Genomic DNA, 56,196 nt, shown 5'->3' on the forward strand with positions numbered 1-56,196 from the left:
GGTGCCGGAAGGTTAATTGATGGGGTTAGCGCAAGCGAAGCTCTTGATCGAAGCCCCGGTAAACGGCGGCCGTAACTATAACGGTCCTAAGGTAGCGAAATTCCTTGTCGGGTAAGTTCCGACCTGCACGAATGGTGTAACCATGGCCATGCTGTCTCCACCCGAGACTCAGTGAAATCGAATTCGCCGTGAAGATGCGGTGTACCCGCGGCTAGACGGAAAGACCCCGTGAACCTTTACTACAGCTTGGCACTGAACATTGAACCTACATGTGTAGGATAGGTGGGAGGCTTTGAAGGCGTGACGCCAGTTGCGCTGGAGCCGTCCTTGAAATACCACCCTTGTATGTTTGATGTTCTAACGCAGGGCCCTGAATCGGGCTCGCGGACAGTGCCTGGTGGGTAGTTTGACTGGGGCGGTCTCCTCCCAAAGAGTAACGGAGGAGCACGAAGGTTGGCTAATCCTGGTCGGACATCAGGAGGTTAGTGCAATGGCATAAGCCAGCTTAACTGCGAGACGGACAGGTCGAGCAGGTACGAAAGTAGGTCATAGTGATCCGGTGGTTCTGAATGGAAGGGCCATCGCTCAACGGATAAAAGGTACTCCGGGGATAACAGGCTGATACCGCCCAAGAGTTCATATCGACGGCGGTGTTTGGCACCTCGATGTCGGCTCATCACATCCTGGGGCTGAAGTCGGTCCCAAGGGTATGGCTGTTCGCCATTTAAAGTGGTACGCGAGCTGGGTTCAGAACGTCGTGAGACAGTTCGGTCCCTATCTGCCGTGGGCGTTGGATGATTGAAGGGAGTTGCTCCTAGTACGAGAGGACCGGAGTGAACGAACCTCTGGTGTTCGGGTTGTCACGCCAGTGGCACTGCCCGGTAGCTAAGTTCGGAATCGATAACCGCTGAAAGCATCTAAGCGGGAAGCGAGCCCTGAGATGAGTCATCCCTGACCCCTTGAGGGTCCTAAAGGGCCGTTGGAGACCACAACGTTGATAGGTGGGGTGTGTAAGCGCGGCGACGTGTTGAGCTAACCCATACTAATTACCCGTGAGGCTTAACCATACAACACCCAAGAAGTGTTCTAAGGCTTGTAGCAAATAGAACGAACTACTCAAATTCAGTGATAGCGACCAGCCAATAAGGCCAAGTCGTTATTCACGTCAGCTTTCCGAGATTGAAGTTTTTTGCCTGGCGGCCATAGCGCCGTGGAACCACCTGATCCCATGCCGAACTCAGAAGTGAAACGCGGTAGCGCCGATGGTAGTGTGGCATTCGCCATGCGAGAGTAGGACACTGCCAGGCTTCAATTAAGCAATCACAGCGATGTGGTTGGTCGCGATACGACGTAAGGTTGTGTTGGACAGAAGATTTAGATAGCGCACACAGTGCGGTCTTTACCGGTTAGTGTGCTGATATGGCTCAGTTGGTAGAGCGCATCCTTGGTAAGGATGAGGTCCCCAGTTCGACTCTGGGTATCAGCACCATTATTAAGTAATACAGCTTTTGCCTGACGGCAATAGCGCCGTGGAACCACCTGATCCCATGCCGAACTCAGAAGTGAAACGCGGTAGCGCCGATGGTAGTGTGGCATTCGCCATGCGAGAGTAGGACACTGTCAGGCACCTATTTAGAAGAGGCCTCCCATTCGGGAGGCCTTTTTGCTTTGGGATTTTTTCGATCCAGGTTGGCTTCTTTTAGTAAAAATGCTGGGCTGTCAGCGGCTTGCCCGTTACTCTTGGTCAGGTATTGTCGGGAGTCATCGCCAGAGGAGTATGCATGGCCACGTTGAAGGAAATTGCACAGGAGGCGGGGGTGTCCCAGGCCACTGTGTCGCGGGTGCTCAATGAAGATCCGACGCTGAGCGTCAAGGAAGAAACCAGACAGAAGATCTTCGAGATTGCCGAGCGGCTGGAGTACAAGACCAGCAGCGCCCGCAAAGGGGTGCACAAGAGCAAGCTGCACTTTCTGGCGGTCTATGCCTACCCGCAGAGCACCGAGGTCAACGACCCCTACTATCTCGCCATTCGCTACGGCATCGAGACCCAGTGCGCCCGCTTCAACATAGAGCTGACCCATTTCTACAACGGCGCCGAGGGGCGTGAGCTCTCCGCCGTCGACGGCATCCTGGTTATCGGCCATCTGCCCGAGGAGCGGCTGGCTGCGCTACATTCTCTCTCTGCCCAGCTGGTGTTCGTGGATTGCCGCTCCCAGGGGGAATTTGACTCCGTGGACGTGGATTTGGCGCTCATAAGCCAGCAGGTGGTGGACTTCTTCATCGCCCAGGGGCATGGCCGCATCGGCTATATAGGGGGTCAGGATGAGGCGCCGGATCTGCGGGAGCTGGCCTTCCTCGACTATGGCCAGCGACTGGGAGTGGTACAGGAGCACGACCTCTATCGCGGTGACTTCTCCAGCGCCTCCGGCTACCGACTGGCGAAAGAGATGCTGGCGGGGGACTGGCCCAAGGCGCTGTTCGTCGCCTCAGACTCCATCGCCATTGGCGTGCTGAGAGCCATCCACGAGAAGGGATTGGCCATTCCCCAGCAGATCGAGCTCATCAGCGTCAACGACATCCCGACCGCCAAGTTCACCTTCCCGCCGCTCTCCACGGTGCGGATCCACTCCGAATTGATGGGCTCCCAGGGAGTCAATCTGCTGGTCGAACGGCTGCGGGATGAGCGGGAAGTGCCGCTGCGGGTGCTGGTTCCCAGCCGCCTGACCCTGCGTGGTACTACGCGATAATTTTAGTAAAAAAAGATGTTCTGTAGTCGCGCCACTCCAGGTGGCGCGCCCCTCTATTTACCTTCCCGTGCTTCACCCTGTCCCCGTTATTCCATATAACATTGTTATATATAGGTAATTGCTTCACTCATTCCCGCTTCGTCAACATTCATGCCATCCAGGCAGCTCTCTCTCCCTTTATCTTCTGCTTCTGATCTCGCTCACAAATCCAGCCATCTTGTGTGATGGGGTTAAAACTTTACCGATCATTCGCTGATATTTAGTAAATGTTTATCTAAAGTTTACCCAGTCAAAGTTGTCTTGTTCCGGGAGGACATGTGAATAACTGGGAAAACGTCCAATTCGTTGGTGAAAACAGGCTGGCTCCGCGCGCCTACTTCTTCTCTTATGCCGATCACGGGCTGGCAGCCACCATGCAGCGCGAGCTGAGCCGCCGTTTTCTGAGCCTTAGCGGTCAGTGGCAGTTCCACTACTACGAGCATCCGTTGCTGGTGCCGGAAGACTTCTATCACAGCCCCATGAACGAGTGGGGCCAGATCACCGTGCCTAACATGTGGCAGATGGAAGGGCATGGCAACCTGCAGTACACAGACGAGGGCTTCCCCTTCCCCATAGACGTGCCCTTCGTGCCGAGCAACAACCCCACCGGCGCCTATCAGCGCAGCTTCGTGCTGAGCCCGGCCTGGGATGGCGAGCAGGTGATCATCAAGTTCGATGGTGTGGAGACCTACTTCGAGGTCTATGTGAATGGCCACTATGTCGGCTTCAGCAAGGGGAGCCGCCTCACCGCCGAGTTCGACATCAGCGCCTATGCCAACACCGGTGAAAACCTGCTGTCGGTGCGGGTGATGCAGTGGGCTGACTCCACTTACATTGAAGATCAGGACATGTGGTGGATGGCGGGGATCTTCCGCGACGTCTATCTGGTGGGCAAACCGGCCGCCCATGTGCAGGACTTCTTCATCCGCACCGCGCTGGCCGACGACAGCGCCACCCTGAGCTGCGATATCCAGCTGGAAAATCTGGGGGCGCCTGCTCGTGATCACCGTCTGGTCTGGTCCCTGCTGGATCAGGGCAGCGAGATCGCCAGCGGTTCGCTCGACAATCTCGCCATCGATGGCAAGTGTGATTGCCGCTTCACGCTGGATCTGGCCAAGCCCCATCTCTGGAGCGCCGAAGATCCTTACCTCTATCAGCTGCAACTCTCCCTCTACAACGGTCAGGGCGAGCTGCTGGAAGTGATCCCGCAGCGGGTCGGGGTGCGTGACATCAAGGTCAAGGATGGCCTCTTCTATGTCAACGGCCACTACCTCAAGCTGCACGGGGTGAACCGCCACGACAACGACCATCTCAAGAGCCGCGCGGTCGGCATGGATCGGGTCGAGCGCGACATAGTGCTGATGAAGCAGCACAACCTCAACTCGGTGCGCACCGCCCACTACCCGAACGACCCGCGCTTCTACGAGCTGTGCGACCAGTACGGTCTGTTCGTGATGGCGGAGACGGACGTGGAGACCCACGGTTTCGCCAACGTCGGCGATCTCAGCCGTATCACCGACGATCCCTTCTGGGAGCCGGTGTTCGTGGACAGGATCGAGCGCCATGTGCACGCCCAGAAGAACCACCCCTCCATCATCATCTGGTCGCTCGGCAACGAGTCCGGCTACGGCTGCAACATCAGATCCATGTACCAGCGCTGCAAGGCGATCGACCCGACCCGGCTGGTGCACTACGAAGAGGATCGCGATGCCGAGGTGGTGGATGTGGTGAGCACCATGTATTCGCGCGTCTCCCAGATGAACTGCTTCGGCGAGTTCCCGATGGACAAGCCGCGCATTATCTGCGAATACGCCCACGCCATGGGCAACGGCCCGGGTGGCCTGAGCGAATATCAGCAGGTGTTCGACCGTCATCCCCACATTCAGGGTCACTACATCTGGGAGTGGTGCGATCACGGCATCCTGGATCAGGACGAGCAGGGCCGCGCCGTCTACAAGTACGGCGGCGACTACGGCGACTACCCCAACAACTACAACTTCTGCATGGATGGCCTCATCTATCCGGATCAGACCCCGGGGCCTGGCCTGCGCGAATACAAGCAGGTGATCTGCCCGGTCAAGGTGCGGGCGCTGGATCTGGCGAGCGGTCGGCTTGAGCTGGAAAACCGCTACTGGTTCTCCAATCTCGACGACATCCGCCTGCTGGTCGAGGTGAAGGCAGAGGGCGAACTGCTGGCCAGCCAGCAGCTCCGGCTGGAAGGGGTGGCTCCCGGTGCTACCACAGAGCTGCAACTCGAATTGCCGCAACTGGATGGGCGGGAAACCTTCGTCCAGCTGCGGGTCATCAAGGCCACCGCCACCCGTTACAGCGCGGCAGAGCACGAGCTGGGCCAGTACCAGTTCCAGCTGAAAGAGTCGACTCGCCAGTTGCAGCTCTTTGCCAATCCCAACGCCACTGCGTTGCAGATTGCCGATGAGCGGCTCGCGCTGACCTTGAGCGGCAGCGGCTTCGCCCTGCGCTTCTCGCGCCTCGACGGCAAGCTGGTGAGCTGGCAGCAGGACGGCATCGAGCTGATTGAGCGAGCGCCGCGCCTCACCTTCTTCAAGCCGATGATCGACAACCACAAGCAGGAGTACGAGAGCCTTTGGCACCCGAACCACCTGCAGATCATGCAGGAGCACTTCCGCACTCTGAGCTGGCGTCAGCTGGGCGAGGCGGTCGAGGTGACGGTGGAGAGCCTGATCGCGCCACCGGTGTTCGACTTCGGCATGCGCTGTCGCTACGTCTACACCCTGAGCCCGAACGGCCAGCTGCATGTGGCCCTCTCCGGTCAGCCCTACGGCGGCTATGACGACATCATCCCCAAGATCGGCTTCGAGCTGGGCATTCGTCAGGACCTCGATCGGGTGCACTACCTTGGCATGGGCCCGGGTGAGAACTACCAGGACAGCCGCCAGAGCAACTGGATCGACTGCTTCCAGAGCACTGTGAGCGAGATGTGGGAGCACTACCCCTTCCCGCAGGACAACGGCAACCGCCAGCAGGTGCGCTGGGCAACCCTGACCAACCGTCACGGCGCCGGTCTCTACGTGCGGCCGGATGCCCCCATCAACCTGAGCGTCTGGCCCTACAGCTGGGAGCATATCCACGCCGCCCAGCACATCAACGAGCTGGAACCGAGTGGCTATCTCACCCTCAATCTGGATCACAAGGTGCTGGGGCTGGGCTCCAACTCCTGGGGCTCAGAGGTGCTGGACTCCTGGCGGGTGCGCTTCGAGCCCTTCAGCTTCGGCCTGACCCTGCTGCCCATCGCCCGCGGCAACCTCAATCCGGCTGCCCTGGCCGGGATCGATCTCAGCATCAACGGCGGGAGGAACCTCGCATGATCACCTTAGGCAACCTGACCCTGTTCAAAAACATCTACCGGGAGGGCAAGAAGTGGGGCCGCTGCGTGGAGGCCATCAACAACCTGCCAAACCTCAAGCCCGGCATCTGCCACTCCATAGGTGACTCCCTCACCTACCGCTTGCAGGAGGGGGCCAGCCCGGCCACCTCGTTGTTCGAGGGGCAGCGCCGCTACTTCGACGTCCACTACTACCTGGAAGGGGAAGAGACGGTGGAGTGGGCTGCCAAGCCGGATCTGCGGGTCGAGCAGGCCTATGACGACACCACCGACCGCGAGTGGTTGGCCGGCGAGGTGCGTGAGCGCCAGAAAGTCGGCAAGGGTCAGGTGGTGATCTTCGAGAACGACGAGGCTTACCGCTTCGTCGGCGATGCGCCGGTGCGCAAGCTGATCATCAAGGTCACGGTCGAAGGCGGCTACTTCAAAAACAAATAACAAGCCGCTGTTTTTGCACTGATAAAAGCCGGAAGTGCGGGGCCACCCTACAACTCATGCCCCGCCTTTTGGCAGACAATAACTACAGGTCTGGAGATGCACCATGTCCGATTCCAAGCGGAATACGATAGGCAAGTTCGGTCTGCTGTCGCTCACCTTCGCGGCGGTATTCAGCTTCAACAACGTCATCAACAACAACATCGAGATCGGTCTGGCGTCGGCCCCCATGTTCTTTCTGGCCACCATTTTTTACTTCATTCCGTTCTGTCTGATCATCGCGGAATTCGTGTCACTGAACAAGAACTCCGAAGCGGGCGTCTATGCCTGGGTGAAGAGCTCCCTCGGCGGTCGCTGGGCCTTTATCTCCGCCTACACCTACTGGTTCGTGAACCTCTTCTTCTTCACCTCGCTGTTGCCGCGGGTGATTGCCTACGCCTCCTATGCCTTTTTGGGCTACGAATACATTTTCACCCCGCTGGCGACCACTTTCTTAAGCATGGTGCTGTTCGCCTTTGCGACTTACGTCTCCACCAATGGCGCCAAGATGCTGGGCCCCATCACCTCGGTGACCTCGTCCCTGATGCTGCTGCTAACCCTCTCCTACATCTTGTTGGCGGGCGCGGCCCTGCTCGGCGGCGTACAACCGGCCGACCCCATCACGGTAGAGGCCATGATCCCGGACTTCAGCTGGGCTTTCCTCGGCATCACCACCTGGATCTTCATGGCAGCCGGTGGCGCCGAGTCGGTGGCTGTCTACGTCAATGACGTGAAAGGGGGCTCCAAATCTTTCGTCAAGGTGATCATCATCGCCGGGCTCTTTATCGGGGTGCTCTACTCCATAGCGTCGCTTTTGATCAACGTCTTCGTGCCCGGCGACACCCTGAAATACACCGGCGGCTCGGTGCAGGTATTCGAGGGGCTGGCGGCTTACTTCGGCTTGCCGGAGATCCTGATGAACCGCTTCGTCGGGCTGGTCTCCTTCACCGCCATGTTCGGCTCCCTGCTGATGTGGACCGCGACCCCGGTGAAGATCTTCTTCTCCGAGATCCCGGCCGGCATCTTCGGCAAGAAGACGGTCGAGCTGAACGAGAACGGCGTGCCCGCCCGGGCTGCCTGGATCCAGTACCTCATAGTGCTGCCCCTGATGCTGATCCCGACTTTGGGCTCCAACACGGCGCAGGATCTGATGAACACCGTCATCAACATGACGGCCGCCGCCTCCATGCTGCCGCCGCTGTTCATCATGCTGGCCTACCTCAATCTGCGCCTGAAGCTGGATCACCTGCCGCGGGATTTCAAGATGGGCTCGCGCACCACAGGCATCGCCGTGGTCTCTGTGCTGATCGCCATCTTCTCGGTGGGCTTCCTCGCCTCCACCTTCCCGACCGGCGCCGACATCATGACCATCGTCTTCTACAACGTCGGCGGCATAGTGATTTTCCTCGGCTTCGCCTGGTGGAAATACAACAGATACGAGGCCTCCCTGAGTGCCGAAGCGCGCGCGAAAGAGGCCCTGCCGGCGGCGCAGGTCTCCATCCAGGCCTCCTGATCCCCAACGCATGGGGCCCGAGTGGCCAAGAGAGTGAAAGCGGGTGGCGGCAGCCACCCGCGACAGGTTGAACCACAGAACAGAAGGAGCATGGAATGAGCGAGACGATCGAGTTTGCCGAATTCAAACGGGTCGAGATGAAGGTGGGCAAGGTGCTGGAGGTGGTGCGCCACCTCGGGGCCGACAAACTCTATATCGTCCAGATCGACGTGGGCGGCGAGCGGCCGCTGCAGACCGTCACCAGCCTGGTGCCCCATTACGGCGAAGAGGAGCTGCTGGGCAGCGAGGTGGTGGTGCTGACCAACCTCAAGCCCACCAGGATGCGCGGCGAGCGTTCCGAGTGCATGTTGCTCTGCGCCGAGACCCCGGACGAGAGCCAGAGCGTGCTGTTGCAGCCTCGCGTGCCGATGGCGCCGGGCACCCCCATCGTCTGAACCAACGATTGAGCGCCGGTGCCACAGGGCGGCACCGGTTTGCCAACGAGACCGCCCTGGCGGTCCGATCATAACAAGAGAGTAAATGGCGGGGCCGACAGACCCTTGCCGAACACATTCAGAGTCACAGCGTTACCCGCAGGGAGCGCGAGTCCATTGGAGGACATATGTCTGATTCAGTACGCGGCACCATAGGCAAGTTTGCCCTGTTGTCGATGACCTTTGCCGCCGTGTTCAACGTGCGCAATATCGTCAACAACAACATAGAGCTGGGGCTCAGCTCGGCCCCCATCTTCCTGCTGGCCACCCTGGTCTACTTCATCCCCTTCGTCTTCATCATCGCCGAGTTCGTCTCGGCCAATAAAGACTCCGAGTCGGGGATGTACGACTGGCTCAAGAAACCCCTCGGCACCCGTATGGCCTACCTCGGCTCCTTCCTCTACTGGTTCGTGAACCTGTTCTGGTTCGTCTCCCTGCTGCCGAACGTCATCGCCTACGCCTCCTACGCCATGCTGGGGTATGAGTACAGCTTCTCGCCGACCGTCACCTCGATCATCTCCATAGCGCTGTTTGCGGCGGCGACCCATATCTCCACCAAGGGGGCGAGCTGGCTCGGCAAGATTGCCGAACTGGTGGCCTACGGCGTCTTCGCCCTGTTCGCCATCTATGTGCTGGGCGCCCTGATGGCCCTCGGCGGCGACCATGTGGCGGCCCAGCCCATCACCCTGGAAGCCATGACCCCGACAGTCAACTGGGCGACCCTCGGCATCATGTGCTGGATCTTCCAGGCGGCGGGCGGAGCCGAGACGGCGGCGGCCTACCTCAATGACGTGAAAGGCGGCCAGAAGTCCTTCATCAAGGTGATCATCATCGCCGGTGTGGTCATAGGTGCCATGTATGCGCTGGGCTCCCTGCTGGTGAACGTCTTCGTGCCGCGCGAGAGCCTCACCTACGCCGGCGGCATGGTGGAGATCTTCACCGGCATGGCCCAGTACTTCGGGCTCTCCGAGACGCTGGTCGGCCGCGCGGTCGGGGTGGTGCTCTTCATCGCCATGTTCGGCTCCATGATGATGTGGACCTCGGCGCCGGTGAAGATCCACTTCTCCGAGATCCCCCAGGGGGTCTATGGCGACAAGACCACCCAGCTCAACGAGCACGGGGTGCCGGTGCGCGCCGCCTGGTGGCAGTTTGTGTTCGTGTTCGTGATGCTGGTGGTCAACGGCTTCGGCTCCGAGTCGGTGCAGCAGATGATGAACACCGCCATCAACCTTACCGCCGGCACCGCCATGCTGCCGCCCATCTTCATCATGGTGGCCTACTTCGTGTTCCGCTGGAAACACGACGACACCCCCCGCGAGTTCCGCATGGGATCGCGCACCTTCGGCATGAGCGTGGTCTCTGTGCTGATCGCCATCTTCGTGGTGAGCATGAGTGCCTCCGCCTTCCCGGCCGGGGTGGATCTGGTGCGCGCCTTCTTCATCAACGTCTTCATGACCGCCGTCTTCTCGGCGCTGGCCTACTGGTGGATCTCCCGCTTCGAGAAGCGCCAGGCCCGCAAGCTGGCCGCCGGGGGCAAGGCCGGCGGCGACACCCTGGCCCGGCAGATCTGAGTGCCGATTGTGGTGCAGCGCGGGTGGCCTCTGGCCACCCGTTTTTTTGTCTCCTCGCCTGCCTTGGCCGCCCTGGGTGTTCAGTTTTAAAGCGCTAAAAATCAACTCGTTTAATTTCACTGAATGCTTGGGGCCGTCGCTCAACTTTGCGCCTCCCTGTGTTCGGGGTAAGCTGGGGTTTCGTATCGAGGGTCGCCGTCAGAGGATGGCCCTCCTGTGCCCTGTCGTCCCCCATCCGGTGCGGGACGCGCTTTCCCTGGAGACTCCCCGTGCGTCTGGATCCCTTTACCTCTGTGCTGATTCTGGTGGTGGCCCTGGCCTCCTTCTTCCCCTGCGAGGGCCAGGTGGCCGTCTGGTTCGCGCTGCTGACCAAGCTGGCGGTGGCGCTGCTCTTCTTCATGCATGGCGCCAAGCTGTCGCGCCAGAACCTGCTGGCGGGGCTCGGCCACTGGCGGCTCCACCTGGTGGTGATGGCCAGCACCTTCCTGCTTTTCCCGCTGCTGGGGCTCTTGCTCACCCCGCTGGTGCCCCAGTGGCTGAGCCCGGCCATCTACCTCGGCTTCCTCTATCTGTGCGCCCTGCCCGCGACCGTGCAGTCGGCCATCGCCTTCACCTCCATGGCCGGCGGCAATGTGTCGGCGGCGGTGTGCAGCGCCTCGGCCTCCAGCATACTCGGCATCTTCCTCTCGCCTGTGCTGGTGGGGCTGATGATCAATGTTCAGGGGGAGGGGGTTGACACCTGGCACTCCATCCAGGCCATCATGGTGCAGCTGATGCTGCCCTTCGTGGTGGGCCACCTGTCGCGGCCGCTCATCGGCCGCTGGGTCGACAGCCACCGGCCGCTGATCGGCAAGCTGGATCAGAGCTCCATACTGCTGGTGGTCTATGTGGCCTTCAGCGAGGCCGTGGTGCAGGGGATCTGGCATCAGGTGGGTTGGTATGACTTGGCCAGCATAGTGCTGCTGAGCTGCGTGTTGCTGGCGCTGGTGCTGGCTTGGAACGTCTGGATCAGCCGCCGCCTCGGCTTCGAGCGGGCGGACGAGATCACCATAGTCTTCTGCGGCTCAAAGAAGAGTCTGGCCAATGGGGTGCCCATGGCCAACGTCATGTTCCCCGCCGCCAGCGTCGGGGTCATGGTGCTGCCGCTGATGATCTTCCACCAGATCCAGCTGATGGTGTGCGCCGTGCTGGCCCGCCGCTACCGCGAGCAACAAGACTGACTTTTCCCGATCACCACAACCCCGACTGAAACAGGCCCACAACGGGCCTGTTTTGCTTTTTCCTACATGGTTTTGCTGTCCGTACCATTTGTGCAAATCCTGCATAAGTGATGTTCCGGCCCGCCGGTTTTTCAATAAATCCCGCTCCCTATAATGCACCTCATCCGCTACGGCGAACTTATCAACTACTGAGGCGTCACTGATGACTACACCATTACCTTTTGCAAATGCCGTGCTGGGCGAACCGACCTGCATGACAGAGGGGCCGACAGCAGGGGAGTCTGGGGTCTATTTTCTTGCACCATGGGGCATGCAGCTGGAGCTGGTCTCCTATCCGCAGGGCAAGGCCTATAGCCGTCAATCCCCCGTCGCCTTGTTTGATCCACGATGAACGCACTCTCTGTTTTGCTGATCGTGATGGCCGGCATGGGCCTCTCCTTCGAAGCGGGCCTGCTGGGACCGCTCGGTGAACAGGTGGGCCATCTGTGGGCCACCCTGAGCATCTTCGGCGTGGGGGCTGCACTGCTCTGGCTGATCCGCTTCTTCACGGTGCGTGGGCCATCCACAGGGTGGCATGGGGTGCCGAAATGGCAGCTGATCGGTGGCCTGCTCGGCCCCGTCTATGTGGTGGCGCTCACCCTATCTACTCCCATGCTGGGGGTGGCGATGACGATGATCTGCGTCCTGCTGGGGCAGGTGACCAAGAGCTTTGCCATCGACTACTTCGGCTGGTTTGGCATGCCGAAACGGGCCACCCGCCCCCTGCGGCTGGTGGCGCTCGGCTGCATCGCGCTGGCGCTGCTGTTTACCTATCTGGGAGCAAACGGATGGTGCTGATTATCGTGTTGGCGATCGTCTCCGGCATGGCGCTCAGCGCCCAGGCGGCGATCAATGGCCAGTTGGGAGCGCGGGTTGGTGTGGTGCAGAGCGCACTGCTCACCTTCACCATGGGCACTGTGGTGACCGCCCTGCTGATCTTCTTCTTTGAGCCGCCCTATCAGGCGACCCTGCTCAGTGTGCCGAAGTGGCAGCTGGCCGGTGCCCTGTTCGGCATTGTCTACATGGTGGTGATGGTCGCGGCCATTCCACGGGTAGGGATGGCCATCGCCACTGTGGCCACCATTCTGGGGCAGATGGTGATGAGTCTGGTGATCGATACCATGGGCTGGCTGGGCAATGCCCCCATCCCCCTCAACTACTGGCGCCTTGCCGCCATGATGGCGGTCGCTGCGGCGCTGCTCTGCATCTATCTGGCGAACCGACAACAGGAACAAGTGAATGAGTGAACAGGCAACAACCCTGATGGTCTTTTTCAATCTCAAACCGGGGACGAACGAGGCGGATTATCTGGCGTGGGCACGGGAAGTCGATCTGCCCACCGTGAACCGGCTCAGCAGCGTCACTTCGTTCGAGGTGTTCAAGGGGCTGAAGATGCTGGGGCAGCAGAGTGCATCGCCGTGGGACTACTTCGAAGTGATCCGCATCGCGTCGGAGACGCAGTTTCTGCAGGAGAGCCAGAGTGCACAGATGCAGCAGGTGATCCGTCAATTCGAAACCTTTGCTACGGATGCCCAATTTATCTGCACCCGGGACATAACCACGCTGTAGCTGGCTCGCCAGTGGCGAGGGGATACCACTCTTGCCACTGGCTGCGCTGCGACAACATAAGAGGCTTTATGAAAAAACCGCTTGGCGAATACCTGCACGTGCTGGCCATCATCTTTCCGCTGACGCTGCTGCTCATCGACAGCGTGATCGTGGCCTGCGCCGCCTTTGTCTTGCTGCCGGCGCTGCACAAGCGGACCGGGAGGCTGTTTGGCTGAGCCTATCTGGCATCCCAGTAGCAGGGAGAGCCGTATTTCCCCGCCAGAAAATCGATCACCACCCTCACCTTGGCGGCGAGCTGGTCGGTCTCCAGATAGAGTGCGCTGATCACCTGCTGCTCCACGCTGGTGGAGACGGTGAACCGGGTCATGATCGGCTTGAGCCGTCCGGTTTTCAGCTCCTCGCCGATGAGCCAGGTGGGGAACACCACAATCCCGGCGCCTGCCACCGCCCCGGCAACCAGGGTATCGGCATTGTTGCTGTAGAGGGTGCCGCTCACCTCATAGGGTTGCAGCTGCTCCTGGCCGATGAACCAGCGCTGCAGGCCATTGCTCCCCTTGAAGACCAGACAGTTGTGCTGTGCCAGATCATCCGGGCTGGCGGGTTCGCCGTGGCGAGTGAGGTAGTCGGGGCTGGCCGCCATCACGTAGTGCTGCTGGCCAAACTGCTTCATCCGCAGTGAGGAGTCCTGCGAGATCCCGATGCGGATCAGCAGGTCGATCGACTCGGCCGCCGGATCGACATAGTGATCCGTCTGCTGCAACTCGACCTTGAGCAGGGGGTAGCGCTCCAGCAACTCGGTCAGATAGGGGGCGATGTGCAGCCGGCCAAAGGCGACCGGGGCGCTGATCCGGATGGTGCCTCTCGGGGTGTCCGCCCGCTGCTCGATCTGGCCGACCACCCGCTCATACTGCTGGAGGATCTCGGCGCACTGTTTGGCAAAGGCGACCCCCTCCTCGGTGAGGGAGATGGAGCGGGTATGGCGGTGCAGCAGTTTGGAGCCCACCTTTTCCTCCAGCTGTGCCATCTTGCGCGAGACGGACGAAGGGGTCATATCCTGCCGACGCGCCACATCTGAAAAGCTGCCAAACCGGGTGGTCATCAGAAACAGCTTTATCTCCAACAACGAAACGTCGTAGTTCACGGGATACCTCCTCCATCGCAATCCTCAAGGGTAATCGGCCGACCTTGACCAGGGCAAGCCGATATCATGCGGGGGCCGCGGCCACTTCTCCGAATGAGTGCGCCATAAAAAAAAGAGGAGCCCTCTCGCCTGCGCGACAAAGGTTCCCGTGGTTCATCTCCCTCTCATTGGCCTATGGTGCTTCCCCTGATGATCTTCCACCAGATCCAGCTGATGGTGTGCGCGGTGCTGGCTCGCCGCTACCGCGAGCAGGAGTCCCTGCCCCAGGTCCAGGAGGGATAAGCCTTTGGGCAAAAAGAGAGGGAGGCCATGGGCCTCCCTCTTTCGTTTGCCGCCCCCTCAGCGTTTGCGCCAGACGGTGAGCTGGGCCACCGTGTGCTGGTGCTTGCGGGCGGTTTCGCGGATGACGAAGGGCACGTCTCGCGGCGGGCACAGCTCCTCGAACTCGGCCGCCAGCAGCCGTTGCAGTGCCTGATGGGTGGAGAGGGCCTCGCCGTTCTCCCGGATGCCGCCGAGCCAGTTCGCCTTGGGGGTGTAGTCGGTCAGCCAGGTGTAGGGGCTGGTGAGCACCAGCAGGCCGCCGCTGCGCAGTCTGGGAGCAATGTCCCGCAGGAAGCGGGCCGGCTCCCGCAGCCGGTCGATCAGGTTGGAGGCGAGCACCAGATCGTAGTGCTCGTACTTGGGCTTGAGGTTGCAGGCATCCCCCTGGCTGAAGTGGACCCGTTCGGCCTGCTCGCGGCCGAGATCATGGCTGGAGAGGCGCGCCTCGCAATACTCCACCAGATCCCCCTCCAGGGGCAGGGCGTAGCGGAAGCTGTCCTGGCTGGCGAGGGCCAGCGCCACGTCGATGAAGCGGGCCGAGTAGTCCACCCCGTCCACGTGCTGGAAGTGGCGGGCCAGCTCGAAGCTGGCGCGGCCGGTGGCGCAGCCGATGTCCAGCGCCCGCTCATGGCGGCTGCACAGCTCGCTGGCGAGGCTGGCCAGGGTCTGGGCGTAGTTGGCCACCCCGAAGTGGGTCGGGCCGTACTGGAAGTCGAGGTATTGCGCCACCAGGGCGTCGGTTTCATAAGGGTTCACTGTGATGGCTTCCTGATAGCGTGAGACCAGATAGCGGAAGCCCGCATGCTGGAAGAAGTGGCGACGGAAGGCGTAGCGGGACGACTTGAGCGCCTCGTTGCCTGTGCTTATCCAGCTGCCGCCCTTGATGAGGCTGTGCTTGCCATCGAAGGTGGGGGTGGAGAAGTCATCGTAGAGCGGGTGCACCTTGAACCCCTCGAAGCCGTCGATGGCGGTGCTGGTCCACTGCCAGACGTTGCCCACCAGATCGAAGAAGTCGCCCTGGGGGCAGGCATCCACCGGACAGGAGGAGGCGAAGCGGGCCAGGTTGATATTGCCGGGGGCTTCCAGCCAGTCCGGCTGATCCCCGGGCACCTGCTCGCGCAGCAGCATCCACTCCCCCTCGCTCGGCAGCTGTATGGGCAGGCCGGTCTGGGCCGCCTTCCAGCGGCAGAAGGCGGCCGCCTCCAGCTGGTTCACCTCGGCGGGCCAATCCCAGGGCAGGGGGACCTGCTCTGTCATCAGCCGCAGTTGCAGTTGCTCGGGCTCGTTGGGGTCGCCGACCCAGAAGCTGGGCATACGCGCCTTGGCATACTGGCACCAGCCCCAGCCCTCGTCGTCCCACCAGGCCCGGGTCTCATAGCCGCCCGCCTGCACGAAGGGGAAGTACTCGGCGTTGCTCACCAGCATGCGGCTGGCCTGGAAGGGGGCCAGCTCTATGTGGCGCTCGCCATATTCGTTGTCCCAGCCGTAGGTGGCGTCCTGCTTGCCGAGGCGCACCCGACCCCCCGCCACCGGCTGCAGGCTGTTGGCGGGCACCTGGTCGCGTCTGTGGCGGGCCTGGGTACAGGCGGGCCAATAGGGCTGCGGCTGCACCCAGGCCAGGGGCAGCTGGCGGATCAGCACGCTGGAGGTCTCCAGGTGGATGCGCTCGTGCTCTATCCCCATCAGGATGACCCAGGCCGGGCTCTGCCAGTCGATGGGCAGTGCGATCGGCATACGCTCGATGAAATCACACACCAGGGCACGCACGCGGCCACGGTAGGCGCGCAGTTCGGCCACCGCAGGCCAGTCGTAGTGGGTCTCGTCCAGATCGTCCCAGCTCATCTCGTCCACGCCGATGGCCACCATGGCCTCGATGCGGGGATCGAGGCGCCGGTCGATGAGGTTGGCCGCCAGCAGCTTGTTGACGAAGAAGGCGGCGGTGTGCCCGTAGTAGAAGATGAGGGGGTGGCGCAGGGGGATCGCCTTGTTGAACCAGGCCCGCTCATCGGCCAGGCAGTCAAACAGGCTGTCGTAGAGATCGAAGGTCTGACAGAAGTAGTCGAGCAGCTCGCGGCGCTTGTGCTCGGGATCGTCGCCGCCGAGCAGCGGAGTGCGGGTCGGGGCTGGCAGGCCCTCTGGGCTGGCGAATGGATGGCTGACTTGGGTCACGCTCTGACTCCTTGTTGGCAGTGACAAATGCTTAGGTGGAGAGCTCTATACGCACAAGGTATCACTATTGGCTCAACAGACCGGGGCGGCAACCAAAAACTGTCGGTACTTGTTGTCATGGCGGCTACTCGCCAGGTAGGTGAATTCCCATTTGGGTATGGCCAATTTCACCACTATATAGTCAGAATGGCGCGTTACAGTCTGATGGCTCTGGTAATTAAAATAATAAAAAAACATAAAAATCATGCAGTTGAGATTATGGCATGAGGATTGCCATCTTGATTCCCGGATGAGTACAGACAGGCCGGACAGGGCCATCAACAAGGAGAGAGAAATGAAGTGGATGCTGGGAGTGATGCTGGCCCTGGGGCTCGGTGGTTGCAGCAAGTTGGATAATACCAAGGTGAGCGGTGACGGCGCCGTCATCGAGCAGCGCCACCCCCTGGGTCAGCAGGTGACCCGGGTGCTGGCCGGGGTGCCCGCCAACATCCATCTGGTGGCGGGGGCGGCGAGCGGTATCCACATCCGGGGGCAGGGGAACCTGCTGCCCTACCTGGAGCTGACCGAGAAGGGCGACAAGCTGGAGATAGAGGTGAAGGAGGGTTACCGGCTCGAGCCCCCCGAGCCCATCGATATCACCATCACCCTGCCCAAGGTGGAAGAGCTGGCGCTGGCGGGTCTGGCTCGCGGCGATCTGAGCGGTTTTTCGGGAGATGAGCTGGTACTGTCGGTGGCCGGCCTGGGGGATATAGTCGCCAGCCAGCTGGCACTGGATCGACTGGAGGGCAATATTGCCGGTGCGGGCAGCCTGGATCTGGGGGAGGGCTCGGCCAGGGAAGTGGAGCTCAATATCGCCGGTGCCGGTGGCGTGTCGGGCGCGCAGTTCAAAGGAGAGGAGGTCGAGGTCAATATCGCCGGCAGTGGCGACGTAGCAGTGAATGCCAGCGAGTTGCTGAAGGTCGGCATCGCCGGCTCCGGCTCGGTCAGCTATCTGGGCAACCCCAGGCTGGAGAGCGAGATCGCAGGGTCCGGCGCCATCTCCCGTGCAGGAAGCTGAGTATCCGGCGCGATTACAGCTAAATAACAGGCCCATGCAGGGCCTGTTTTGTTATCCATGGTCGCGCAGCTTTATCTCACTCGAGAGGCAGCGCGAGGCGCAGATCCGCATTGAGCCGCATCAACAGCCACTGCATGCCGGCGAGGTGCTGGTGGTCGTGGCTGACGAGCAGGCGCACCAGACCGTCCAGGGTCACCTCCCCATAGCCGCCATAGCGGGCGCGCCGCGCCCAGGCACTGGAGGGCAGCGCCTTGAGCCAGTCCACTGTCTGCAGGCGGGCGGTGCGAAAGCGGTCCAGCTGCACAGCGGTATCCTGCAACGGGTACTGGTTGTCTCGCGCCAGCTGATAGCCATCGAGGGAGGCCAGTTCGGGCAGGCTCTCCTCGAGGGTGCGGCGAAAGCGCAGCTGATAGCCCTGGGTCTCTATGTCCAGCAGGTGGCAGAGGTGCCCCCGGGCGCTGAAGCGCTCGGCTGGGGTCCCTGCCCAGTTGGCGGGTTCCCAGTCCAGCTGGTCGGCGGGCACCTGTGCCAGCAGTCGTTCGAACTGGTCCGGCATGGCCAGCAGCGTGGTGAATAGCGTCATCCTTGTCTCCCTGTTCCCTTGTTTATGGCCGCCCGCAGATGAGGGGCGGGCGGCCATGGGGTGCCTGTCTGGCCCCTGGTCAGCCCTGGGCCGGTTCGCCGAGGTGGCTGGCGTGAAAGCGCAGGTGTTCCTCGATGAAGCTCGCCACGAAGTAGTAGCTGTGGTCATAGCCGGCATGGCGATGGAGCGCCAGGGGCCACTCCTTGGCGGTCGCAATCTCGGCCAGGGCGTCTATGCCGAGTTGCTCCGCCAGGAAGGGATCGTCCAGTCCCACGTCTACCCGGGTCGGCAGGGGCTGGCTGTCGTGGTGGCGCAGCAGCTGGCAGCTGTCCCACTCCTGCCACAGCAAGGGATTGTTGCCGAGATAGGCGCCGAGGGCCTTCTGGCCCCAGGGGGCGCGGCTCGGGTGGCTGATGGGGCTGAAGGCCGACACCGAGCGGTAGCGGCCGGGTTCGCGCAACGCGGCGATCAGCGCCCCGTGGCCCCCCATGGAGTGACCGCTGATGGCGCGCCTGGTGGAGACCGGGAAGTGGGTCTCGATGAGCTCGGGCAGCTCCCGGGTGACGTAGTCATACATCTGGTAGTGCGCCCGCCAGGGGTGCTGGGTGGCGTTGACATAGAAGCCAGCCCCCATGCCGAGATCGTAACCGGGATCGTCCGGTACCCCTTCGCCGCGCGGGCTGGTGTCCGGCGCTACCAGGGCGATGCCGAGCTCGGCGGCGATGCGCTGGGCCCCCGCCTTCTGCATGAAGTTCTCGTCGGTGCAGGTGAGGCCGGAGAGCCAGTAGAGCACGGGCACCTTCTGGCCGGTGAGGGCCTGGGGCGGCAGGTAGATGGCGAAGCGCATCTCGCAGCCCTGCACTGTGGAGCTGTGGCGGTACTGCTTGTGCCAGCCACCGAAGCTTTTGTTGCTGCTGATAATGTCCAGATTCATCGAAGGACTCCTCTGCCCCGCCCATTCATCGATGGGCGGGGCTGTGATGGGATCAGTAGTGGATGACGGTGCGGATGCTCTTGCCTTCGTGCATCAGATCGAAGGCCTCGTTGATCTGCTCCAGGGGCATGGTGTGGGTGATGAAGTCGTCCAGCCGGAACTCCCCCTGCATGTAGCGCTGCACATAGCTCGGCAGTTCGCTGCGACCGCGCACCCCGCCGAAGGCGCTGCCGCGCCAGACCCGGCCTGTGACCAGCTGGAAGGGACGGGTGCTGATCTCCTGACCGGCACCGGCCACCCCTATGATGACAGACTCGCCCCAGCCCTTGTGGCAGCATTCGAGCGCCGCGCGCATCACCTTGACGTTGCCGATGCACTCGAAGGAGAAGTCGACGCCGCCATCGGTCATCTCGACGATCACCTCCTGGATGGGCTTGTCGTAATCGTTCGGGTTGATGCAGTCGGTGGCGCCCAGCTTGCGGGCCAGCTCGAACTTGCTCTCGTTGATGTCGATGGCGATGATGCGGCTGGCCTTGGCCAGGCGGGCACCGATCACCGCGGAGAGGCCTATGCCCCCCAGCCCGAAGATGGCGACGCTCTCACCCTCTTTGACCTTGGCTGTGTTCATCACGGCGCCTATGCCGGTGGTGACGCCGCAGCCCAGCAGGCAGACCTCTTCCAGCGGGGCGGCCGGGTCCACCTTGGCGATGGAGATCTCGGGCAGTACAGTGTATTCGCTGAAGGTGGAGGTGCCCATGTAGTGATAGATGGGCTGGCCGTCCTTGGAGAAGCGGGTGGTGCCGTCCGGCATCAGCCCCTTGCCCTGGGTGGCGCGGATCTTCTGGCACAGGTTGGTCTTGCCGGACTTGCAGAACTTGCACTCGCCGCATTCGGGGGTATAAAGCGGGATCACGTGATCACCCACCTTGACGCTGGTGACGCCCTCGCCGACGGACTCGACTATGCCGCCCCCCTCATGGCCCAGGATGCAGGGGAAGACCCCTTCCGGATCTTCGCCAGACAGGGTGAAGGCATCTGTGTGGCAGACGCCGGTGGCGACGATGCGCACCCGCACCTCGCCCGCTTGCGGTGGCATGACCTCCACCTCTTCGATGGAGAGGGGCTGGCCCGGGCCCCAGGCGATGGCGGCCTTGCACTTGATGCTTTGAACCTGTGCCATGAATGATGTCCTCGTGGTTGTGTGGGTGAACTGAAATGGGTTCGGACATTCAGTGTAGTTTCCCGCCGATTTGGTGATAATAAGGCTAAGTATCAAATCACTTTTACACATAGGTAATAATGTTCGGCTGGGAAGGGGTCTGTGAATTTGTCAGCGTGGCGGAGCAGGGGGGCTTTACCCCGGCGGCGCGCAAGCTGGGGGTCTCGGTGGCCCAGGTGAGCCGCCAGGTGGCGCAGCTGGAAGACAGGCTGCAGGCCAAGCTGCTGCTGCGCACCACCCGCCAGGTGCGGCTCACCGAGCTCGGCGAGATCTACTTTCGCCACTGCCGCCAGTTGCTGGACAACCTCTACGAGGCGGAGCTGGCACTGGGGCGCCATCAGGCGGTGCCCCAGGGCACCCTGCGCATTACGGCCCCCGTCTCCTACGGCGAGAGCCGCATAGCCCCCCTGGTGAACGACTTCATGGTGCGCTTCCCCCAGCTGGAGGTGACCCTCAACCTCACCAACCAGTTGCTGGATCTGGTGCACGAGGGGTTCGATCTGGCGATCCGCCTCGGCCACCTCAAGGACTCGACCCTGGTGGCGCGCAAGCTGGCGCAGCGGGTGCCCTATGTGTGTGCCTCCCCCGCCTATACCGCCCGCCACGGCATGCCCAACAGCCTCTCGGAGCTGGCCCGCCACCACTGCCTGGTGGGCAATGGCGACGAGTGGCACTTCACTCTGGATGGTAAACCCCACAGCGTGCGGGTGCGCGGCCTGCTCCACTGCAACAGCGGCCACGCTCTGCTGGACGCGGCGCTCAAGGGGATCGGCATCATCCAGCTGCCGGACTACTACGTGAGCGAGCACCTGGCCCGGGGGGAGCTTATCGAACTGCTGCCGGAGCTGCGGGCGCCGCAGGAGGGGATCTGGGCCCTCTATCCCCACAACCGACATCTCTCCCCCAAGGTGCGGCTGCTGGTGGACTACCTCGCCGAGCGGCTCAGCGATCCCGCCCAGCCAGCGCTGGTGCGCCCCATCGGCTGAAAAAGAGAAGGCCCGCTGGTGCGGGCCTTCTTGTTTGGGCGGGAGTGCTATTCCCGTTCCTTGACGTAGGGGGTGCCGAGCGCCTTGGGCGCCACCGCCTTGCCGATGAAGCCGGCCAGCAGGAAGACCGTCAAGATGTAGGGCAGCGCCTCTATCGCCTGCACCGGGATCGGGAAGTCGCCGATGCTGACCCCCTGCAACCGGATGGCGACGGCGTCGAGGAAGCCGAACAGCAGACAGGCCGCCATGGCGTTCCAGGGGCGCCACTTGCCGAACACCAGCGCCGCCAGCGCCATGAAGCCCTTGCCCGCGCTCATGTTGGGGATGAACTGGGCGGTCTGGGCCACCGCCAGATAGGTGCCACCAATACCGGCCAGCAGGCCGCCGATGATGAGCGCCGTGTAGCGCATCCGCACCACGGAAATACCTGCGGTATCGACTGCGGCCGGGGCCTCGCCCACCGCCCGCAGCCGCAGGCCGAAGCGGGTACGGAACAGCACCCACCAGGCCAGGGGAACGGCGGCGAACGCCACGTACTCCAGCAGGGAGTGACCGCTCAGGAGCTCGCTGTAGAGCTGGCCGATGACGGGCACGTCATAGAGCTCCTTGGCGAAGGGCAGGTCGATGGGGGCGAAGCGGGCATCGCCGGAGAGTGCCGGGGTCTGGCCGCCCTGATCGAACCAGTAACGGCCCAGGGTGACGGTCAGACCGGCCGCCAGTATGTTGATGGCCATGCCGCTCACCACCTGATCCCCGCGGTGGGTGATGGTGGCGAAGCCGTGCAGCAGGGCGAACAGGATGGAAACCCCCACCCCGGCACCCAGCCCAATCCAGGCGGAGCCGGAGACGGCGGCCGCGGCCGCACTGGCGAAGGCCGCCGCCAGCAGCTTGCCCTCCAGGGCGATGTTGACCACCCCGGAGCGTTCGCAAAACATCCCCGCCATGGCAGCCAGAATGAGCGGCGGCGCTGTACGTATGGTCGCGTCCAGCATCAGGATCAGCATTTCAAACATGGCTTGGACTCCCTTCGGCTCGCAAAACATTCCTGTCATCCATGGCAGCCAGGATCAGGGGGGACGCGGTACGAATGGTCGCGTCCAGCATCAGGATCAGCATTTCGAACATGATCAGACTCCCTTCACTTGTGCGGTTGAGCGGTTGGCAAACGCCAGGTAGGCCTGCTCGATACGCGGACGCAGCATGTGCTCGAGGGCGCCGCAGAACAGGATCACCAGACCCTGCAGCACCACCACTATGTTGCGATCCACCCCGAACTCGAAGCTGAGCTCGGCGCCACCCTGATAGAGGAAGCCGAACAGCAGGCTGGCGATGATGACGCCGACCGGGTGGTTGCGACCCATCAGGGCCACCGCTATGCCGGTGAAGCCGAAGCCTTCCACGAAGTTGAGCTTGATCTGGTGCAGCTCACCCTGCAGCACGTTGAGGGCGAAGAAGCCCGCCAGCATGCCGGAGATCACCATGGCCAGGATCACCACCTTGGGGTAGGAGATGCCCGCATAGGCGGAGGCGCTCTGACTGGCCCCCACCGAGCGGATCTCGTAGCCCCAGCGGGTATGCCAGATGAAGACCCACACCAGGGCCGCACAGATCAGCGCCCAGACGAAGCTGATGTTGAGGGGGCTGTTCGGCATCTCCACACCGAAACCAGCCGCCAGTTCGCTCATCTTCGGCAGCCAGCTCGCCACGGCGAACACCTTGCTCTCTGTGGCCATGGATCCTGGCGGCTTGAACACATCGACCAGCAGGTAGGCCATCAGGGAGGCGGCGATGAAGTTGAACATGATGGTGGTGATGACGATGTGGCTGCCCCGCTTGGCTTGCAGCCAGGCCGGGATGAAGGCCCAGGCCGCGCCGAACAGGCCACCGGCTATGATGGCGAGCGGCAGCAGCAGGGCAAACGGCAGCACGTCCCCGAGCAGCAGACAGACCAGCCCCACGCCCAGGCCGCCGATATAGGCCTGGCCCTCACCGCCTATGTTGAACAGGCCGGCGTGGAAGGCCACCGCCACCGCCAGACCGGTGAAGATGAAGCCGGTGGCGTAGTAGAGGGTGAAGCCTATCCCCTCGCCGGTGCCGAAGGCGCCGTACCACATGATCTCGGCGGCATCGACCGGGTTGATGTCGAGGTAATAGAACAAGATGGCCGACACCAGGAAGGCCAGCAGTATGTTGACCGCGGGCAGCACGCCCACGGAGATCCAGGCAGGAATACGTACTTGGCTCATCAGTGGGCCTCCTTGGCAATCTCGTCAGGCACTATGTTAGCCATCATAAGCCCTATGGTGCGCTCATCCGCCTTGGCACCGTCCAGCTCGCCGACGATGCGGCCGTCGGCGATGACCAGGATGCGGTCAGACAGGCTCATGATCTCGTCGAGTTCCACCGACACCAGCAGCACCGCCTTGCCCTTGTCGCGCATGGCGATGATCTGCTGGTGGATGTACTCGATGGCGCCGATGTCGACGCCCCGGGTCGGCTGACCAACCAGCAGCACATCCGGGTCCTGCTCAACTTCCCGGGCGATCACCAGCTTCTGCTGGTTGCCGCCGGAGAAGTTCGCGGTCTTGTGTTCCGGACTCGGCGGGCGCACGTCCCACTTCTCCATCTTGGCCTGGCAATCCTGGCGGATCGCCTCCTTGTCCTGCAGCCAGCCCTTGTTGTATTGCGGGCGGCGGTGATAACCGAGGATGAAGGCCTCTTTCGCCTCGAAGCGATTGATCAGCCCCATCTTGTGCCTGTCTTCCGGAATGTGGCCGAGGCCGAAGTTGCGCACCCGCTCCGGATCGGCCGGATGGGTCAGGCTCACCTCGTGGCTCTGGGCGTCACCCGAGATGGTGAAGCTGCCCTTGCTGGGCTGAAGGATGCCGCCGAGCAGGCTGAGCAGCTCGGACTGACCGTTGCCGGAGACCCCGGCGATGCCGACCACTTCCCCGGCCCGCACCGCGAAGCTGACGGACTTGACCCGCTCCACCCCGGCGTCATCGACGTAAGAGAGGCCATCGACCTTGAGCTTGGCCTCGCCCGGCTGGGCTGTGCCCTTGTCGACCTTGAGGCGCACCTTGCGGCCCACCATCAGCTCGGCGAGCTGCTCCTTGTCGGTGTCCTTGGTGGCGACGTGGGCCACCATCTCGCCCCGGCGCATGATGGAGACCTGATCCGTGATGGCCAGGATCTCCCGCAGCTTGTGGGTGATGAGGATGATGGTCGCGCCCTGATCCCGCAGCTTTTTCAGCACCTCGAACAGGTGATCCGCCTCTTGCGGGGTCAGCACCCCGGTCGGTTCGTCGAGGATCAGGATGCGGGCGCCGCGATAGAGCGCCTTGAGGATCTCGACCCGCTGTTGCAGGCCCACCGGCAGATCCTCGATCTTCTCGTGCAGCGGCACCTCGAGACCATAGTCCCGGGCCAGCTCGCCGAGCAGTTTCTCGGCCGCCGCCAGGCTCTTGCCCAGGTGCCAGCCGTTTTCCGCGCCGAGGATCACGTTTTCTAAAACAGTAAAATTGTTCACCAGCATAAAGTGCTGGTGCACCATGCCCACGCCTGCGGCAATCGCATCTTGTGAGCCATGGGGTTTGAAGGGGTTGCCGTCGATGAGCATCTCGCCTTTGTCGGCGTGATAGAAGCCGTAGATGATGCTCATCAGGGTCGACTTGCCGGCGCCATTTTCGCCGACTATGCCGTGAATGCTGCCTTTTTGAACCTGAAGGTCGATCTGCTTGTTGGCGTACACTTCGCCGAACCGCTTATCGATACCTCTTAATTCGATGGCATAGCGATCTGTCTGGTCCATGATGCAGTCCTTGCGGGTCATGAAGTAGAGACTAAAAACCGGCCCGTGCGGGCCGGTCTGGGTTGAGAGTCGTAGCAGAGACTCAGTACTTGCAGTATCAGTACTTGCAGGAGTTGTCGCTCATGTAGTCGTGCACCTTGATCTTGCCGGCGATGATGTCGGCCTTGATGCTTTCGACCTTGGCTTTCATCTCCGGGGTGATCAGCTTGGCGTTGTTCTCGTCCAGCGCCCAGTCAACACCGCCTTCGGCCAGACCCAGGGACTGGATACCCGGCTTCCAGCTGCCCTTGGCGGAATCATCCCAGCTCTTGTACGCGGCCAGACCGACCGACTTGACCATGGAGGTCAGCATGGTGCCCGGTTGCAGGTGGTTCTGGTTGGAATCCACGCCGATGGCCAGCTTGCCTTCGTCCTTGGCAGCCTGGTAGACACCGATGCCGGTACCGCCGGCGGCGGCATAGACAACGTCGGCGCCCTTGGCGAACTGGGACTTGGCCAGTTCCGCACCCTTGGCCGGGTCGGCGAAGGCGGCCGGGGTGGAGCCGGTCATGTTCTGATAGACGTCGATCTTCGGATTGATGTACTTGGCGCCCTGCTCATAGCCGCACTGGAACTTGCGGATCAGCGGGATGTCCATGCCGCCCACGAAGCCGACCTTGCCGGTCTTGGAGGCGATGGCCGCCAGGGCACCCACCAGGAAGGAACCTTCATGCTCCTTGAAGATGAGGGACTGGACGTTCGGCTTGTCGACCACCATGTCGATGATGGTGAACTGGGTGTTCGGGAACTCGGTGGCCACCTTCTCTACCGCAGAACCCATGTTGAAGCCGACGGCGACTATGGGGCCGTTGCCACGGCTGGCCAGACGACGCAGGCCCTGCTCGCGCTGGGCTTCGTTCTGGGGCTCGAACTCCTTGACCTTGACGCCTTTGTCCTTGTTGTAGACTTCGACGCCGTTGCGGAACACGGCTTCGTTGAAGGATTTGTCGAATTTGCCTGCGGTGTCATAGATGACGGCGGGCTCGGAGGCTGCCTGGGCAGAAAGGGCAGCGAGGGTGAGGGCGGCCACGGTGGCCAGCTTGAGCACTTTAGTCACGATCGTATCCTTGATTGTTATGTGAGGGTCCACAACCTGTCTTGGCAGGTCATAAAGCACGCTGGCTAACTGTAAGTGAGCCAGCCTGTGGGTCAAGGGGATCATAGAGGAAAAACGTTTGCGTTAACGGTTTGAAATATAAGCAAATTGCTTTATAAGTGTTTGTTTTTAGGTTTGTTTGCAGAGTTAAATGCTGCGATTAATAGGCGTCAAACGACATTTGTGTTTCTATTCATGAGGTTATGCGCAAGCGTTTTCCTCTGACGATGAAAAAAGTGGTTTCTATCGGCACCAAATCATGGGGGAGGATGCCGCTCCTGTCACCGGATGGTCTGCAGAGGTGAGTGGGGCGTTATTAATCCAGTTCCATGACGTTGCTGCTGATTTATTGATGCAAATGCCCCCAGAGTTGCCCGCCAGGTTGGTGCCGCCCCCCGATCGCGGTTGTCGTTAGTGACAATGACCACACTCATATGGAAATGCATTGGTGTTTTTCATATGAGTACGCTAGGGTGTGCCCGAATTGATTGCGCCCCCAGGATGGGGGCGTATTTTTTACATTTGTTCGGGTGATAAAAATGAAAAAAAACGTGCTGAGTATGGCTGTGGCTTGCGTGCTGTCCGGTGTCATGTTGACCGCTTGCGGGGGCGGTGGTGACGATAATGGGGGTGGCAACAGTGGTGGTGGCAATAACGGCGGTGGCACCGATACGGGCAGCAAGCCCCAGCACACAGCCGTCTTCCTGGATTCGGTCGTCGGTGGCCTCGACTATCAGTGTGACGACTACGTTGGTGTGACCAATGCCAAGGGTGAATTCCTGTTTGATGATGGTGACAGCTGCTCCTTCGCACTGGGTAACCAGCGTCTGGGGTCCGTGACCCTCAAGGCTGGCAACTCGCTGGTGACGCCATATACCCTGGCCGGTGACGACAAGGAGAGAGCGATCCGCATTGCCGCATTGCTGCAGACGCTCGACAGCGACAGCAATCCAGAAAATGGCATCACCCTCGACAAGGCCCAGGTTGCGCAACTGGGGATTATCGAACTGGGTAGCGACGACGCCTTCAACACCTCACTGGTCGAGGCGCTGAAGACCGCGGGTCTGACCAAGGACGTCGTCTCCCTGGCCGCCGCGAAAGACCACCTCTCCGCCACCCTGGCAGGGGTCAATGGCCGCTCTGTCGCGGTCGACAAGGTACTCTCCGATCTGCAGGCGTTGACCGACCTGAAGAATCTGGATGTCGAGAGCAAGCTCAAGGATTACAAAGGCACGCTGCAGGCTGAAACCACAGACAGTGGCAAGGTAGATCGCCAGATAGTGCTGGCCATGCTGGCCATGCTCGAAGTGACCAACAACCCCGTGGTTGCCGAGCGCCTGGGCTTCACATCTTCTGCCATTGGCAGTGGTTACAGTACCAGCCTGGCCAAGGTGATCGATGTGATCATCCACACCCCGGGCACCGCTGCCGTGGCTCTCAAAGGTGGCAAGGGTTACACCCGTGACGTGGCCCAGCTGATGGGCGCCTATGCCGACAGCATGGAAAAAGTCGCCGCTACCCTGGCTGACATCCAGGATCCGGATTACAGCGCTACCTATGGTGATGACGAGTCTGTCACCCTCAACTTCGACGGTGCCAAGGCCCTGCGAGCCTCGGCGATGGCGATGGCATCGGCACTCAATATTGCCGCCTCCTACCAGTACGGTCCGGACAATGCCTATGCCACCCAGGAAGAAGAGGTGACCTTGCCGCGCATGCACATCAAACAGTCCTGGGGCATGCAGCCCAGCACCACTTATGAAGAGAGCGCCAACACCTTCAAGGCTCAGTTCAGTCAGCTGGATATCGAGCCGGACAACCTGGTGAATCACGCCGATTTCTTCCGTCTGACCGACGATGCCAAGTCTCGTCTGGGCAAGGCCAAGGCGCAGTTGAAGGATGCAGTGGCCATCGCACTGACCATCGATCAGAGCAAGCTGGACGAGTCACTGAGCCAGGAGGAGATCGAGGCCAATTCCGCGACCCTGAATCTGCTGGCCGACCATTTCTCGGGCAAGGTGGCCACTATCCAGTGGGAAGATACCGAGACCGAGTACGTCAACACTGGCATGGGTTGGGAGCCTCAGGACGTAGGGCTGAAGTACAACATCAATGTGTTGCCGTTCTTCGATGAGATGCTGGATCGCAGTGATGTGACCATCAAGGTGGCGGGCGCCTGCGCTGGTTCTGTGGGCGAGCGGGATGCCGAGTTGTCCAAGGCAATGGGTATGCCCATGTGTCTCATCTCGAGCGACGAGTTCAAGGCACTTGCCGAGAGCGATCGCGGTGCATTGGAGTACATTGGCTGGATGCAGGAACCTGATAACACCTACATCACCATCTATGCCAAGGGTGTGAGCTATGACTGGTCAACCCGGATGACGCCGCTGGCTGGTTCGACCTTTGACAAGGTCTTCGTCTCCTGTACCGATCTGGATGACAACAAGGTCAGCTGTGCCGATCAGCTGTAAACAATGCAAAGCGCTCCTGTTGGGAGCGCTCTTTTTGCAGATGCCGGCGGCGCAAGCTGCCGGCATGTTGGCACGCTACAAAGATTATCGGGAGCGTGTCTTCGATCGTCAGGGTCAGTTGCAATATCAATTGATCACCCGCGAATACTTGCAGCGGATGCCCAGCGGGCGTCCGTCATTGTCCAGTCTCTTTGCGTTGCGAGAAATGCAACGTGAGTCACTGCAGTTGAAACAGGGCACCTTGATGGTGGATGCCGCCATAGTGCACTTTCAGCATGGGTATTATCAGGATGGCCAGCTCATGATGGGGGGCACGGAAGTGACCTTGCCTGAAGGCCGTTTGCACGCAGCCTCCCTTCGTTTTGACCCTGTCCATCAGGTGTTGGATGCACCACGCGCCATGCTGCTCAGCTTTTCCGGTGATGTGTTGGGCCAATATCGGAACTATCACCGCCCCCTTCGTTGATCCTGCCGGTTGGTCTCTGGCCGCTCAGGCCGTATAATCGCCGCCTGTATAAATAAACAGGAGTGGTGATGGACGTTTCAACCCTGCTCGACGGGCTCAACGACAAGCAAAGAGACGCGGTGGCGGCCCCTCGCAGCAATCTGCTGGTGCTGGCGGGCGCCGGCTCGGGCAAGACACGGGTGCTGGTGCACCGTATCGCCTGGCTGATGCAGGTGGAGCGTTGCTCACCCTTCTCCATCATCGCCGTGACCTTTACCAACAAGGCGGCGGCCGAGATGCGCGGCCGGGTCGAGAAGGTGATAGGGGACGGGGTGCGCGGCATGTGGATAGGCACCTTCCACGGCATCGCCCACCGCTTGCTGCGGGCCCACCATCTGGATGCGGGCCTGCCCCAGGACTTCCAGATCCTCGACTCCGACGACCAATATCGCCTCATCCGCCGGGTGCTCAAGGCGCTCAACCTCGACGAGAAGCACTGGGCCCCCCGCGCCGTGATGGGTTACATCAACGGCAAGAAGGACGAGGGGCTGCGCCCCGGCGACATCGACCTCTACGGCGACCCCGTCACCCGCACTTATCAGCAGATCTACAAGACCTATCAGGAGACCTGCGATCGCTCCGGGCTGGTGGATTTTGCCGAGCTGTTGCTGCGCGCCCACGAGCTGTGGCTCAACCGGCCCCATATCCTCGAGCACTACCGGGATCGCTTCCAGAACATACTGGTGGACGAGTTCCAGGACACCAACGGCATCCAGTACGCCTGGTTGCGGATGCTGGCGGGCGAGTCCGGCAAGGTGATGATAGTGGGTGACGATGACCAGTCCATCTACGGCTGGCGCGGCGCCAAGATAGAGAACATCCAGCGCTTCCTGACCGACTATCAGGGCGCCGAGACCATACGCCTTGAGCAGAACTACCGCTCCACCGCCAATATCCTGAAAGCCGCCAACTGCGTCATCGCCAACAACTCGGAGCGGCTCGGCAAGGAGCTGTGGACAGAGGGGGCCGAGGGTGACCCGATTTCGCTCTATGCCGCCTTCAACGAGGTGGACGAAGCCCGCTTCGTGGTCGGCCGCCTCAAGGATTGGAAAGAGAAAGGCGGCCTCTTGGCCGACTGCGCCATTCTGTATCGCTCCAACGCCCAGTCCCGGGTGCTGGAAGAGGCGCTGATGCAGGACGCCATGCCCTACCGCATCTACGGCGGCCTGCGCTTCTTCGAGCGCCAGGAGATCAAGGACGCCATGGCCTACCTGCGTCTTATCAACAACAGAGGCGACGACGCCAGCTTCGAGCGGGTGGTCAACACCCCGACCCGGGGCATAGGCGATCGCACCCTGGAGATATTGCGCAACAACGCCCGGGATCAGGGCCAGAACCTGTGGCAGTCGGCCAAGACGCTGCTCAACGACAAGGTACTGACCGGCCGCGCCGGCAATGCGGTGCGCGGCTTTGTGGATCTCATCGATGCGCTGGAAGAGCAGGTTGGCATGCTGCCCCTGCACCAGCAGGCGGACATCGCCATTCAAAATTCCGGCCTCAAGGCCATGTATCTGGCGGAGAAGGGCGAGAAGTCCCAGGCACGGGTAGAGAACCTGGACGAGCTGGTCACCGCCTGCCGCCAGTACCAGCGCCCGGACGAGCTGGAAGACATGAGCGATCTCTCCGCCTTCCTCGCCCACGCGGCGCTGGAATCCGGCGAGAATCAGGCGGACGAATACGCCGATGCGGTGCAGCTGATGACGCTGCACAGTGCCAAGGGGCTGGAGTTCCCCCTGGTGCTGCTGGTCGGCGTGGAGGAAGGGATGTTCCCCAGCCAGCAATCCACCGAGGAGTCGGGCCGCCTGGAAGAGGAGCGCCGCCTCTGTTACGTCGGCATGACCCGCGCCATGGAGAAGCTCTACATCTGTTATGCCGAGAGCCGCCGCATCTATGGCCGCGAAATGTTCCACAAGCCGAGCCGCTTTATCCGCGAGATGCCCGCCGAGTGTCTGGAAGAGATACGGCTGCGCACCCAGGTCAGCCGCCCGACCCAGTACGGCCGCTTCAGCCAGAACGAGGTGCAGCAGAGCTTCGACGCCAGCGGCATCAAGCTCGGCCAGCGGGTGCTCCATCCGAAATTCGGGGAAGGGGTGGTACTCAACTTCGAAGGTGTCGGCCAGCAGAGCCGGGTGCAGATCCAGTTCGACGACGTCGGCGCCAAGTGGCTGGTCACCGCTTACGCGAGATTGGAGGCGCTCTAATCCCCTCACCCTGACCCTCTCCCAACGGGAGAGGGGATCATCCCCGAGATTGCCTTTGCCCCCTTCTCCTCCCGTGGGAGAAGGGCTTGCTCCCGAGATCGTCTTAGCTCCCTTCTCCCCTTGCGGGAGAAGGGCTAGTTCCCGAGATCGCTTTTGCTCCCTTCTCCCCTCGCGGGAGAAGGGTTGGGGATGAGGGGGCGCTTGCTGCTGATGGCACGGCTGGCGCCGTGCAGGACGCGAGGGCTGGGCCCTCGACAGGGTTTCGCCCGCCCTTCGGGCTGGGGCGAGTGACTTTGGAAAGACCCAAAGTCACCAAAGGTCTTCTCCCCCGCCAATCCGACCGCTTCGCGGCTGCCCTCGGGTCAGTCACAAGGTCGGACGGAGCGCCGCAGATGGGGCATCCATGCCCCGCAGCGGCTGCGCCATCATCCCTGATGGCGCTCCTGACCTTGTGCCTTCCCCTCGGCGGATTGGAGGGGGATCAATACCGTGCCTGCCCGTGGCCCAGAATTCTCGTCAGAGTGTTGTGCGTGGCTCACAATGGTGGGAGTCAGAATTTCCCAGCTATAAATCACTTAAAGTGGATGAACTAAATTTTCCTCAGCTTGTTGGCCTAAATAAAAACGTATCGCACTGAAAAATGATGGCCAATCGCCCGATCTATTTTTTCTAAGTACTGATTTGGCTATTAAACCAATAGCGTAATCTATCGTTCTCCCACTATTAACTATGTCTTGAATATTATTATTTAGACTATCGAGAACAGCTTTTCGAGCTCGTGTTAACCGAGGGGAATTTAGATTCAATTCATCTATGGTTTTGCGTGCCATTTCTACGTTCAGCCCATTAGACAGACAGGAACTCTCATTTACAGTAATTAGTCCTGTTGAGCGATTAAAATTCCAAACGTTGAGGTGAGGTAATTGCAGTGGATTTAAGATGATCGCATCCAGAATTTTGTCGTCCTTAGGTACATCACAAGAATAATTATTTGATTCGCTATCAAACCGTTGCTCATGATTAACAACATTTCTTTGGTTTCCTCCACAACAAACAGCCAGCAAATTGGTCCACTCCAACCCCCAATTAGGTTCTCCCGGCTCTCGTCTCGATTTCGGATGAAAATGTTCAATGCGACAGTCATCTAATGCCCCATTGGTTCCAGCCAGCAAGTCCTGCTCGCAATATGCACATAGATTGCCTTGATCTGTCCGTAGTTGTTGCTGCGTCTCTTGGTACCTTGCACTACAACAACGGAAAGCTTCTCCAATGGATTCTTTATTTTTCTCCCACAAGGCATCAGGGTGTGCAGCTTTGAATGCCCCTAATCGATTTGGCTCTACCCCCTTATTTATCTTTTTCATTATCACGCTCAAACTCACGAATACGAACATCTGTTTCTAATCTTTGAAGCTCGGCTTCTGTCTGTCCACCCCATTGATATAGAATCTCTTTGAGTTTTAATGCCTCACTTGTATCCCATTTGTCAGATTCTACCAATTCGGTATAACGATTTAGCTTTTGGACAATCTCAAGATGTTGAGGTCGAATACTGCCACCTAAAACATCTTCCAACATTCTTGAACTTTCAGAGCCATAAGTACTGGTCCCGATTAATAACTTTGCTTCGCTATTATCGGCAGACACTATGCGAATAGAATCAGCTTTAATGGTTGTAAGTACTTGGGGACTATGAGTGGTAACAATAAACTGAACATTTTTGAACAAATGAGTGAGATCGTTTAGAACCTTCTGTTGCCATCTAGGATGTAGGTGAAGCTCGACCTCATCAATTAGAACAATCCCGTTCACCGCTAATGGATTATTGCTAGTAGGATTAAGTAAATAGGCACGTCGCACTAAGTCTATCGTTAGAGCAACCATATTCCTATAACCGTCGCTCAGTTGCTCCAAGGTTAGTTTTACGCACTCATCTTTCTCATTTTTCCAATGCACCACGACATCATTGCTATTTTTATCGAACTCTAGGTTCGTAGCTCTATCTACGATCTGGTAAACCGTTTCGGAAACAAGTTTCTTCGCTGGATGAATATATTCGTGGTCTTTTTTCTCATCGCGTTTTCTAAGCTCATCTACCTCTATTTTAGAAAACCAATTCTTTATGATGCCGTAGTTTACCTTAGCATCCAGTGCAGAATCGTAACCTTCACCACGAATTTCTTTCTCAAAGGGATTTATTGCTACCTTAGAATTTGTAGGAGTAAGAGCACGACCAGTTCCGTAATATGCAATTAATGGAAATTCAGACTGGTTATCTACAAGTTGAGTGGCGTAACTAGTTAGTGCGGCTGTTCCAATTTTTGGTGGCTCGGCTGTTCCTGCTCCCTTTGCGACAAGATCCCAGCTCAAGCTCGATGTCGTTTCAATTGCTATGCGAGCATAGTTAGCGACACCATTAGATCTTACATGAATATCTGTTTTTTTTATCAGCTTTCCTTTCGCGTCGGGCATAGCAGTAAGGAAAGGACCAAGCCCACAGGCTACGGCTTCTAATATTGAGGTTTTCCCTGCTCCATTCTCACCAACTAACACGCTCAAGGATGGATGCATTGCTACTCTGAAGTTGGAGTATCCCCTAAAATTAATTACTGAGAGCTCACTAATCTTTAAGTCTTTGCGAACGAAGAGCGATGGATCTAGATTAAACTCTCTCTCTGCGATCTGATTAACATTATAGCTAGCACTAAATCGGCCATCATTGTGACAAGCCTTCACGATCTCATTGATATTGTCTGGTGTGAGAATATTTCTGCCTCGAGCGGGTTCGTAAAACAGTGAGGCATCAACGAACTTAATTATTGTGTTATTTGATGATTTTACCCCTGAGTTTAGAATCAGAAGCACTGTGGGAATTGACGTCGAGTAATGGATGTTTTTAGGTAATAAAATTACTTGTTCGATAATACCATGAGAGACTAAATACTCACGCACTTTTGCCTCGGAGCCTCTTCTTGTTAAAGCCCCAAGGGACATACCAACTATTAGCTTACCACCTTCAGAAAGAGCTGGAAGCATTGACAATGTTATAAACCAGTCACTTCTATTTTGAGGCAAAACTCCAGCTATATCTAGCCAATGATTACGTACTTTATAATATATCTCCTCCCTAGAGGCTTTCTGGATTTTCATCCCAAAAGGTGGGAAAGAAACGACTAGATCATATTTGTTTTTCTGATATATTGGTTGTGACAAGGCGTCACCTAAATAATCATGCCCTTCAATTCGTCTTATCACTCTCTTAATTATCAGTTGAAAGTAGGCATCCTTGTTAACTTCTTGAGTGTCAACGCGAGTCCTTGTTGAACCTATGTTGGAAAATGAAAATGCAGTATTTCCTGCCCCTGCAAACGGGTCACAGATTGACTTTGGTTTATAACCCAATCCAATTTCCATGACCAAGTCGTTTACATCTTTAGGTGTATAGAATTCACTTCCTGACTTACTTTCATTCTCTGCAAAAAGTAAATCAAGCTCAGATAGAGAGAGCGACGCAACGGAAATGCTTGTATTTATCAGTCGGTCTTTAATTGCATGGCGAACAAAATTTTCATCAATCTCACCAAATGTTCTCAATGTGTTTTCTAAGTAATCACACAGAAAGTGAGATACATCACCATGAATTAACCCAAGTTGAACGGCATTATTTATGAGTTCGTAAGAAGACTGGGCTATGATATTAAAAGAATCGAACCTTGATGCTTCAAAATGCTGACCTGTATTAGATTGAAGATAGCGCATAAAAAAAATTGAATATGCTAATGAACGATAGTTAGATATAGGCGATGCCCCTCGAACATATTCAAGTATCTTCCATATTTCTCGTGCCTGAGCTTTAGCCAACTTCAGGTCTTCATCATCACATGCCATTTTTATCTCATTATCAATCGTAAAAGTTTGTAAACACCTTTAATGCATTCATCATTTATTCTACATACCATGTCAAAAATTAGCTCAACATAGCTTGCCATCACCTGTGTGTACAGAGCTAGTTATCACTAGATGATGGACTCAAAAAGATTCGAAACCTAGGGTCTCCATCTTTTTGAGCAAGGCATAGCTAGTAAAACTACACCTTGCTGAAGTAACTGGCTTACACCCGATCAATTGATCAGCTTGCTCTCCATACCCCTTGCTTGCCTGCCTCTTCGCTGACCTGACTCAGCTTGGATCGGGCCATCAACAGGGTTGCACTCATCGTCACTTGCCTGAACATGATGATTTTTAGTGGTGAACGAGAATGAAAGGTTCGCATGGGGCCTTATGGCCAAGCAACTGCTCAGGCTGATGCCGATGTGACTGGCTTCAATATTCCGGCAATTAACGGGCAATAGCCGTCACGCTTTAAAGACGGGCCATGCCACGGCATGCTGCCCCGTCACCAGATGGGAGTCATTGATGTCTAAGTGGATGCCGACACTGCGCCGGTTGGGGTTGTTGCGAAAAACGGCGCTGGCGCTGCTGACCAGCCTGCTATTTATGGTTTCGTTTACCCTATTTCAATACGCTTCCTGGTGGCCTGCATTGGCCGAGGACATGTCCCTCCAATGGAGCGGCCTCTCTTCGGGGCGGACTTTTGCCGAGCTGGCCCCGAGCATGCTGGAGTTCAGCGTCGTGCTCGCCTCTGCCTTCTTGCCGCTGTTTTTGCTGACGCCCCGCCCACTGTTGCTGCCGCTCTTTGCCGGGCTCTGGTTGTGGCAGACCTACGAACTTGCCTTTATGACGGCGACTGCGTCGACCTGGCTGCCCCACGAGATCATCTGGGCCTTTATCCTGCCCCACACCCACTGGCTGCTGCTCACCTTGGTACCTCCGCTGCTGCTGATCCGCCATCTCGGCAGGCGGCTATTTGCTGATACATCGGCAACTCAGGCGGGGGTGATCACTCTGGATGGCAGGCGGTAGTCAGGGGAATCGACCGATTAGGTGAACGTCCAATTACGCTTCGCTAATCGAACCTACACGCCGCCATACAGTTGGGTTATCGGCGTTTCGCCCGAGAGGCACAAACTCCAGGATCCCGCCTGCTGGGCTTACCGCAGCTGAAACGCCTTGACGATAAATTCGATAAAGAGCCGCACGTTGCGGGACTGCTCCTTGTGGAAGGGGTAGACGGCGAACAGGGCGTGGGGGTCGGGTTGCCAGTCGGGGAGCAGTTTAACCAGGGTGCCGTCTGCCAGTTCGGCTGACACAAACTCTTTGGGCACCAGGATCACCCCAAGCCCCTGCACGGCCGCCTGTTTCAGGGCTATGCCGTTGTTGGCGCAGAAGCTGGCGGGCTTCAATTCCACCGCCACGCTCTCCGCGTCCCGGGTAAAGAACCACTTGTTGGGGGAGGATGAGAGGCTGTAGAGCAGGCAGTTGTGGCCCTTGAGATCCTCCGGGTGGGCGGGCTGGCCTGCCTCCTCGAGGTAGTCGGGGGCGGCGCAGAGCACTCGCCGCACCTCGCACAGGGGTTTGGCGCGCAGGGTGGAGTCCTCCAGGCTGCCTGCCCCCCGGATCACCAGATCCAGCCCCTGATCCACCAGATCCATATAGGCGTCGCTCAGGATCACCTCGATGCTGATTTCCGGGTAGCGGCGCTGGAACTCGCAGACAAGGGGGTTGAGGCGGATCAGCCCGTAGGACATGGGCATGCCTATCCTCAGCCTGCCCCTGGGGGTGAAGGAGGCGGCCATGATGGACTGGTCGGCGGCGTCCAGGCTGTCCAGCACGGCGCATATCTGGCCGTAGTAGGCCATGCCGGATTCGGTGACGCTCAGCCGCCGGGTGGTGCGGTTGATGAGGGCGATGCCGAGAAAGGCTTCCAGCTCGTTGATGTTCTTGCTGACCGCCGCCTGAGAGAGGCGCAGGTCGTCCGCCGCCGCCCTGAAGGTGCCCATCTCCACCACCCGGCGAAAGACGTTCAGCGCCGTGATCTTGTTCATCCTGCCCCCGTTAATTCACTACTGGTAAATGATGGCTCCATCATTGCGCACTTTTATCACAATAGTGCGGATCCCGGGGCTGTCCATCCCCCATCCCCGGCCATCGGCCGCCAGCCACAGAGCGGCCCGTGGGAATACCGGCCCGGATAAAGGTCTTCCGGGGGAGTGCGGGCCCGGCAGACACGCAGACGCAAGAGAGGCGATGGGCCCCGGGCACCCCGGCCCCGCGACCACAGGCATAAGGCAGGCGGCAGGGCCCGGGCCCCGCCGCCAGATGGCACGCACCGGCTTACTGCGCCTTGCCGGGAGCGGGGGGCAGGCTGATGCCAACATCGGCCCAGGGGTTGGTGCCGAGCAACTGCGCGTGGGGCACCTCGGCCTGGTAGCGCATGGTGAATGCCTCGGGGCCATGGGCGAAGGCCACCAGCAGCCCCTGTTTGGCGTCCATCAGCCCGGCGTGCATGCCCAGCCCGTGATAGCTGATCCGCACTGCCTTGTCTTCAAGTCCCACCTTGTCGATCTGGAAGCGGGCTATGCTGCCGTCTTTCAGGGTAAAGCCCCAGCGGAAGGGGCCGCCGCTGACCACAGTCATCACCTCGTCGATGTCGGTGCCGTCTTCTGCGGAGTTGACGTGCATGCGGCCGTATTTCCCCAGCACGGCGCTGCGGGTGCGATCGTCCAGCGCCTTCAGGTCATAGACCTTGGGGTAGGGGCCGACGCCCGTCTCTTCGGTCGCGACGCCGCCTCCTTTCACCGCAGGCTCGCGCCCTGCGAGCCTGGCCTGCTCCAGAAGATCCCCCTGACTCAGGTTGAAGGCCGCAATCAGGGCGCCGTGCTCAGCTTTGGTCAACGCGCGGCGGTGGGAGGCCTCGAGCAGCGGCCTGGCCCCGTCGGGAATCTCGACGGTGACCACGTTGACCCCTATGGGGTTGAGCACTCCGTTGACCGCCTCGATCCCGGTGACGGCGGGGCGACCATCGCTGAACTGCACCGAGACAAGGTCACCGGCGAAGGTGTTGAAAGACATGGCAGAGGCGATGGCGCCTGCCAGCAAAGGGATATGGGGGAAATTCATAACAGACTCCTCGTTAAGGTTCGAGAAGCAGTCTAGGGCGGTGGAGTGTTCACTGAAATGGCACTCAGCTGATATCAAAATTCACTGCTGGTAATGAATCGAAGAGGAGAGGGGTCTGCCGGTCGATCCCGCCTGGCCTGGGAAAGATCCATATATCTCCCCCGTCTGTGTGTTTGCGTACAGACCGGGCCTGTGGACGGGTCGCACTATCAGATGGGTCGTTTATGTCGCCCAGATGCAACCTTTAGGAGAAAGCCATGACCATTGGAACCGTTCTGCTGATCGTGCTTGTCCTGTTACTGATCGGCGCCATTCCCCGCTGGCCACACAGCCAGGGTTGGGGTTACGCGCCAAGCGGCGCCATCGGACTGGTACTGACAGTACTGCTCATCCTGGTCTTGCTCGGCAAGATCTAGCCAAGTTCACTTCGGAGAAATCAACAGATGCCACACAGCAACCTAACCCTCGTCGCCATCTCGCTGCTCTGCACCTTGGGGCTGAGCGGATGCGACAAACCGGGGTCGGCGGAACAGGCCGGCAAGAGCATAGATGATGCGGCCAGCGAGACTGGCAAGAAGGTCGATGCCACCCTCGACAAGTATGAAGACAAGGTGAGCCAGCAAGGTGCCGAGAGCGCCCAGGCCTGGGCAGACACCGAAGTCACCACCAAGGTGAAGACCAAGCTCTTCGGCGAGCCCGGCCTGAGATCACTGCAGATCAGCGTCGACACCGTCGGCGGTGTCGTCACCCTGACCGGGACGGCCGATTCGCAAGCCAACAGCGACAAGGCCAGCGCGATCGCGATGGCGGTGGATGGCGTCGAGAATGTCGTCAATCAGCTGACCCTCACCGCGACCCAATAGGGTCGCTTGCTCAAGGAGCACAAGATGGAAATGCACCAAGCCTACCGGGAAAGAATGAGCGCCCAGCTCAAGGAGTGGGGCTGCCAGATCAATTTGCTGGAAGCCAAGCTGGAGACCCTCTCGGCTGACCTCAGGGTCAAGGGGACCAAGGAGCTTCAGGCCCTGCGTGCCAGGCAGCATGCCGCCTCCGACAGCATGGAGGTGCTCGGCAGGGAGAGCGGCGAGTCCTGGGATCAGGTCAAGCTGACCGCCGATCAGATGTGGCACGATCTGAAAAGCGGTCTGGCGGAGGCCCAGTCGAAATTCAAGTGAGCGGGGATCCCCCTGGGGGAGGCTGGGTGTCCCAAGATGAAAAAAGTCGGCGAACGCCCGGGCCGGGGGTTCGCCGCCCGGGCGGCCAGCATGATGATGTTCACCCGCCTGCGAGATCAGCCCCCCCTGAACCACTCGCCGGCATTCACGCCGCCTTCCCCGGTGTCGCTGCTGACCCTGGAATGCCAACGCCCATCCTTCCTTTCATCTCGTCAACCGCCATCACACAGAGCGCTGTGATCCAATCGTTCGGGACAGTCATATCACTCTGGCCACTTACCAAATGGAGATTGATCAAATGAAATGGTTTCAGCGTTGTGCAGCCATTGCCATGGGATTAACCCTGGCAGCCTGTGGGGGGAGTGATAATGACAGCAGCCCGCCCAATGCCACCATCAGGATCAGCCATCTGGCCCCTGATGCCCCCAAGGTTGATGTGAGGGTCGATGGTGCGGCTTTCCTGACGGCCGTTGACTATGGCAGCAGCAGCGGGCTCAAGCCGGTTGCGGCTGGCAGTCACGAAGTCGCGGTCGACGGCATCTTGCCAGGGGGGACGACGACGACTGTCATAGGCCCTGTGACTCTCGAGCTGAAACCCGACACTCAGTACGACGTGCTGGCCGTCGGCAAACTGGCTGGCAGCGGTGATACCGCCTTTGGTCCCCTGGTGATTGAGCGGCCGAACCAGGCGCCCACAGGAGGTGATATTCGTGTGCAGGTGCTGCATGCCGCACCGGGTGCACCGGCGGTCGACATCCATGTCACCGCGCCGGGGGCCGCCCTGAGCAGCCCGACGCTGGCCAATATTCCGTTCAAGACCTACAGCGACCCCCTCACCCTGCCGGCAGGCGAATACCAGATCAGGCTGACCTTGCCGGGTACGGTAGATGTGGTTTATGACTCTGGCCCGCAGACGCTCAACGCCGGGGCTGACCTGCTGATCGCAGCAATAGACAACCTGGGTGCGGGGCCAAGTCCGGTGCAGTTGCTCGCCATCGGCGATGCTGGCGCAACCCCCATCCTGTCTGTCGATGAAGAGGCTCAGTTGAGAGTGGTCCATGCGGTTGCCGATGCCCCTGCCGTCGACATCTGGGTGAATGGCGTTGCCCCGACAGCGGCCCCGCTGCAAGGATTGGCCTTCAAGGGGAACACCGGGTATCTGGGGCTGGCCGCCGCCGATTATGACTTTGTGGTCACGCCAACCGGAGCCGCCACCCCTGAGGTGATCAGTGCCAGCGACGTGCCGCTCAAGGCGGGGGTTCGCTACTCCCTGTTTGCCGTGGGCCAGTTGCTGGACCCCTCGGGTGAAACCATAGAGCCGCTGTTGCTGATGGATACCGGACGGGTGGTTGCTACCGAGGCCCAACTGCGGGTGCTCCATGCTGCCCCCACGGCACCGGCGGTCGACATCTATCTGACTGCGGGCACAGACATCAGCAGCGCGTCACCGGCGCTCAAGGCCGTGCCCTTCAAGGCAGACAGCGGCTATCTTGCCATTGCCGCCGGGGATTACCATGTCACCGTCACGGCCTCGGGTGACAAGACCCCAGTCATAGGTCCCCTGCCGGTCACCCTGGCCAATGGCCAGGTGCTGACAGCCGCAGCCCTGTCTGACAGTGTCGGTGGCGTGGATCCTGAGTTGCTGATCCTGGACGACATCAGCAGCAAAAAATGACCCTCTGCTAGTCAACCGACTCGCAACCTGACCCAAACTGAGCCTTCAGTTTGGGTCTTTTTATGGCAGGAAGTCTGGGTGTCCCAGGATGATGATGTCGGCGAGCTCAGGCCCCCTGCCAGCGCTTGAACAGCACGCTGGCATTCACGCCGCCAAAGCCGAAGCCGTTGGAGATGGCGTGCTCTATCCGCATGTCACGGGCTGCGCCCCGTACTATGTCCACGCCGTCGGCGAGGGGGTCGGGCTGTTGCAGGTTGCGGGTGGCAGGCACCCGCTGATCGCGAATGGCCAGGGCGGTGAAGATGGCCTCTATGCCCCCGGCGGCGCCCAGCAGATGGCCGGTGGCAGACTTGGTGGAGGTCACCGCAATCTGGTTGTCATCCCCAAATACGCGTTTGATGGCGGCCAGCTCCCCCCTGTCACCCACCGGAGTCGAGGTGGCATGGGCATTGAGGTGCTGGACATCCGCCGCCTGAATGCCGGCCTGAGCCAGGGCCGCCATCATGGCGCGGCGTGCGCCGTCGCCATCTTCGGGACCGGCGGTGAGGTGATAGGCGTCGGCACTGGTGCCATAGCCCACCAGCTCCACTATGGGGGGGGCGCCCCGGGCCAGGGCGTGTTCCAGGGATTCAATCACCAGGATCCCGGCCCCTTCGCCCATGACAAACCCATCGCGGTCGACATCGAAGGGGCGGGAGGCCGCTTCGGGGTCATCGGCATAGGCTGAGGACAGCGCGCGAGCAGCGGCAAACCCGCCCAGACTGACGCGGTCAATGGTGGCTTCGGCCCCGCCACAGATGGCGATGTCGGCCTCACCGCAGCGAATGAGCCGGGCGGCGTCGCCAATGGCCTGCACCCCGGCGGCGCAGGCCGTGACCGGTGCCCCGAGCGGCCCTTTGAAGCCGAAGTTGATGGAGACATGGCCCGCCGCCATGTTGACCAGAAAGGAGGGGATGGTGAAGGGGGACAAGCGGCGCGGTCCCCGCTCATCCGTGGTGCGCACCGCATCGACGATGGCGGGGAAGCCGCCGATGCCCGAGGCGATGATGGTGGCGGTTCGCTCCTGCTCCGCCGCCGTCCTGGGGGCCCAGTTGGCTTGCAGCAGGGCCTCCTTGGCCGCGGCAATGGCAAACAGGATGAAGCGATCCATCTTCTTCTGCTCCTTGATCGGCACCGCTGCATCCGGGTTAAATCCGGCCAGGGGATCTTCTGCCAGGGAGGGCACCATGGCGCCCACCTTGGCGGCCAGCCCTTCGGTGAAGGCCTCCGGCAGGTGGCGCAAGCCGGACTGGCCCGCCAGCAGCCGCTGCCACACTGTTTCCACCCCATATCCAAGCGGGGTCACTGCTCCCATTCCTGTCACCACGATGCGAGTTGAGCTCATGATTCTGATTCCTGTTTCGAAGGGTTATCGCCGCTCATCACGCCATTGGCATGGCGAAGACGCTGCTTCATGCCGTCACTGGCGGCCGGTCCTGGCACCAGGGTGTGGCGCAAGGGTGAAATCTCCTGACCCGTGCGCCTGTCCACCAGCATGGGCTCGACCAGTTCGCCCGTCTGGGTATCCCTCAGCTGGATGCTGGCCCCCTCGGGCGCCAGGTGGTTATTGCCCCAGGTGAGCAGCGCGATCAGCACGGCGCTGAGATCCTGGCCGCGGGGGGTGAGCGCATATTGATAGCGAGGGGGGCGCTCGGAGTAGAGCCGCTTCTCCATCAGGCCCCCCTCGACCAGGGCGGTCAGGCGCCGGGTCAGTATGTTGGGGGAGATGCCAAGGCTCTTTTGAAATTCATCGAAGCGCGACAGGCCATGCATGGCATCGCGGATAATCAGCAGGCTCCACCACTCGCCGACATGATCCAGGCTGCGGGCGATGGGGCACTGCTGTTCACTCAGACTCTTCTTGCGCATCTGGGGTCATCAGGTTACTTGCATAATGGAAGTAACCATACGGCCCTTACTTCCATTATGCAAGTGACTTGTGCCGTCCGGTGGCGGGCGACATCTTGGGGATAGGAAAAGCTGGGAGTCAGAAACCCGGCCGTCAGCTGGGGCGCGGCGGCCGGGTGAATTGTAAAGAGTAGGGTGACGGGGAAGGGGATCAGCCTAGTCTAATCAACTCTATGGGCGCATAACGCTCTTGGGTGTTTGCCAGCAGCACGCACTTCTCATGCTCCGCCTCATAGGGGGTCAGGTTGTCGGTGTGAGCCTCCTTCAGGGTGTCGACCGCGCCGGTGGCAGCAATCATGACGCGCTGGCCCAGGGTCAGCACATTGCGGTTTCTATCGTAGATCTTCATGGCATTCTCCTTTTCGGGTGTGGGCCCCGGCCCGTGCCGGGGACAACGGGCCCAGACTACGCCTCCGAAAAAACGAGATGCCTGTCACAGATCAAAAAAAGGGGAAAGAGGGACTCAGGGTGACGGGCAAGCCGGGCGCGCTGGCAAGGGAGCCTCGCCGAGGCCGCCATTGCCTGTCGCAGGGCACGCGGGTCGCCTCCGCTTTTCATTGCCACAGGCTCGAACCGGAAAAGGGATGGGTTATAGTGGTGCCGCTCGTTTAACTGCCTTCAACCAACCGGGATCCCATTATGAATCGTGAAATTGCCGCCCAGTTCATCAAGATGCTGACCAACCTGGACCAGTGTCTGGCCAAGGCCGAGGCCCATGCCGCGGCGAAGAAGTTCAATGTGGAAAACTTCTTCAATGAGCGCCTCATCGTCGACATGCTGCCGTTGAGCAAACAGGTGCTGATCTGCTGCGACAGCGCCCGCGCCCTGGTGGCCACCGCCAGCCTGAGCGAGCCGCCGGTGCTGGGGGATGATCCCAAAACCATGGCGGATCTGCGCGCTCATGTAGCCAAGACCATCGCCTATCTGCAGAGCAAGCTGGACGCCGACTTCAGCCAGTATGCGAGCGGCCACTACTACCCCTACTGGGCGGGTGGCAAGGGGATGGACGGCCACAGCTGCGTGCATGAGTACGGCATCCCCAACTTCTACTTCCACCTGACCATGACCTATGCCCTGCTGCGCCAGGCCGGGGTCGATCTCGGCAAGAAGGACTACCTGGGTGGCCTGAACCTGCAATAAGAACCCATCCCATCAGGCTATTTAACTCGCCATTTTGAACCCAGGCAGTGCTCGAAATCCTCACGTACTCCAGTACGCTCCGGTTTCTGCGCGCTGGCTGTGTCCAAACTGCCTTCGACAATGACGCCTATTGGGATAGGTTGTAAGCCGCTGCCCTGCCGGAATGAAAAGAGCCTGCCATCCGGCAGGCTCTCTGCTTTTTGGGCCCCGGCATTCCCGGGATGGCATCGGCTTATTCGCTCGGGATCTCGGGCTCCACCAGGGCGGCGAGCTGGGTCAGGGACTCCTGCCAGCCGAGGTAGCACATCTCGACCGGGATGAGCGCGGGTATGCCGGCCTGCTCTATGGCCAGTTCGGTGCCGCACAGCACCTGGGTGAGGGTGATGGTGACCCGCATCTCACCGGGCAGCTTGGGGTCGTCGAAACTGTCGGTGTAGCGGATGCGCTTGCCCGGCTCCAGCTCGAGATATTCACCACCGAAGGCATGGCTGTGGCCGCTGCCGAAATGGAAGAACGCCATCCTGAAGGTGCCGCCGACGCTGGCCTCCAGATGCTCCACCCGGCAGGTGAAGCCATGGGGCGGCAGCCACTTGGCCAGGGCGTCCGCCTCGATAAAGGCTCTGTATACCCGCATCGGCGGGGCCTTGAGTACGCGGTGCAGTGTCACAGTTCCAGTCGTCATGGGGGAGCCCTCCTCGGTTGGTCCGCAGCAAGAATAGTCTCCCACGCCGGAGTTGGCCGCTGGCCGGGCTTTCCCTCAGCCGCCGAGGGCTATGGTGGCCAGTACTATGGCGACGCCTGCGGCGGCGAAGAGCACGCCGATCAGCAGGGGGCGGGGGGAACCTGCATAGCGGGCGAGTCCGTAACCAATCCCCATCAGCATCAGCAGGGCGATGGCGTGGGAGAGACGCAGGGCCGGCACGGGATCCTGCATGAAGATGAAGGGCAGCAACACGGGGAAGGTGGAGAGAAACACCATGAGGAAGACCCCCAGGCTGTTGAGCAGATCATTCCAGCGCCAGACGCCCCCCTGACTCAGCTCGGGGCGCTGTTGCAGACGCACCTGCCACTCTCTGAGTTCAGGGTCGCGGCAGATCGCCGCCAGCGGGCCGGGCAGGGCGTCTCGCAGCGCCGCTATTCCCCTCTCGTCACCGGGTGTCAGCAGGCGCAACTGCTGCAACAACCGCAGGGCCCGGCTTCGTTCGGTCAGGGTGGTGATGAGGTAGACGATGGCATCTATCATGCCCCAGGCGATGTTGCAGCCGATGCCGGCGATCAGCAGATCCCTGATCTCGGCGCGCCCCGCCTCGAGCGCGTTGAAGCACCCTGTGAAGGTGAGCACCATCAGCAGGCCGAACAGGATCTCCGAGTAGCGGGAGATGGGGTCTATGGGGGAAAAACGGGGTGGGTTCATGGGGCTGTCTCTGGATGGACGTTGAGACATGAGCATGGAAGCGGCCCACGGCAAGATCAAGGAGACCCGGTGCGCCAGTCAGGTGCCGTCAAGCCTGGCGCAGCGGATGGCCCCTGCTGCTGTCATGATCCCTGTCCTGCGTCGTACTTCTTCGCTAACGCAGTGATTTTTCAGCGGATTGGCGAGGAGTTGATCAAGGTAGAGGTTATTGCCGCCGTTCGCTCATATAATCGCCGCCATGCAAGCGACTCGGAAGGATTCGATGACAAAGCCGATGGTGGCCCTGCTGGGGTTGTTTTACGCCTGCCTGGTGTGGGCCAACCCCGTTCCCTTCGTGGCCAGTCCGTCACCGGTGGAGGGGAAGATGGAGCCGCTGCTCTCCTGGTTCACCGGCGAGTTCTCCAGCCAGGAGCAGGCCGGTTACGACCCGCGTTTCACCAGTGCCGAGCTGCGACTGGTGGAGATCTGGCCCGGGGAAGGCCCCTTTCGCTGGGTCTATGCCGAGCAGTTCCTGACCGAGCGGGCGGTGCGCCCGTTCCGTCAGCGCATCTACCGTTTCTCCCCGCTGCCCGATGGTCGCATCCTGATGGCCGAGCTGACCATGCCGAGGGCCACCGATTTCGCCGGCGCCTGGCGCCAGCCCGAGCTGCTCGACTCCCTCACCCCGCAACAACTCTCCCTGCGCCAGGGCTGCGAGATCTGGCTGACCCGCCAGGCCAGCGGAGAGTACGCGGGCCACAGCAAGGTCGGCAGCTGTGCCACCGATTTTGGCGGCGCTACTACCCTGGTGCAGTACCTCTGGATAGGCCCCAACAGCGTCAGGCTGCTGGACAGGGCCTATGACAACGGCGCCCGCCAGCGCTGGGGCAGCCCGGGGGAGGGGTACCTCTACCTGCGCAAGGTGAAACAACGGGGGGAGTGAGCCGGACGGCGCCGTGTCACGCCGGCATGTCCAGCGCCTGGCGATGCTCGCTGAGGTAGTCGATCAGCAGCCGCAGCCTTAGCGGCATGGGCTCTCTCGCCGGATAAAGCATGTTGACCGGGCGCGGGGCGGGCAGGGCATCCGGCAGTATTTCCAGCAGGGCGCCGCTGGCCAGCTCCTGGCTCAGCAGGGTCCGCGGTTGCAGCACTATGCCCGCATGATTCAGCGCCGCCACCTTGAGGGCGCTGCCATGGTTGCTGATGAAGGGGCTGTCCCACAGGTGCAACTGCTCGAGGGGAAACTCAGTGGCCAGGCTCGACTGGGTCAGCCAGGGGGCGAAGCCCAGGCAGTGGTGACGGGCCAGATCCGCGAGTTCCTGCGGGGTGCCGTGCCGTTGCAGGTAGCGCGGGGAGGCGCAGAACACCGAGGCCGAGTGGGCCAGCGGACGGGCTATGTAGGCGGCATCCTTGGGGGGGCCGACCCGGAAGATGAGGTCGAAGCCATCGCCAATCACGTCGACCAGCCGATCACAGAGATCCAGCTCGATGCGGATCTGCGGATACTGCGCCATGAAGCGGCACAGCAAGGGGGTCAGCCGATAGCTGCCGAAGGTGATGGGGGCATTGATGCGGATCTTGCCCGCCGCCTGGCCGGTGTGGGCCTGGGTATTCTGCTCCAGCGCCCTGTAGTGTTGCAGCAGGCTCTGGCAACCGCCGAGGTATTCCCTGCCCGCCTCGGTCAGGCTCTGGCAGCGGGTGTTGCGGTTGAGCAGACGGGAGCCGACCCTGGCCTCCAGCCATTTGATGTACTTGCCGATCATGGCCGGTGTCATCTCGAAGCGGTCCGCCACGGCACTGAAGCTGCCCGCGCGGGCGACCTCGACGAAGATCTCGATGGCGGTCAGACGGTCCACTCTAAACTCCTGGTTTATAAAGCCGAGCGCCACTATGTCTGGCTGGCGAAGCGGCTGTCAATATACTGGGCGGCATCCAACCGACCGGGAAATGCCCTGCGATGAGTCTCGATTATTACGCCCTCTACCTGTTGCTCGCCCTGGGGACTGTACTCAGTCCCGGGCCGGCGGTGATCTACACCATAGGCAACACCCTGACCCGGGGAAGCCGCCACGCCATCGCCGGCTTTGTCGGGGTGGCGGTGGGGATATTGATGGTGGCGACCCTGGCCTCGCTGGCGGTGATCTGGTTTACCCACTGGCTGGCCGGGGGCCAGCAGATCCTCACCCTGGGGGGCGCCCTCTATCTGCTCTATCTTGGGGTGAACTCCTGGCGTCAGCGCGCGGTGAGCCCTGTGATGGGCAAAAGCTCGGATAGGGATTGCTGGCGCAGCTTCGTCAAGGGGGCGCTCATCAGCCTGCTCAACCCCAAGGCGATCATCTTCTTCACCAGCCTGTTCCCCCAGTTCATCGACTTTCGCCAGGGGGCGCTGGGCCAGTGCCTGCTGCTGGCGCTGACCTTCAGCGCCGTGGTGCTGGTGGTGCACGGCGGCTACTGCCTGGTGTTTCGCTGGGTGGGCTTGCAGGGCTATGGCGAGCGCTTCGCCAGGGGCATCAACCGGCTGTCTGCCGTGATGTTCACCGGCTTCGCGATCCTGCTGCTGATAAGGGCGCTGGGCTGAGAGAGGGCCGGGCGGGGCACCCCGCCTGGCGAAGAAGAGCGGGATGGCGCCGGATAGCGCCATCCCGCTACTGCATCAGAGTTTGAACAGCGGCCGCAGGCGTATGCCAATGATGCTGCCCGCCAGGGCCATCAGCATCCAGACCCAGCCGTGCAGGCTGCCCGACGCCGTGCCGTCGAAGAAGCCGCCCAGGTTGCAGGCGCTGTACATGGCCCCCATCCCCATCAGCAGACCGCCAATGATGGCCGCCAGACTGTTGCCTATGCGGATCGGGGTGTGATTGCCGCCGCCGCTCAGGCAACGGGCCAGCGCGGCTCCCAGGATCCCCAGCCAGAACATGCCGACCATGGGATTGATGAAGAGTGGCTGGGCCAGCTTGGGGTTGCCCTCGAACAGGCCGAACAAGGAGGCGCCGCGCAGCGCCATGTCATAGACGGCCCCCGTGATGGTCCAGGCCGAACCGTGCAGGGCCACCACGGCGGAGTTGAGCAGGGCGATGAGGATGCCGCCGGTCAGCACGGTGAAGCGGCCGTCGCGCCAGAACAGGTTGCCGCCGCCGAAGATGGGCTTCACCTCACCGGTGCGCTTCAATTCACTCTTGCGAAACAGCAGGAAGAGCACAGCAACCAGGGCCAGGTTGAGCAGCATGCCGCTCCAGAGATTGCCGGTCAAATCCTTGGCAAGCACCACCTGGCTGGAGAAGCTGGCCTCCAGCTCGGGACGAAACTGGTTGCTGATGAGGGTGCCGATGCCGTAGCAGATCAACACCAGCCAGAAGCGGGGTTGCCCCTCGCCACAGCAGTAGAGGGTGCCGGTGGCACAGACCCCCGCCAGTTGCATGCCGATGCCGAACAGGAAGGCGCCGACGATGAAGGGGACGCCTATGGCCATGACGTTGCCCACCATGGCATCGCCAAAGAGGGCATGAGTGAAGGAGAGGAAGGCGGTGAACAGCAGGATCTCGATGGCGATGGTGAGCAGGTGCACCCGCACGTAGTAGCTGTTGCGCCTGGTCAGCATCTCGCGCCAGCCGAATACTATGCCGAAGCGGCTGAAGGAGAGGGTGAAGCCGAAACCGAAGCCGATCAGTGCCATCAGGGCCCACTTCATGCCGAAGGTGGTGCCGAGCCAGAGCAAGGCTACCCCCGCGAGTGCCACTATGGGGAGCGACCATTGTCGAGTCATGCCGATACATCCGTAACGTTATTGTGGTGAAGGCGTGCATCCTAATCCCACAATGAGTCCGATGCCAGCTTGCTTGGGGTAATCTCGCTCTCAGGGCCAGGCCAAGGCCTCAGACATAGGCACTCGCCTCGACGGCCAGCTCGGCCAGGATGGATAGACTGGGCAGGTGATACCGAACAGCAGACCGGTGACCTGCCGTGGTCGGTCAGCTGAACCTCTATCTCAAGCCATCAGGGGTTTTGTCAGATCCACCAGGATGGAGAGACTGACGGCGCCAAACAGAAGACCCGTGACCAGGTTCAGGGGCCGCTGCACCCGGCTTAGCAGGTGCTGGGCCCGGGCGGTGGAGAGGCTCCAGGCCAGCAGCCCGAACCAGGCCAGGGAGAGCAGAAACAGCTCCAGGATCAGCAGGCCCCGGGTCAGGCCATCCACCTGGGGCGTCACCATGGCCGCCAGCAATCCCATGAAGAACAGCAGCGCCTTGGGGTTGAGCAGGTTGGTGGCGATCCCGGCTCTCAGTCCCCGGTTCCAGCCCTGCAGCTCCCCGCCTGCCCGCAGTGCCTGAGTGGCAGAACTGCGGCGCGCCGCCTTGATGGCTCCCCAGCCGAGCCAGCCCAGATAGAGGGCGCCCACCACCTTCACCGCCAGGAACAACCAGGGCTGGCTCGCGATCAGCAGGCTGATGCCGGTGAGACTGAGGGTCGCATGGAGCAGGATGGCGATGGCGATGCCAAGCGCGGCCCCGAGCGCCGTGGGCCTGTGCAGGCTGGTGCGCAGGATCAGCGCGAAATCCGGGCCCGGGCTCGCCAGGGCGATCAGATGGATGAGACCTATGGTCAGAAACAGGCTGGTGAACATGGCATACCTCGCTACAAAGATGAGGCAGCAGCATGGGGGATGGAGGCAGGGGCTGGCTTGTAAAAGATTGCAGTGGGGTAGGTCAGCCCGGGAGCATCTGCTGACGGTAGTCCGCCGGGGTCAGCCCGAAGGCCTGGCGGAAGCCGTGGTGGAAGTGGCTCTGATCGAAGAAACCGACCGCCAGCGCCACCTCGCTCACCGGCAGGCCGCGGGCGAGCAGGAGTTTTCCGCGTTCGAGACGCAGCCGCTTGAGCCAGGCGTAGGGGGTCATACCGGTCTTCTTCTTGAACTGGCGCAGGAAGGCGAAGCGATCCAGCCCGAACAGGGCGGCCAGATCCTCCAGGCTGTGGTGCCCGTCCAGCTGGCCCAGCAGGTAGTCGCGCAGGAATCTGATCTGGGGATCCGCCAGGGCATGGCGCTCCGGTGCCAGGTGCAGCAGCTCGCCGAGCAGGGCCAAGAGCTGGCTCTCCGCCAGCAGAGCGTCGGGCTCGGGCTGATCCAGATACATGTGCAGCCGGGCGAAGCCCTGATAGAGATCGGGGCGGCTCTGCAACCCCTTGTCGAAGAAGGGCTCCGGCTTGTCTGGCAGCCAGCGGGCCAACTGCTCGGGGGCTATGGCGAACACCCGCACCTCGTACCCTTCCGGCAGCAGGCTGAGGCCGTCGTGCATCTCGTCCGGGTTGACGGTGGAGAGCTCGCCGCGCACCAGGTTGTGGCTGCTGCCCTTGTGGATGAACTTCTGGCCGCCCTGCTGCACCAGACCTATGTGATAGTCCAGGTGCACGTGGCGGCCATAGCTGAACTCCCTGTGATGGGAGTGGGAGAGTTCAACCCCCGGCAGCAGCCGGGATTGCCAGTAGTGGATGCGGGATGGAGAGGCGCTCATGGCCTATTGATAACCTGAAATCCGGCTTCTGGCTTGTAGATTATTGCAGGGACCGCGCGCCCGCCTTCTCAACCGGCAGCCTGACGCCGCTTGCCGCTGCGCAGCCCGTCCAGGCTGAACAGCACCAGGGCACTCCAGATGCAGCCGAAGGTGATCATCTTGTCCAGCGCCAGCGCTTCCCCGTAGAGGGTGACCGCCAGGATGAACATCAGGCTGGGGCCTATGTATTGGAAGAAGCCCAGGGTGGAGAGCTTGAGCCGGGTGGCGGCTGCGGTGAAGCAGAGCAGGGGCGCCGTGGTGACGACCCCGGCGGCGATCAGCAGCAGGTTCAGGTGCCAGTCGTTTTGCGTGAGGTGGCTGGTGGGGCTGTCGGCGAATCCCCACAGGTAGATGGCCGCCGGTGGCAGCATGATCATGGTCTCGATCAGCAGGCCGGTGAGGGCATCCAGGGCCAGCTTCTTGCGGATCAGGCCATAGATGGCGAAGCTCGAGGCCAGCACCAGGGCTATCCAGGGCAGGGAACCGAAGGCGATGAGCTGGACGGCGACCCCTATCACCGCCAGCCCCACCGCCCACCACTGCAGGCGACGCAGCTTCTCGCTCAGAAACACCATGCCGAGCAGCACGTTGAACAGGGGGTTGATGTAGTAGCCGAGGCTGGCATCCAGCATGTGACCGTTGTTGATGGCCCAGATGAACAGCAGCCAGTTGCCGCCGACAGTGATGGAGGTGAAGGCCAGGGTGAGCAGCACCTTGGGTTGGCGCAGCACGACCTGCACCTTGTGCCACTGGCGGCCGATCAGGGTCAGCACCATCAGCAGGGCGCAGGACCAGATCATGCGGTGGGTCAGGATCTCGGCGGCCGGGACGGCGGAAATGGTCTTGAAGTAGATGGGCGCCAGGCCCCAAAGGGTATAGGCACACAGGGCATAGATGATGCCCTGGCGCTGGATCTGTTGCTGCATGCGGATAACCTTCACTGGAGAGTCGGATGTTGGAAAACATCGCAAAAAATCAGTGTAGCGATCCTTTTGGGGGGAAAGAAGTTAATAAATGCCGTTTGGCGAGATTTTTACAGCATGGAATCGACTCAGCGCCGGCCACCGCGGCGGATCTTCTCTACATCCATGAGCAGCCACAGCATGAGTGCGATGGCGGAGATCCAGGGACCCCAGGTCACATAGGCCTCACCCTCGCCCAGCATGAAGAAGAGCAGCGGCAGGCCCACTACCAGAAACAGTACACTTCCCAGAAAAAACAGCATTTTTATCTTTATATTTAAGGGCTTGTCTATTTGATGATTATATCGATTGAGGCCGTTGAGGAAAGGGTAAAAATGAAAAAGGGGGATTTCTCCCCCAATTCGATCGGTGAGCGGCATTTCTGATCTTATTCGAGCTGGATCCAGGTGCTTTTCAGCTCTGTGTACTTCTCCAGCGCGTGCAATGACTTGTCGCGGCCGTTGCCAGACTGCTTGAAGCCGCCAAACGGCATCGTCATGTCGCCCCCATCCCAGTTGTTGACGAAGACGGTGCCGGCGCGCAGGGCGCGGGAGCCCTTGACCGCCTTGTTGAGATCCGCCGTCCAGATCGCCGCCGCCAGGCCATAGTCGGTGTCGTTGCCAAGGGCAATGGCGTCTTCGAGCGTGTCGAAGCCAGTCACCGCCAGCACAGGGCCGAAGATCTCCTCGCGGAAGATGCGCATTTGCGGCGTCACCTCGTCAAAAATCGTGGGCTCGATATAGAAGCCGCCGCTCTCTGTGTGGGTGCGCTTGCCCCCCAGCAGCAGTCTGGCGCCCTCCTGCTGGCCGATGGCGATGTAGTTCAACACCTGCTCCATCTGGATGCCGTCCACCATGGCGCCGATACGGGTGGCGGGATCCAGCGGGTTGGCGGCTATCCACTCGCGGGCATGGGCCAGCAGTCGCTCCATGAACTGCGCCTTGATGCTGTTTTGCACCAGCAGGCGGGAGGCGGCGGTGCACACCTCGCCCTGGTTGTAGAAGATGGCGCCCACGGCACTCCTGGCGGCGGCGTCCAGATCAGGCGCGTCCGCCAGCACTATGTTGGGGCTCTTGCCGCCGCACTCCATAAAGGCGCGTTTCAGATTTGATTTCCCGGAGCACTGCACCAGATGCTTGCCGATCTTGGTGGAGCCGGTAAAGGTGATGCAGTCCACGTCCATGTGCATGGCCAGCGCCTCACCCACTGTGTGGCCAAAGCCCGGCAGCACGTTGAACACACCGTCCGGGATGCCCGCCTCTTTCGCTATGCCGGCGATGCGCAGGGCGGTGAGGGGGGATTTTTCGGACGGCTTGAGGATGACGGAGTTGCCGGTGGCCAGCGCCGGGCCCAGCTTCCAGCAGGCCATCACCAGGGGGAAGTTCCAGGGCACTATGGCGGCCACCACCCCGAGCGCCTCGCGGGTCACCAGGGCCAGGGCGGACTCTTCCACCGGGGCGACCTGATCGTAGATCTTGTCGATGGCCTCGGCGTTCCAGGCGATGCAGTTGGCGGCGGCGGGGGCGTCATAGCCCATGGCATCGCCGATGGGCTTGCCCATGTCCAGGGACTCCAGCAGGGCCAGCTCCACCTGGTTAAGGCGCATCAGCTCGGCGAAGCGCTGCATGATCAGCTTGCGCTGTTTCGGGGAGAGCCCGCTCCAGCGCTTGTCATCGAAGGCGGCGCGGGCGGCCTGCACCGCCAGTTCGGCGTCGGCGGCGTCGCAGGAGGCCACCTTGGTCAGCAACTGGCCGTTGGCCGGGTTGATGCAATCGAAGGTGGCGCCGTTGACGGCGTCCCGGTAGCTGCCGTCGATAAAGGCTTGCGAGGGCAGGGTCAGATGGGCGGCCTTGTGTTGCCACTGGGCCAGGGTCAGGTCACTCATGTTCACTCCTTGAACCGGCAAAGATAGTCTCCGCGTATCAATATGCTAAACATCCTGCCGCTTGTAAATCCATCTTGTAACAATTCATTAAACACTTGCCGCCCAATGCCCGAGTCCAGACCCCGATCTGCGGCGGACTTTACCCAGGCGGCAGGGCCGTTTCGTGGAGGGGCGAGCGGCCCTGGTCACCCATGGAGATCAGAAGCTGGCTGGCGTGTTGGCCGAGATAAGCACGCACTCCTGCTCCCCCACGTTGCGGAAACGGTGCGGGGTGCGGCTGTCGAAGTAGTAGCCATCACCGGGTGCCAGCAGGTGTACCTGCTCGCCGACGGTGACCTCCACCTGACCCTGGATGACGATGCCGCACTCTTCCCCCTCGTGGCTCAGCATGTCGTCGCCGGTATCGGCGCCCGGGGGCAGTACCTCCTGCATCATGCCGATGGCGCGGTTGGCCCGGCTGTGGCCCACCAGGCGATAGCTGATGGGGTGGGTGCCGAGATCCGGCATGTCGTCCGCGCGGAAGATCACCTCGGAATCCATCTCCGTCTCATCGGTGAAGAAGCTGGCGAGCGACATGGGGATGCCTTCCAGCACCTTGCGCAGCGACGCGACCGAGGGGCTCACCTGATTTTTCTCGATCTGGGAGATAAAACCGTTGGTCACACCGGAGCGCTTGGCCAGCTCGCGCTGGGAGAGGGCCGCCTTGGTGCGAACCGCCTTGAGGCGGTGACCGATATCCATCGATAGACACTCCTTGACTGTTTACTATTATTAAAATTGTGTTAAATATCTTATACCACCCCGAGGGGGTGACACCAAGCAGGGCGATAAAAGGCCCTTTTTTATGGATTCAGGTGTTTAATTTAATAGGCATCAGCCAAGTGTTACTAAACGCCTTAAGGATGAGGTGACCATGAAACCGATTAGCGACATCAATACCCCTTCCGACATGTCCGCCTTCTGGATGCCCTTCACCGCCAACCAGCAGTTCAAGGCGGCGCCGCGCATCCTGAAGTCGGCAGAGGGGATGTATTATCACTCAGAGGATGGCCGCAAGATACTGGATGGCACCGCCGGGCTCTGGTGTTGCAACGCGGGCCATGGTCGGCGCGAGATTGCCGAGGCTGTCTCCCAGCAGATCTCCCACCTCGATTTCGCCCCCACGTTCCAGATGGGCCACCCTCTGCCGTTCGAGCTGGCCAACCAGCTGGTGGAGATAGCCCCCAAGGGCTTCGGCCACGTCTTCTATACCAACTCAGGCTCGGAATCCGTCGATACGGCGCTCAAGATAGCGCTGGCCTGGCAGCGGGCGCGCGGTCAGGGCACCCGCACCCGGCTCATAGGTCGCGAGCGCGGTTATCACGGGGTCGGCTTCGGTGGCATCTCGGTGGGGGGCATTCCCGGCAACCGCAAGTGGTTCGGCTCCCTGCTTGGGGGTGTGGATCACCTGCCCCACACCCTCAACATAGGGAAAAATGCTTTCACCAAGGGGTTGCCCGAGGAAGATCTCAGCCTGGCCGACGAGCTGGAGAAGATAGTCTTCCTCCATGATGCCAGCAACATAGCGGCCGTCATCGTCGAACCCATCGCCGGCAGTACCGGCGTCATCATGCCCCCCAAGGGCTACCTCAAGCGGCTGAGAGAGATCTGTACCAAACACGGCATCCTGCTGATCTTCGACGAGGTGATCACCGGCTTCGGCCGCCTGGGCTCCGCCTTTGCCGCCCAGGAGTTCGACGTCATCCCCGACCTTATCACCTGCGCCAAGGGGCTTACCAACGGCGCCATCCCCATGGGCGCCGTGCTGGTGCAGAACCACATCTATGACGACATGATGGCCGCCGGCAAGGGCGCCATCGAGCTGTTCCACGGCTACACCTACTCGGGACACCCTGTGGCCGCCGCCGCCGGGCT

At 60.7% G+C, this 56,196-nt stretch carries 52 protein-coding genes, 1 tRNA gene, 3 rRNA genes and 1 pseudogene (2 of these 57 running past the window's edge); 31 read left to right on the plus strand and 26 right to left on the minus strand.

What is annotated here, in order from left to right; genetic code table 11:
- The 16 genes from ACFWHB_RS00575 to ACFWHB_RS00650 form a co-directional block, all read left to right on the plus strand.
- Positions 1 to 1,067, plus strand: a 23S ribosomal RNA gene (locus ACFWHB_RS00575) (it extends 1,823 nt beyond the left edge of the window).
- Positions 1,068 to 1,192: 125 nt separating this feature from the next.
- Positions 1,193 to 1,307 (plus strand): 5S ribosomal RNA (gene rrf, locus ACFWHB_RS00580).
- A 106-nt stretch (positions 1,308 to 1,413) separates the two neighbouring features.
- Positions 1,414 to 1,489: transfer RNA gene (locus ACFWHB_RS00585), tRNA-Thr, on the plus strand.
- A gap of 22 nt (positions 1,490 to 1,511) precedes the next feature.
- A 5S ribosomal RNA gene (rrf, locus tag ACFWHB_RS00590) occupies positions 1,512 to 1,626 on the plus strand.
- A gap of 155 nt (positions 1,627 to 1,781) precedes the next feature.
- Positions 1,782 to 2,747, plus strand: a complete 966-nt coding sequence (gene ebgR / locus ACFWHB_RS00595; RefSeq protein WP_111913241.1) for a transcriptional regulator EbgR — start codon at positions 1,782 to 1,784, stop codon at positions 2,745 to 2,747.
- Positions 2,748 to 3,064: 317 nt separating this feature from the next.
- Positions 3,065 to 6,133 (plus strand): beta-galactosidase subunit alpha, encoded by a 3,069-nt coding sequence (gene ebgA, locus ACFWHB_RS00600; protein ID WP_395949266.1) that lies wholly within the window; start codon positions 3,065 to 3,067, stop codon positions 6,131 to 6,133.
- Positions 6,130 to 6,585 carry a beta-galactosidase subunit beta gene (locus tag ACFWHB_RS00605; protein ID WP_395949268.1) on the plus strand — a complete coding sequence of 152 codons (456 nt, stop codon included), beginning with the start codon at positions 6,130 to 6,132 and terminating at the stop codon, positions 6,583 to 6,585. The genes ebgA and ACFWHB_RS00605 overlap by 4 nt, the downstream gene beginning before the upstream one ends.
- A 103-nt stretch (positions 6,586 to 6,688) precedes the next feature.
- Positions 6,689 to 8,134: an amino acid permease gene (locus tag ACFWHB_RS00610; RefSeq protein ID WP_395949269.1), complete on the plus strand. Its 1,446-nt coding sequence runs from the start codon at positions 6,689 to 6,691 to the stop codon at positions 8,132 to 8,134.
- Between the two features lie 95 nt (positions 8,135 to 8,229).
- The gene (locus ACFWHB_RS00615; protein ID WP_395949271.1) at positions 8,230 to 8,568 is read left to right on the plus strand and encodes a tRNA-binding protein; all 339 of its coding nucleotides are present in this window, start codon (positions 8,230 to 8,232) and stop codon (positions 8,566 to 8,568) included.
- Between the two features lie 167 nt (positions 8,569 to 8,735).
- On the plus strand, positions 8,736 to 10,178 hold the full coding sequence (locus ACFWHB_RS00620) for an amino acid permease (protein ID WP_111913251.1): 1,443 nt from the start codon (positions 8,736 to 8,738) through the stop codon (positions 10,176 to 10,178).
- A 269-nt stretch (positions 10,179 to 10,447) separates the two neighbouring features.
- Entirely contained in the window at positions 10,448 to 11,398 is a 951-nt protein-coding gene (locus ACFWHB_RS00625) for a bile acid:sodium symporter (RefSeq protein WP_163156344.1), read from the plus strand.
- Positions 11,399 to 11,600: 202 nt separating this feature from the next.
- Positions 11,601 to 11,789, plus strand: coding sequence for a hypothetical protein (locus tag ACFWHB_RS00630; protein ID WP_204787255.1), 189 nt, complete (start codon positions 11,601 to 11,603; stop codon positions 11,787 to 11,789).
- Entirely contained in the window at positions 11,786 to 12,235 is a 450-nt protein-coding gene (locus ACFWHB_RS00635) for a DMT family transporter (protein WP_139744689.1), read from the plus strand. The genes ACFWHB_RS00630 and ACFWHB_RS00635 overlap by 4 nt, the downstream gene beginning before the upstream one ends.
- Positions 12,226 to 12,684 (plus strand): DMT family transporter, encoded by a 459-nt coding sequence (locus tag ACFWHB_RS00640; protein ID WP_139744688.1) that lies wholly within the window; start codon positions 12,226 to 12,228, stop codon positions 12,682 to 12,684. The genes ACFWHB_RS00635 and ACFWHB_RS00640 overlap by 10 nt, the downstream gene beginning before the upstream one ends.
- Entirely contained in the window at positions 12,677 to 13,006 is a 330-nt protein-coding gene (locus ACFWHB_RS00645) for a hypothetical protein (RefSeq protein ID WP_139744687.1), read from the plus strand. The genes ACFWHB_RS00640 and ACFWHB_RS00645 overlap by 8 nt, the downstream gene beginning before the upstream one ends.
- Positions 13,007 to 13,074: 68 nt before the next feature.
- A complete protein-coding gene (locus tag ACFWHB_RS00650; protein WP_395949272.1) occupies positions 13,075 to 13,221 on the plus strand; it encodes a hypothetical protein in 147 nt (48 codons plus the stop codon).
- Between the two features lie 2 nt (positions 13,222 to 13,223).
- Here ACFWHB_RS00650 and ACFWHB_RS00655 read toward each other — a convergent pair whose 3' ends face one another.
- On the minus strand, positions 13,224 to 14,147 hold the full coding sequence (locus tag ACFWHB_RS00655; protein WP_139744686.1) for a LysR family transcriptional regulator: 924 nt from the start codon (positions 14,145 to 14,147) through the stop codon (positions 13,224 to 13,226).
- Positions 14,148 to 14,321: 174 nt separating this feature from the next.
- Here ACFWHB_RS00655 and ACFWHB_RS00660 point away from each other — a divergent pair.
- Positions 14,322 to 14,429: pseudogene (locus ACFWHB_RS00660) on the plus strand (bile acid:sodium symporter); the annotation flags it as partial.
- A gap of 57 nt (positions 14,430 to 14,486) precedes the next feature.
- Here ACFWHB_RS00660 and ovoA read toward each other — a convergent pair.
- Positions 14,487 to 16,637, minus strand: coding sequence for a 5-histidylcysteine sulfoxide synthase (gene ovoA, locus ACFWHB_RS00665; RefSeq protein ID WP_395949273.1), 2,151 nt, complete (start codon positions 16,635 to 16,637; stop codon positions 14,487 to 14,489).
- Positions 16,638 to 16,971: 334 nt separating this feature from the next.
- Between ovoA and ACFWHB_RS00670 the strand changes: the two genes are divergently transcribed.
- Complete coding sequence (locus ACFWHB_RS00670; protein ID WP_262113209.1) at positions 16,972 to 17,694, plus strand: head GIN domain-containing protein; 723 nt, start codon at positions 16,972 to 16,974, stop codon at positions 17,692 to 17,694.
- 76 nt (positions 17,695 to 17,770) lie between these two features.
- Here ACFWHB_RS00670 and ACFWHB_RS00675 read toward each other — a convergent pair whose 3' ends face one another.
- From ACFWHB_RS00675 to ACFWHB_RS00685, 3 genes are all read right to left on the minus strand, one after another.
- Positions 17,771 to 18,277, minus strand: coding sequence for a DinB family protein (locus ACFWHB_RS00675; RefSeq protein ID WP_303810328.1), 507 nt, complete (start codon positions 18,275 to 18,277; stop codon positions 17,771 to 17,773).
- Between the two features lie 79 nt (positions 18,278 to 18,356).
- The gene (fghA, locus tag ACFWHB_RS00680) at positions 18,357 to 19,211 is read right to left on the minus strand and encodes an S-formylglutathione hydrolase (RefSeq protein ID WP_395949274.1); all 855 of its coding nucleotides are present in this window, start codon (positions 19,209 to 19,211) and stop codon (positions 18,357 to 18,359) included.
- Positions 19,212 to 19,263: 52 nt separating this feature from the next.
- Positions 19,264 to 20,391, minus strand: coding sequence for an S-(hydroxymethyl)glutathione dehydrogenase/class III alcohol dehydrogenase (locus ACFWHB_RS00685; protein ID WP_395949275.1), 1,128 nt, complete (start codon positions 20,389 to 20,391; stop codon positions 19,264 to 19,266).
- Between the two features lie 119 nt (positions 20,392 to 20,510).
- On the opposite strand from ACFWHB_RS00685, the gene ACFWHB_RS00690 reads away from it, so the two are divergent.
- On the plus strand, positions 20,511 to 21,416 hold the full coding sequence (locus tag ACFWHB_RS00690; protein ID WP_025325293.1) for a LysR substrate-binding domain-containing protein: 906 nt from the start codon (positions 20,511 to 20,513) through the stop codon (positions 21,414 to 21,416).
- Between the two features lie 47 nt (positions 21,417 to 21,463).
- On the opposite strand, the gene ACFWHB_RS00695 is transcribed toward ACFWHB_RS00690, so the two are convergent.
- The 4 genes from ACFWHB_RS00695 to ACFWHB_RS00710 form a co-directional block, all read right to left on the minus strand.
- On the minus strand, positions 21,464 to 22,429 hold the full coding sequence (locus tag ACFWHB_RS00695; protein ID WP_025325295.1) for an ABC transporter permease: 966 nt from the start codon (positions 22,427 to 22,429) through the stop codon (positions 21,464 to 21,466).
- 114 nt (positions 22,430 to 22,543) lie between these two features.
- Positions 22,544 to 23,662, minus strand: coding sequence for an ABC transporter permease (locus ACFWHB_RS00700; RefSeq protein WP_041206642.1), 1,119 nt, complete (start codon positions 23,660 to 23,662; stop codon positions 22,544 to 22,546).
- On the minus strand, positions 23,662 to 25,227 hold the full coding sequence (locus ACFWHB_RS00705) for an ABC transporter ATP-binding protein (protein ID WP_111913265.1): 1,566 nt from the start codon (positions 25,225 to 25,227) through the stop codon (positions 23,662 to 23,664). Before ACFWHB_RS00705 ends, ACFWHB_RS00700 begins: the two co-directional genes overlap by 1 nt.
- 97 nt (positions 25,228 to 25,324) lie before the next feature.
- On the minus strand, positions 25,325 to 26,323 hold the full coding sequence (locus ACFWHB_RS00710; RefSeq protein ID WP_042648471.1) for a BMP family lipoprotein: 999 nt from the start codon (positions 26,321 to 26,323) through the stop codon (positions 25,325 to 25,327).
- 590 nt (positions 26,324 to 26,913) lie between these two features.
- Here ACFWHB_RS00710 and ACFWHB_RS00715 point away from each other — a divergent pair.
- The 3 genes from ACFWHB_RS00715 to uvrD all read left to right on the plus strand — a co-directional run bounded on the left by ACFWHB_RS00715 (position 26,914) and on the right by uvrD (position 31,539).
- Positions 26,914 to 28,833, plus strand: coding sequence for a hypothetical protein (locus tag ACFWHB_RS00715; protein WP_395949276.1), 1,920 nt, complete (start codon positions 26,914 to 26,916; stop codon positions 28,831 to 28,833).
- A complete protein-coding gene (locus tag ACFWHB_RS00720) occupies positions 28,817 to 29,299 on the plus strand; it encodes a hypothetical protein (RefSeq protein WP_204356822.1) in 483 nt (160 codons plus the stop codon). Before ACFWHB_RS00715 ends, ACFWHB_RS00720 begins: the two co-directional genes overlap by 17 nt.
- Before the next feature lie 68 nt (positions 29,300 to 29,367).
- Positions 29,368 to 31,539: a DNA helicase II gene (gene uvrD / locus ACFWHB_RS00725; RefSeq protein WP_234677388.1), complete on the plus strand. Its 2,172-nt coding sequence runs from the start codon at positions 29,368 to 29,370 to the stop codon at positions 31,537 to 31,539.
- A 575-nt stretch (positions 31,540 to 32,114) separates the two neighbouring features.
- Here uvrD and ACFWHB_RS00730 read toward each other — a convergent pair.
- Both ACFWHB_RS00730 and ACFWHB_RS00735 read right to left on the minus strand, forming a co-directional pair.
- A complete protein-coding gene (locus ACFWHB_RS00730; protein WP_395949277.1) occupies positions 32,115 to 32,903 on the minus strand; it encodes a retron system putative HNH endonuclease in 789 nt (262 codons plus the stop codon).
- On the minus strand, positions 32,887 to 35,427 hold the full coding sequence (locus ACFWHB_RS00735) for an N-6 DNA methylase (RefSeq protein ID WP_395949278.1): 2,541 nt from the start codon (positions 35,425 to 35,427) through the stop codon (positions 32,887 to 32,889). Before ACFWHB_RS00735 ends, ACFWHB_RS00730 begins: the two co-directional genes overlap by 17 nt.
- A gap of 528 nt (positions 35,428 to 35,955) precedes the next feature.
- Here ACFWHB_RS00735 and ACFWHB_RS00740 point away from each other — a divergent pair.
- On the plus strand, positions 35,956 to 36,462 hold the full coding sequence (locus ACFWHB_RS00740; protein WP_395949279.1) for a hypothetical protein: 507 nt from the start codon (positions 35,956 to 35,958) through the stop codon (positions 36,460 to 36,462).
- Positions 36,463 to 36,590: 128 nt separating this feature from the next.
- On the opposite strand, the gene ACFWHB_RS00745 is transcribed toward ACFWHB_RS00740, so the two are convergent.
- Together ACFWHB_RS00745 and ACFWHB_RS00750 are read right to left on the minus strand one after the other, a co-directional pair.
- On the minus strand, positions 36,591 to 37,484 hold the full coding sequence (locus ACFWHB_RS00745) for a LysR family transcriptional regulator (protein ID WP_395949280.1): 894 nt from the start codon (positions 37,482 to 37,484) through the stop codon (positions 36,591 to 36,593).
- A gap of 289 nt (positions 37,485 to 37,773) precedes the next feature.
- Complete coding sequence (locus tag ACFWHB_RS00750; RefSeq protein ID WP_395949281.1) at positions 37,774 to 38,559, minus strand: hypothetical protein; 786 nt, start codon at positions 38,557 to 38,559, stop codon at positions 37,774 to 37,776.
- A gap of 257 nt (positions 38,560 to 38,816) precedes the next feature.
- Here ACFWHB_RS00750 and ACFWHB_RS00755 point away from each other — a divergent pair, with 257 nt between their 5' ends.
- The 4 genes from ACFWHB_RS00755 (at position 38,817) to ACFWHB_RS00770 (ending at position 41,409) form a co-directional block, all read left to right on the plus strand.
- Complete coding sequence (locus ACFWHB_RS00755) at positions 38,817 to 38,975, plus strand: DUF3309 family protein (protein WP_163148960.1); 159 nt, start codon at positions 38,817 to 38,819, stop codon at positions 38,973 to 38,975.
- Between the two features lie 27 nt (positions 38,976 to 39,002).
- Complete coding sequence (locus tag ACFWHB_RS00760) at positions 39,003 to 39,422, plus strand: BON domain-containing protein (protein WP_106885291.1); 420 nt, start codon at positions 39,003 to 39,005, stop codon at positions 39,420 to 39,422.
- A gap of 24 nt (positions 39,423 to 39,446) precedes the next feature.
- Positions 39,447 to 39,734 (plus strand): hypothetical protein, encoded by a 288-nt coding sequence (locus ACFWHB_RS00765; RefSeq protein WP_395949282.1) that lies wholly within the window; start codon positions 39,447 to 39,449, stop codon positions 39,732 to 39,734.
- A gap of 298 nt (positions 39,735 to 40,032) precedes the next feature.
- A complete protein-coding gene (locus ACFWHB_RS00770; RefSeq protein WP_395949283.1) occupies positions 40,033 to 41,409 on the plus strand; it encodes a DUF4397 domain-containing protein in 1,377 nt (458 codons plus the stop codon).
- Positions 41,410 to 41,515: 106 nt separating this feature from the next.
- Here ACFWHB_RS00770 and fabF read toward each other — a convergent pair whose 3' ends face one another.
- The 3 genes from fabF to ydfZ all read right to left on the minus strand — a co-directional run bounded on the left by fabF (position 41,516) and on the right by ydfZ (position 43,705).
- On the minus strand, positions 41,516 to 42,793 hold the full coding sequence (gene fabF, locus ACFWHB_RS00775) for a beta-ketoacyl-ACP synthase II (RefSeq protein WP_395949284.1): 1,278 nt from the start codon (positions 42,791 to 42,793) through the stop codon (positions 41,516 to 41,518).
- Positions 42,790 to 43,317, minus strand: a complete 528-nt coding sequence (locus tag ACFWHB_RS00780) for a winged helix-turn-helix transcriptional regulator (RefSeq protein WP_213345215.1) — start codon at positions 43,315 to 43,317, stop codon at positions 42,790 to 42,792. The genes fabF and ACFWHB_RS00780 overlap by 4 nt, the downstream gene beginning before the upstream one ends.
- 190 nt (positions 43,318 to 43,507) lie before the next feature.
- Positions 43,508 to 43,705, minus strand: coding sequence for a putative selenium delivery protein YdfZ (ydfZ, locus tag ACFWHB_RS00785; RefSeq protein ID WP_106885287.1), 198 nt, complete (start codon positions 43,703 to 43,705; stop codon positions 43,508 to 43,510).
- A gap of 290 nt (positions 43,706 to 43,995) precedes the next feature.
- Here ydfZ and ACFWHB_RS00790 point away from each other — a divergent pair, with 290 nt between their 5' ends.
- A complete protein-coding gene (locus ACFWHB_RS00790) occupies positions 43,996 to 44,496 on the plus strand; it encodes a DUF1993 domain-containing protein (protein WP_106885286.1) in 501 nt (166 codons plus the stop codon).
- A gap of 232 nt (positions 44,497 to 44,728) precedes the next feature.
- Here ACFWHB_RS00790 and ACFWHB_RS00795 read toward each other — a convergent pair whose 3' ends face one another.
- A complete protein-coding gene (locus ACFWHB_RS00795) occupies positions 44,729 to 45,178 on the minus strand; it encodes an SRPBCC family protein (RefSeq protein ID WP_106885285.1) in 450 nt (149 codons plus the stop codon).
- A 75-nt stretch (positions 45,179 to 45,253) separates the two neighbouring features.
- Entirely contained in the window at positions 45,254 to 45,910 is a 657-nt protein-coding gene (locus ACFWHB_RS00800; protein WP_395949285.1) for a hypothetical protein, read from the minus strand.
- Positions 45,911 to 46,172: 262 nt separating this feature from the next.
- On the opposite strand from ACFWHB_RS00800, the gene ACFWHB_RS00805 reads away from it, so the two are divergent.
- Complete coding sequence (locus ACFWHB_RS00805) at positions 46,173 to 46,832, plus strand: chromophore lyase CpcT/CpeT (protein WP_205597065.1); 660 nt, start codon at positions 46,173 to 46,175, stop codon at positions 46,830 to 46,832.
- Positions 46,833 to 46,848: 16 nt separating this feature from the next.
- Here ACFWHB_RS00805 and ACFWHB_RS00810 read toward each other — a convergent pair whose 3' ends face one another.
- Complete coding sequence (locus tag ACFWHB_RS00810) at positions 46,849 to 47,745, minus strand: LysR substrate-binding domain-containing protein (RefSeq protein WP_395949286.1); 897 nt, start codon at positions 47,743 to 47,745, stop codon at positions 46,849 to 46,851.
- A 101-nt stretch (positions 47,746 to 47,846) separates the two neighbouring features.
- Here ACFWHB_RS00810 and ACFWHB_RS00815 point away from each other — a divergent pair, with 101 nt between their 5' ends.
- Positions 47,847 to 48,467: a LysE family translocator gene (locus ACFWHB_RS00815; RefSeq protein ID WP_106885282.1), complete on the plus strand. Its 621-nt coding sequence runs from the start codon at positions 47,847 to 47,849 to the stop codon at positions 48,465 to 48,467.
- A 75-nt stretch (positions 48,468 to 48,542) separates the two neighbouring features.
- On the opposite strand, the gene ACFWHB_RS00820 is transcribed toward ACFWHB_RS00815, so the two are convergent.
- The 7 genes from ACFWHB_RS00820 to ACFWHB_RS00850 form a co-directional block, all read right to left on the minus strand.
- Positions 48,543 to 49,652, minus strand: coding sequence for a YeeE/YedE thiosulfate transporter family protein (locus ACFWHB_RS00820; protein WP_395949287.1), 1,110 nt, complete (start codon positions 49,650 to 49,652; stop codon positions 48,543 to 48,545).
- Between the two features lie 222 nt (positions 49,653 to 49,874).
- Positions 49,875 to 50,510, minus strand: coding sequence for a LysE family translocator (locus ACFWHB_RS00825; protein WP_289986710.1), 636 nt, complete (start codon positions 50,508 to 50,510; stop codon positions 49,875 to 49,877).
- A gap of 82 nt (positions 50,511 to 50,592) precedes the next feature.
- Positions 50,593 to 51,396: an AraC family transcriptional regulator gene (locus tag ACFWHB_RS00830; protein WP_025325321.1), complete on the minus strand. Its 804-nt coding sequence runs from the start codon at positions 51,394 to 51,396 to the stop codon at positions 50,593 to 50,595.
- Positions 51,397 to 51,464: 68 nt separating this feature from the next.
- Positions 51,465 to 52,361, minus strand: a complete 897-nt coding sequence (gene rarD / locus ACFWHB_RS00835) for an EamA family transporter RarD (protein ID WP_106885279.1) — start codon at positions 52,359 to 52,361, stop codon at positions 51,465 to 51,467.
- A 125-nt stretch (positions 52,362 to 52,486) separates the two neighbouring features.
- A complete protein-coding gene (locus ACFWHB_RS00840) occupies positions 52,487 to 52,777 on the minus strand; it encodes a hypothetical protein (protein ID WP_049828095.1) in 291 nt (96 codons plus the stop codon).
- A gap of 8 nt (positions 52,778 to 52,785) precedes the next feature.
- Positions 52,786 to 54,282 carry an aldehyde dehydrogenase gene (locus tag ACFWHB_RS00845; protein ID WP_395949288.1) on the minus strand — a complete coding sequence of 499 codons (1,497 nt, stop codon included), beginning with the start codon at positions 54,280 to 54,282 and terminating at the stop codon, positions 52,786 to 52,788.
- Between the two features lie 198 nt (positions 54,283 to 54,480).
- On the minus strand, positions 54,481 to 55,023 hold the full coding sequence (locus ACFWHB_RS00850) for a cupin domain-containing protein (protein WP_025325324.1): 543 nt from the start codon (positions 55,021 to 55,023) through the stop codon (positions 54,481 to 54,483).
- A 172-nt stretch (positions 55,024 to 55,195) separates the two neighbouring features.
- Here ACFWHB_RS00850 and ACFWHB_RS00855 point away from each other — a divergent pair, with 172 nt between their 5' ends.
- Positions 55,196 to 56,196, plus strand: the 5' portion of a protein-coding gene (locus ACFWHB_RS00855; RefSeq protein ID WP_395949289.1) for an aspartate aminotransferase family protein. The gene runs 331 nt beyond the window's last position; 1,001 of the gene's 1,332 nt are visible here — the first part of the coding sequence; it begins with the start codon at positions 55,196 to 55,198; its stop codon lies off the right edge, out of view.

It is taken from the genome of Aeromonas mytilicola subsp. aquatica (genome assembly GCF_044336385.1).
Taxonomy (GTDB): domain Bacteria; phylum Pseudomonadota; class Gammaproteobacteria; order Enterobacterales; family Aeromonadaceae; genus Aeromonas; species Aeromonas rivipollensis.

Excerpts from the sequence above, each read along its gene's own strand:
- ebgR (WP_111913241.1), top strand. The coding sequence starts at position 1,782 with ATGGCCACGTTGAAGGAAATTGCACAGGAGGCGGGGGTGTCCCAGGCC.
- ACFWHB_RS00605 (WP_395949268.1), top strand. The coding sequence starts at position 6,130 with ATGATCACCTTAGGCAACCTGACCCTGTTCAAAAACATCTACCGGGAG.
- ACFWHB_RS00610 (WP_395949269.1), top strand. The coding sequence starts at position 6,689 with ATGTCCGATTCCAAGCGGAATACGATAGGCAAGTTCGGTCTGCTGTCG.
- ACFWHB_RS00615 (WP_395949271.1), top strand. The coding sequence starts at position 8,230 with ATGAGCGAGACGATCGAGTTTGCCGAATTCAAACGGGTCGAGATGAAG.
- ACFWHB_RS00620 (WP_111913251.1), top strand. The coding sequence starts at position 8,736 with ATGTCTGATTCAGTACGCGGCACCATAGGCAAGTTTGCCCTGTTGTCG.
- ACFWHB_RS00630 (WP_204787255.1), top strand. The coding sequence starts at position 11,601 with ATGACTACACCATTACCTTTTGCAAATGCCGTGCTGGGCGAACCGACC.
- ACFWHB_RS00635 (WP_139744689.1), top strand. The coding sequence starts at position 11,786 with ATGAACGCACTCTCTGTTTTGCTGATCGTGATGGCCGGCATGGGCCTC.
- ACFWHB_RS00640 (WP_139744688.1), top strand. The coding sequence starts at position 12,226 with ATGGTGCTGATTATCGTGTTGGCGATCGTCTCCGGCATGGCGCTCAGC.
- ACFWHB_RS00645 (WP_139744687.1), top strand. The coding sequence starts at position 12,677 with ATGAGTGAACAGGCAACAACCCTGATGGTCTTTTTCAATCTCAAACCG.
- ACFWHB_RS00650 (WP_395949272.1), top strand. The coding sequence starts at position 13,075 with ATGAAAAAACCGCTTGGCGAATACCTGCACGTGCTGGCCATCATCTTT.
- ACFWHB_RS00670 (WP_262113209.1), top strand. The coding sequence starts at position 16,972 with ATGAAGTGGATGCTGGGAGTGATGCTGGCCCTGGGGCTCGGTGGTTGC.
- ACFWHB_RS00675 (WP_303810328.1), bottom strand. The coding sequence starts at position 18,277 with ATGACGCTATTCACCACGCTGCTGGCCATGCCGGACCAGTTCGAACGA.
- fghA (WP_395949274.1), bottom strand. The coding sequence starts at position 19,211 with ATGAATCTGGACATTATCAGCAGCAACAAAAGCTTCGGTGGCTGGCAC.
- ACFWHB_RS00685 (WP_395949275.1), bottom strand. The coding sequence starts at position 20,391 with ATGGCACAGGTTCAAAGCATCAAGTGCAAGGCCGCCATCGCCTGGGGC.
- ACFWHB_RS00690 (WP_025325293.1), top strand. The coding sequence starts at position 20,511 with ATGTTCGGCTGGGAAGGGGTCTGTGAATTTGTCAGCGTGGCGGAGCAG.
- ACFWHB_RS00695 (WP_025325295.1), bottom strand. The coding sequence starts at position 22,429 with ATGTTTGAAATGCTGATCCTGATGCTGGACGCGACCATACGTACAGCG.
- ACFWHB_RS00700 (WP_041206642.1), bottom strand. The coding sequence starts at position 23,662 with ATGAGCCAAGTACGTATTCCTGCCTGGATCTCCGTGGGCGTGCTGCCC.
- ACFWHB_RS00705 (WP_111913265.1), bottom strand. The coding sequence starts at position 25,227 with ATGGACCAGACAGATCGCTATGCCATCGAATTAAGAGGTATCGATAAG.
- uvrD (WP_234677388.1), top strand. The coding sequence starts at position 29,368 with ATGGACGTTTCAACCCTGCTCGACGGGCTCAACGACAAGCAAAGAGAC.
- ACFWHB_RS00730 (WP_395949277.1), bottom strand. The coding sequence starts at position 32,903 with ATGAAAAAGATAAATAAGGGGGTAGAGCCAAATCGATTAGGGGCATTC.
- ACFWHB_RS00735 (WP_395949278.1), bottom strand. The coding sequence starts at position 35,427 with ATGGCATGTGATGATGAAGACCTGAAGTTGGCTAAAGCTCAGGCACGA.
- ACFWHB_RS00740 (WP_395949279.1), top strand. The coding sequence starts at position 35,956 with ATGTCTAAGTGGATGCCGACACTGCGCCGGTTGGGGTTGTTGCGAAAA.
- ACFWHB_RS00745 (WP_395949280.1), bottom strand. The coding sequence starts at position 37,484 with ATGAACAAGATCACGGCGCTGAACGTCTTTCGCCGGGTGGTGGAGATG.
- ACFWHB_RS00750 (WP_395949281.1), bottom strand. The coding sequence starts at position 38,559 with ATGAATTTCCCCCATATCCCTTTGCTGGCAGGCGCCATCGCCTCTGCC.
- ACFWHB_RS00755 (WP_163148960.1), top strand. The coding sequence starts at position 38,817 with ATGACCATTGGAACCGTTCTGCTGATCGTGCTTGTCCTGTTACTGATC.
- ACFWHB_RS00760 (WP_106885291.1), top strand. The coding sequence starts at position 39,003 with ATGCCACACAGCAACCTAACCCTCGTCGCCATCTCGCTGCTCTGCACC.
- ACFWHB_RS00765 (WP_395949282.1), top strand. The coding sequence starts at position 39,447 with ATGGAAATGCACCAAGCCTACCGGGAAAGAATGAGCGCCCAGCTCAAG.
- ACFWHB_RS00770 (WP_395949283.1), top strand. The coding sequence starts at position 40,033 with ATGAAATGGTTTCAGCGTTGTGCAGCCATTGCCATGGGATTAACCCTG.
- fabF (WP_395949284.1), bottom strand. The coding sequence starts at position 42,793 with ATGAGCTCAACTCGCATCGTGGTGACAGGAATGGGAGCAGTGACCCCG.
- ACFWHB_RS00780 (WP_213345215.1), bottom strand. The coding sequence starts at position 43,317 with ATGCGCAAGAAGAGTCTGAGTGAACAGCAGTGCCCCATCGCCCGCAGC.
- ydfZ (WP_106885287.1), bottom strand. The coding sequence starts at position 43,705 with ATGAAGATCTACGATAGAAACCGCAATGTGCTGACCCTGGGCCAGCGC.
- ACFWHB_RS00790 (WP_106885286.1), top strand. The coding sequence starts at position 43,996 with ATGAATCGTGAAATTGCCGCCCAGTTCATCAAGATGCTGACCAACCTG.
- ACFWHB_RS00795 (WP_106885285.1), bottom strand. The coding sequence starts at position 45,178 with ATGACGACTGGAACTGTGACACTGCACCGCGTACTCAAGGCCCCGCCG.
- ACFWHB_RS00800 (WP_395949285.1), bottom strand. The coding sequence starts at position 45,910 with ATGAACCCACCCCGTTTTTCCCCCATAGACCCCATCTCCCGCTACTCG.
- ACFWHB_RS00805 (WP_205597065.1), top strand. The coding sequence starts at position 46,173 with ATGACAAAGCCGATGGTGGCCCTGCTGGGGTTGTTTTACGCCTGCCTG.
- ACFWHB_RS00815 (WP_106885282.1), top strand. The coding sequence starts at position 47,847 with ATGAGTCTCGATTATTACGCCCTCTACCTGTTGCTCGCCCTGGGGACT.
- ACFWHB_RS00820 (WP_395949287.1), bottom strand. The coding sequence starts at position 49,652 with ATGACTCGACAATGGTCGCTCCCCATAGTGGCACTCGCGGGGGTAGCC.
- ACFWHB_RS00825 (WP_289986710.1), bottom strand. The coding sequence starts at position 50,510 with ATGTTCACCAGCCTGTTTCTGACCATAGGTCTCATCCATCTGATCGCC.
- ACFWHB_RS00830 (WP_025325321.1), bottom strand. The coding sequence starts at position 51,396 with ATGAGCGCCTCTCCATCCCGCATCCACTACTGGCAATCCCGGCTGCTG.
- rarD (WP_106885279.1), bottom strand. The coding sequence starts at position 52,361 with ATGCAGCAACAGATCCAGCGCCAGGGCATCATCTATGCCCTGTGTGCC.
- ACFWHB_RS00840 (WP_049828095.1), bottom strand. The coding sequence starts at position 52,777 with ATGCCGCTCACCGATCGAATTGGGGGAGAAATCCCCCTTTTTCATTTT.
- ACFWHB_RS00845 (WP_395949288.1), bottom strand. The coding sequence starts at position 54,282 with ATGAGTGACCTGACCCTGGCCCAGTGGCAACACAAGGCCGCCCATCTG.
- ACFWHB_RS00850 (WP_025325324.1), bottom strand. The coding sequence starts at position 55,023 with ATGGATATCGGTCACCGCCTCAAGGCGGTTCGCACCAAGGCGGCCCTC.